The 57,671-nt window shown below is 50.4% G+C and carries 46 protein-coding genes (2 of these 46 running past the window's edge); 34 read left to right on the top strand and 12 right to left on the bottom strand.

The window, feature by feature from the left end; genetic code table 11:
- The 3 genes from ACN0YN_RS21540 to ACN0YN_RS21530 form a co-directional block, all read left to right on the top strand.
- On the top strand, positions 1 to 141 hold the 3' portion of the coding sequence (locus ACN0YN_RS21540; protein ID WP_417387086.1) for a DUF1501 domain-containing protein. It extends 1,047 nt beyond the left edge of the window; 141 of the gene's 1,188 nt are visible here — the last part of the coding sequence; its start codon lies off the left edge, out of view; its stop codon occupies positions 139 to 141.
- Between the two features lie 272 nt (positions 142 to 413).
- A complete protein-coding gene (locus ACN0YN_RS21535) occupies positions 414 to 1,109 on the top strand; it encodes an ABC transporter ATP-binding protein (RefSeq protein ID WP_417387085.1) in 696 nt (231 codons plus the stop codon).
- A gap of 18 nt (positions 1,110 to 1,127) precedes the next feature.
- The gene (locus ACN0YN_RS21530; RefSeq protein WP_417387084.1) at positions 1,128 to 2,699 is read left to right on the top strand and encodes an ABC transporter permease; all 1,572 of its coding nucleotides are present in this window, start codon (positions 1,128 to 1,130) and stop codon (positions 2,697 to 2,699) included.
- A gap of 95 nt (positions 2,700 to 2,794) precedes the next feature.
- On the opposite strand, the gene ACN0YN_RS21525 is transcribed toward ACN0YN_RS21530, so the two are convergent.
- Together ACN0YN_RS21525 and ACN0YN_RS21520 are read right to left on the bottom strand one after the other, a co-directional pair.
- The gene (locus tag ACN0YN_RS21525) at positions 2,795 to 6,631 is read right to left on the bottom strand and encodes a M56 family metallopeptidase (protein ID WP_417387083.1); all 3,837 of its coding nucleotides are present in this window, start codon (positions 6,629 to 6,631) and stop codon (positions 2,795 to 2,797) included.
- Positions 6,628 to 7,029: a BlaI/MecI/CopY family transcriptional regulator gene (locus ACN0YN_RS21520; protein WP_417387082.1), complete on the bottom strand. Its 402-nt coding sequence runs from the start codon at positions 7,027 to 7,029 to the stop codon at positions 6,628 to 6,630. Before ACN0YN_RS21520 ends, ACN0YN_RS21525 begins: the two co-directional genes overlap by 4 nt.
- 413 nt (positions 7,030 to 7,442) lie before the next feature.
- On the opposite strand from ACN0YN_RS21520, the gene ACN0YN_RS21515 reads away from it, so the two are divergent.
- The 6 genes from ACN0YN_RS21515 to ACN0YN_RS21490 all read left to right on the top strand — a co-directional run bounded on the left by ACN0YN_RS21515 (position 7,443) and on the right by ACN0YN_RS21490 (position 14,705).
- Positions 7,443 to 10,382 (top strand): hypothetical protein, encoded by a 2,940-nt coding sequence (locus ACN0YN_RS21515; RefSeq protein ID WP_417387081.1) that lies wholly within the window; start codon positions 7,443 to 7,445, stop codon positions 10,380 to 10,382.
- Between the two features lie 314 nt (positions 10,383 to 10,696).
- The gene (locus ACN0YN_RS21510; protein WP_417387080.1) at positions 10,697 to 11,026 is read left to right on the top strand and encodes a hypothetical protein; all 330 of its coding nucleotides are present in this window, start codon (positions 10,697 to 10,699) and stop codon (positions 11,024 to 11,026) included.
- A gap of 137 nt (positions 11,027 to 11,163) precedes the next feature.
- On the top strand, positions 11,164 to 11,565 hold the full coding sequence (locus ACN0YN_RS21505; protein WP_417387079.1) for a hypothetical protein: 402 nt from the start codon (positions 11,164 to 11,166) through the stop codon (positions 11,563 to 11,565).
- A 32-nt stretch (positions 11,566 to 11,597) separates the two neighbouring features.
- On the top strand, positions 11,598 to 12,113 hold the full coding sequence (locus tag ACN0YN_RS21500) for an SMI1/KNR4 family protein (protein ID WP_417387078.1): 516 nt from the start codon (positions 11,598 to 11,600) through the stop codon (positions 12,111 to 12,113).
- A gap of 129 nt (positions 12,114 to 12,242) precedes the next feature.
- A complete protein-coding gene (gene lepA / locus ACN0YN_RS21495) occupies positions 12,243 to 14,039 on the top strand; it encodes a translation elongation factor 4 (protein WP_417387077.1) in 1,797 nt (598 codons plus the stop codon).
- A 348-nt stretch (positions 14,040 to 14,387) separates the two neighbouring features.
- Positions 14,388 to 14,705: a low molecular weight protein tyrosine phosphatase family protein gene (locus tag ACN0YN_RS21490; protein ID WP_417387076.1), complete on the top strand. Its 318-nt coding sequence runs from the start codon at positions 14,388 to 14,390 to the stop codon at positions 14,703 to 14,705.
- Positions 14,706 to 14,782: 77 nt separating this feature from the next.
- Here the strand turns inward: ACN0YN_RS21490 and ACN0YN_RS21485 are convergent, their stop codons facing one another.
- The gene (locus tag ACN0YN_RS21485) at positions 14,783 to 15,703 is read right to left on the bottom strand and encodes a sugar phosphate isomerase/epimerase family protein (RefSeq protein WP_417387075.1); all 921 of its coding nucleotides are present in this window, start codon (positions 15,701 to 15,703) and stop codon (positions 14,783 to 14,785) included.
- A gap of 322 nt (positions 15,704 to 16,025) precedes the next feature.
- On the opposite strand from ACN0YN_RS21485, the gene ACN0YN_RS21480 reads away from it, so the two are divergent.
- The 5 genes from ACN0YN_RS21480 to ACN0YN_RS21460 all read left to right on the top strand — a co-directional run bounded on the left by ACN0YN_RS21480 (position 16,026) and on the right by ACN0YN_RS21460 (position 19,980).
- The gene (locus ACN0YN_RS21480) at positions 16,026 to 16,904 is read left to right on the top strand and encodes a hypothetical protein (protein ID WP_417387074.1); all 879 of its coding nucleotides are present in this window, start codon (positions 16,026 to 16,028) and stop codon (positions 16,902 to 16,904) included.
- A gap of 111 nt (positions 16,905 to 17,015) precedes the next feature.
- Positions 17,016 to 17,495 (top strand): hypothetical protein, encoded by a 480-nt coding sequence (locus ACN0YN_RS21475; RefSeq protein ID WP_417387073.1) that lies wholly within the window; start codon positions 17,016 to 17,018, stop codon positions 17,493 to 17,495.
- 130 nt (positions 17,496 to 17,625) lie between these two features.
- Positions 17,626 to 17,991, top strand: a complete 366-nt coding sequence (locus tag ACN0YN_RS21470) for a DUF2200 domain-containing protein (protein ID WP_417387072.1) — start codon at positions 17,626 to 17,628, stop codon at positions 17,989 to 17,991.
- 35 nt (positions 17,992 to 18,026) lie between these two features.
- On the top strand, positions 18,027 to 18,464 hold the full coding sequence (locus ACN0YN_RS21465) for a VOC family protein (protein ID WP_417387071.1): 438 nt from the start codon (positions 18,027 to 18,029) through the stop codon (positions 18,462 to 18,464).
- 169 nt (positions 18,465 to 18,633) lie between these two features.
- Positions 18,634 to 19,980, top strand: coding sequence for a DUF4303 domain-containing protein (locus ACN0YN_RS21460; protein WP_417387070.1), 1,347 nt, complete (start codon positions 18,634 to 18,636; stop codon positions 19,978 to 19,980).
- A 243-nt stretch (positions 19,981 to 20,223) separates the two neighbouring features.
- On the opposite strand, the gene ACN0YN_RS21455 is transcribed toward ACN0YN_RS21460, so the two are convergent.
- Positions 20,224 to 21,006: a carbonic anhydrase family protein gene (locus ACN0YN_RS21455; protein ID WP_417387069.1), complete on the bottom strand. Its 783-nt coding sequence runs from the start codon at positions 21,004 to 21,006 to the stop codon at positions 20,224 to 20,226.
- Positions 21,007 to 21,284: 278 nt separating this feature from the next.
- Between ACN0YN_RS21455 and ACN0YN_RS21450 the strand changes: the two genes are divergently transcribed.
- The 9 genes from ACN0YN_RS21450 to ACN0YN_RS21410 all read left to right on the top strand — a co-directional run bounded on the left by ACN0YN_RS21450 (position 21,285) and on the right by ACN0YN_RS21410 (position 35,071).
- Positions 21,285 to 22,505, top strand: a complete 1,221-nt coding sequence (locus ACN0YN_RS21450) for a Tm-1-like ATP-binding domain-containing protein (RefSeq protein WP_417387068.1) — start codon at positions 21,285 to 21,287, stop codon at positions 22,503 to 22,505.
- A 17-nt stretch (positions 22,506 to 22,522) separates the two neighbouring features.
- Positions 22,523 to 23,359 (top strand): phosphoenolpyruvate hydrolase family protein, encoded by an 837-nt coding sequence (locus ACN0YN_RS21445; RefSeq protein WP_417387067.1) that lies wholly within the window; start codon positions 22,523 to 22,525, stop codon positions 23,357 to 23,359.
- A 45-nt stretch (positions 23,360 to 23,404) separates the two neighbouring features.
- Positions 23,405 to 23,743 (top strand): EthD family reductase, encoded by a 339-nt coding sequence (locus tag ACN0YN_RS21440; RefSeq protein ID WP_417387066.1) that lies wholly within the window; start codon positions 23,405 to 23,407, stop codon positions 23,741 to 23,743.
- A 38-nt stretch (positions 23,744 to 23,781) separates the two neighbouring features.
- Positions 23,782 to 24,393, top strand: coding sequence for a hypothetical protein (locus ACN0YN_RS21435; protein ID WP_417387065.1), 612 nt, complete (start codon positions 23,782 to 23,784; stop codon positions 24,391 to 24,393).
- 240 nt (positions 24,394 to 24,633) lie between these two features.
- Entirely contained in the window at positions 24,634 to 26,118 is a 1,485-nt protein-coding gene (locus tag ACN0YN_RS21430; RefSeq protein ID WP_417387064.1) for a Gfo/Idh/MocA family protein, read from the top strand.
- A 78-nt stretch (positions 26,119 to 26,196) separates the two neighbouring features.
- Positions 26,197 to 27,531, top strand: a complete 1,335-nt coding sequence (locus tag ACN0YN_RS21425; RefSeq protein ID WP_417387063.1) for a 3-keto-disaccharide hydrolase — start codon at positions 26,197 to 26,199, stop codon at positions 27,529 to 27,531.
- Between the two features lie 134 nt (positions 27,532 to 27,665).
- Positions 27,666 to 29,279, top strand: a complete 1,614-nt coding sequence (locus tag ACN0YN_RS21420) for a sulfatase family protein (protein WP_417387062.1) — start codon at positions 27,666 to 27,668, stop codon at positions 29,277 to 29,279.
- Positions 29,280 to 29,341: 62 nt separating this feature from the next.
- Entirely contained in the window at positions 29,342 to 29,617 is a 276-nt protein-coding gene (locus tag ACN0YN_RS21415) for a hypothetical protein (RefSeq protein WP_417387061.1), read from the top strand.
- A 201-nt stretch (positions 29,618 to 29,818) separates the two neighbouring features.
- Complete coding sequence (locus ACN0YN_RS21410; protein ID WP_417387060.1) at positions 29,819 to 35,071, top strand: patatin-like phospholipase family protein; 5,253 nt, start codon at positions 29,819 to 29,821, stop codon at positions 35,069 to 35,071.
- 55 nt (positions 35,072 to 35,126) lie between these two features.
- Here the strand turns inward: ACN0YN_RS21410 and ACN0YN_RS21405 are convergent, their stop codons facing one another.
- Complete coding sequence (locus ACN0YN_RS21405) at positions 35,127 to 36,188, bottom strand: alpha/beta hydrolase (protein ID WP_417387059.1); 1,062 nt, start codon at positions 36,186 to 36,188, stop codon at positions 35,127 to 35,129.
- A 324-nt stretch (positions 36,189 to 36,512) separates the two neighbouring features.
- On the opposite strand from ACN0YN_RS21405, the gene ACN0YN_RS21400 reads away from it, so the two are divergent.
- The 5 genes from ACN0YN_RS21400 to ACN0YN_RS21380 all read left to right on the top strand — a co-directional run bounded on the left by ACN0YN_RS21400 (position 36,513) and on the right by ACN0YN_RS21380 (position 42,954).
- Positions 36,513 to 38,015 carry a sulfatase gene (locus tag ACN0YN_RS21400; RefSeq protein ID WP_417387058.1) on the top strand — a complete coding sequence of 501 codons (1,503 nt, stop codon included), beginning with the start codon at positions 36,513 to 36,515 and terminating at the stop codon, positions 38,013 to 38,015.
- A 219-nt stretch (positions 38,016 to 38,234) separates the two neighbouring features.
- Entirely contained in the window at positions 38,235 to 38,765 is a 531-nt protein-coding gene (locus ACN0YN_RS21395; RefSeq protein ID WP_417387057.1) for a GNAT family N-acetyltransferase, read from the top strand.
- Positions 38,766 to 39,009: 244 nt separating this feature from the next.
- Entirely contained in the window at positions 39,010 to 39,546 is a 537-nt protein-coding gene (locus tag ACN0YN_RS21390; protein ID WP_417387056.1) for an RNA polymerase sigma factor, read from the top strand.
- On the top strand, positions 39,537 to 41,315 hold the full coding sequence (locus tag ACN0YN_RS21385) for a hypothetical protein (RefSeq protein WP_417387055.1): 1,779 nt from the start codon (positions 39,537 to 39,539) through the stop codon (positions 41,313 to 41,315). Before ACN0YN_RS21390 ends, ACN0YN_RS21385 begins: the two co-directional genes overlap by 10 nt.
- Before the next feature lie 70 nt (positions 41,316 to 41,385).
- Positions 41,386 to 42,954, top strand: a complete 1,569-nt coding sequence (locus ACN0YN_RS21380) for an alpha/beta fold hydrolase (protein ID WP_417387054.1) — start codon at positions 41,386 to 41,388, stop codon at positions 42,952 to 42,954.
- A gap of 54 nt (positions 42,955 to 43,008) precedes the next feature.
- Here the strand turns inward: ACN0YN_RS21380 and ACN0YN_RS21375 are convergent, their stop codons facing one another.
- Entirely contained in the window at positions 43,009 to 44,574 is a 1,566-nt protein-coding gene (locus ACN0YN_RS21375; RefSeq protein WP_417387053.1) for a sulfatase, read from the bottom strand.
- A gap of 266 nt (positions 44,575 to 44,840) precedes the next feature.
- Here ACN0YN_RS21375 and ACN0YN_RS21370 point away from each other — a divergent pair, with 266 nt between their 5' ends.
- On the top strand, positions 44,841 to 45,659 hold the full coding sequence (locus ACN0YN_RS21370) for a class II glutamine amidotransferase (RefSeq protein ID WP_417387052.1): 819 nt from the start codon (positions 44,841 to 44,843) through the stop codon (positions 45,657 to 45,659).
- Entirely contained in the window at positions 45,656 to 45,988 is a 333-nt protein-coding gene (locus tag ACN0YN_RS21365; protein ID WP_417387051.1) for a hypothetical protein, read from the top strand. The genes ACN0YN_RS21370 and ACN0YN_RS21365 overlap by 4 nt, the downstream gene beginning before the upstream one ends.
- Before the next feature lie 96 nt (positions 45,989 to 46,084).
- On the opposite strand, the gene ACN0YN_RS21360 is transcribed toward ACN0YN_RS21365, so the two are convergent.
- From ACN0YN_RS21360 to ACN0YN_RS21345, 4 genes are all read right to left on the bottom strand, one after another.
- Positions 46,085 to 46,438, bottom strand: a complete 354-nt coding sequence (locus ACN0YN_RS21360) for a hypothetical protein (protein ID WP_417387050.1) — start codon at positions 46,436 to 46,438, stop codon at positions 46,085 to 46,087.
- Between the two features lie 190 nt (positions 46,439 to 46,628).
- Complete coding sequence (locus tag ACN0YN_RS21355) at positions 46,629 to 48,092, bottom strand: M56 family metallopeptidase (protein WP_417387049.1); 1,464 nt, start codon at positions 48,090 to 48,092, stop codon at positions 46,629 to 46,631.
- Between the two features lie 11 nt (positions 48,093 to 48,103).
- Positions 48,104 to 48,487 carry a BlaI/MecI/CopY family transcriptional regulator gene (locus ACN0YN_RS21350; protein ID WP_417387048.1) on the bottom strand — a complete coding sequence of 128 codons (384 nt, stop codon included), beginning with the start codon at positions 48,485 to 48,487 and terminating at the stop codon, positions 48,104 to 48,106.
- A gap of 190 nt (positions 48,488 to 48,677) precedes the next feature.
- Positions 48,678 to 50,171 (bottom strand): hypothetical protein, encoded by a 1,494-nt coding sequence (locus ACN0YN_RS21345; protein WP_417387047.1) that lies wholly within the window; start codon positions 50,169 to 50,171, stop codon positions 48,678 to 48,680.
- 202 nt (positions 50,172 to 50,373) lie between these two features.
- Here ACN0YN_RS21345 and ACN0YN_RS21340 point away from each other — a divergent pair, with 202 nt between their 5' ends.
- Positions 50,374 to 50,769: a BlaI/MecI/CopY family transcriptional regulator gene (locus ACN0YN_RS21340; protein WP_417387046.1), complete on the top strand. Its 396-nt coding sequence runs from the start codon at positions 50,374 to 50,376 to the stop codon at positions 50,767 to 50,769.
- Between the two features lie 10 nt (positions 50,770 to 50,779).
- On the top strand, positions 50,780 to 53,767 hold the full coding sequence (locus tag ACN0YN_RS21335; protein WP_417387045.1) for a M56 family metallopeptidase: 2,988 nt from the start codon (positions 50,780 to 50,782) through the stop codon (positions 53,765 to 53,767).
- Positions 53,768 to 53,786: 19 nt separating this feature from the next.
- On the opposite strand, the gene ACN0YN_RS21330 is transcribed toward ACN0YN_RS21335, so the two are convergent.
- Together ACN0YN_RS21330 and ACN0YN_RS21325 are read right to left on the bottom strand one after the other, a co-directional pair.
- Entirely contained in the window at positions 53,787 to 54,539 is a 753-nt protein-coding gene (locus ACN0YN_RS21330; RefSeq protein WP_417387044.1) for a TlpA family protein disulfide reductase, read from the bottom strand.
- Entirely contained in the window at positions 54,536 to 55,480 is a 945-nt protein-coding gene (locus ACN0YN_RS21325) for a PQQ-binding-like beta-propeller repeat protein (RefSeq protein WP_417387043.1), read from the bottom strand. Before ACN0YN_RS21325 ends, ACN0YN_RS21330 begins: the two co-directional genes overlap by 4 nt.
- Before the next feature lie 375 nt (positions 55,481 to 55,855).
- Here ACN0YN_RS21325 and ACN0YN_RS21320 point away from each other — a divergent pair, with 375 nt between their 5' ends.
- Positions 55,856 to 57,181, top strand: coding sequence for an FG-GAP-like repeat-containing protein (locus tag ACN0YN_RS21320; protein ID WP_417387042.1), 1,326 nt, complete (start codon positions 55,856 to 55,858; stop codon positions 57,179 to 57,181).
- On the top strand, positions 57,181 to 57,671 hold the 5' portion of the coding sequence (locus ACN0YN_RS21315) for a hypothetical protein (RefSeq protein WP_417387041.1). Its footprint extends 154 nt past the window's final position; 491 of the gene's 645 nt are visible here — the first part of the coding sequence; the start codon lies at positions 57,181 to 57,183; its stop codon lies off the right edge, out of view. Before ACN0YN_RS21320 ends, ACN0YN_RS21315 begins: the two co-directional genes overlap by 1 nt.

The following is a 57,671-nucleotide window of genomic DNA, read 5'->3' as shown; positions in this document are numbered from 1 at the left end:
CTCGTCGACCTCGAAGACGGCGACTTGAAATCGACGGTTGACTTCCGCTGTATTTACGCATCATTGCTTTCCCACTGGCTTGGCATTGATGCCAGCGCCCCCCTGGGCGGGACTTTCAAACCTCTGAAAGTAGTCACCTGACTGCCGATAACTCTCCTATCTGATTTTCATTTCTCAGAACTTGAGGCAGCCCCCAAGTACTTTGATCATTGCAACTTTCTGATTATCTTCTTGACAATCTCGCTGTAATGATACAAAGTCTCACTAACTCGACCTTTGACACGTTTCAACATTCTTGCCTCTGGTCTAGTGTCAGACGATGATTTCAATCATTCAAAGCCCACACAGAATAAGCATGATCACTAGAAATCAATCATACCGGGCACCCTGTATATTAGAACCTTATTCCCTTCATGGCCCACGATGAAAAGCACAACATAATCGTCGAACTGACCGACGTTTCGAAATCCTACGGGAAATTGCAGACGCCTGTGGAAGCAGTCCGTGAAGTCTCGTTCGTAGTCCGACGTGGCGAAAGAGTGGCTCTGCTGGGAAAATCCGGATCGGGCAAGTCGACTCTGCTGAACATGATCGCCGGCCTGGATCGACCGACGAATGGTCGCATCTGTGTCGCGGGAAAGCTTCTTTCTGAGCTTTCACCCGCCGCCATTGCCGACTATCGGCGTGAGAATGTCGGTATGATTTACCAGGCTTACAATCTCGTCCCCTGGCGCACCGCTTTACAGAATGTAGAATTACCAATGATCTTCGCCCGTCGCGGAAAGGCGGAACGCGTGGAGGTAGCGCGGACCGCATTAACGACAGTCGGTTTAGCGAAACGCATGGGACACCGTCCCAGCGAACTGTCTGGAGGCGAGCAGCAGCGGGTCGCTATTGCGCGGGCTCTGATCAACAGTCCCGAACTGCTGCTGGCGGATGAACCAACGGGCAACCTCGATTCCTCAACCGCCGAAGAAATCCTGGAGTCGCTCCGCCGATTCACAGATGATTCCCAAACGGCGACGCTCCTGGTCACGCACGACGAAGAACTCGCATATCGCTTTTCCACGCGCGTACTGCATATGCAGGATGGCCGGTTGGGATCATGATTCGGGAGCAGACGGCGTATGAAGTTTTCTGACATTGTCTCCATGTCGTTCCTGGCCATTCGTCGGCAGAAAACCCGCACGGCGCTCTCGCTGATTGGAGTCGTCATTGGTTCGTTGATGCTGCTTTTCGCGCTGGCCTCGCGAAGCGGTGTGCAGGATGCAGTCATGCGGGTCTTCAGCATGAGCAAACAGTTACGGCAGATCCACGTCTCTCAGAACTGGAAAGTTGACGAGAATGAAATCCCTGAAGAGGAATTGAAACTGGATGACGAACTGGACGAGGACATGCAAGCCCGTCTTCGTCAAATGCTCATTCGGCACTGGCAGTTCAAGCATGGCGGCGAAAGTGTCAAACTGACGCGCGAGAGAATCGAAGAAATCGAAGCGTTCGAGCATGTGCAATACATCCACCCGCAAGAGTCTATCTATGTCACTTTGAGCCAGGGTGAAAACGAGTTGCAGGGCATGGGAGATTCGGTCACGGCCGACAATGAAGTGTTGCGTGAACGGATCCTGGCAGGGAAAGCCTTTGAGTCGGACAGTGAGCCGGCAATTCTGCTGAATGAGTTTGTCGCCTGGAAATGGGGTTATACGACTCCTGCCCAGATGGAAAAGCTGATCGGCACCAAGGTCAAAATTGAACACCGCTTTGCAGAGGAAAGCGTCGCGTATTCTCTTTCGCGTCGCAGTGGAGGTGATGCGGAGTTCAGCAGGGAAGAACTAGCCGCCTTAAACAGTGCGCTGGATCGCATACCGACATTGATCGATGAACTGCCTCTGCCTGAGCCGGAACGCGCCGTTTTGAAAAAGGCATTTCAGACAACGTCTGCGGAATCCGATTCCGCATCAGAGCCGTTTGAGCGGATTGTTTCTCAAGAGTTTACCGTGGTCGGTATTTATCGCTGTCCGACCGAGAAGGAACTGAACGACCATGCAGGATTTGGAAACTTTGGTGGCTTAGCCGAATATTTGTTACCGATTAAAACGGCAACTGAATTTGCCCTGCGTACTCCGAACATCAAAAAAACAGGGTTCTATCAGGCGACGGTATTGGTAGATCATGAATCAAATCTCAAAGCCGTCTCGGAACAGATTCGCAAGATGGGATTGCGTGAATACTCATTAATTTCGATGGTCGAGTTCATTCAGGAGCAGATACGGCAGGTCACGCTCATCGTCTCCCTGGTCGCTATCTTCGCGTTAGTCATCTCTGCAGTAGGAATCGCCAATACAATGGTCATGAGCGTTGTCGAGCGCACATGCGAAATCGGCATCATGAAAGCATTGGGAGCCCGCGAAGGCCAGATTCAAATGCTGTTTCTGATTGAAGGTGCCTTGATCGGTTTAATCGGCGGACTCTGCGCGCTGCTCATCGGACTGGTCATCAGAATTCCCATCGAATCGTTGACGGTTTCGATCCTGGAAAAACAATTGAACAAAACATTCGAGCAGCAGCACGTGATCGAGTTTCCGCTATGGCTGCTGGTACTGGTGCTGGCATTCAGTATGTTCGTCACCACCCTGGCAACAATTCTGCCCGCACGCAGGGCTGCACGCATCGACCCGATCACCGCCTTGCGCCACGACTGAGCAGAGGGCCACAACATGATTGCCAACTCAGAGAATGTCAGTTTTTTCTGACCTGCCCGGTCACTTTATAGTTTATACACAGGCTTTGAACATATTTAGCCAGACGACGGCAGCACTTCATCACCCTTTTTGATTTCGGTTTTTTCGTTTTCGTCCAGGATCTGTCCGACCGATTGGTTCTTCTGTACGAAAACGATTCGGAACGGCACCTGGCGTTCGCCTCGTACCACATGGAAGACTTGCCCTTTCCGCACGCCATCCGATTCACCCAGCGAAATCGCGACGAACCCCTGTTCTGTCTGAGTCCCCAGTACTACACCTTTTGTATCTGGCGCGAGTTGAGCCGTTGATACGCTATTGTTGTCTATGCCGAGAACCTCGTGCAGCGTTCCGTATCTGGCGATCTTGCCCTGTTTATCGACCTCGATGCAATACGGGAAGAGCTTTACGGGATAACCGAAGATATCTTTCGATCCGGGAGGCGCGACGACCGTGGGATAGGTCATCTTCGAATCTTTGGCTGTCTTCCGGATCTGCTCCATATCAGTGCCGCTGGGGTGCAGACCAATCACGGTTCTATTTTTCGAGATAGAATTGAGCAGTGGTACATCATTCTTACACGGCGCACACCACGCGGCCCAGAAATGAATCAGGTACGATTTCCCTTTCAGATCGGGTTGCTCACCGATCCACCGTTCCGCAGGAAGTACGGGTGCCGGTTTGCCGACCAGCTTCCCGATAGGGCTCGTCCGCTCTGCAATCAGCAGAGCAGAGTCAGCATATTTGAAAAGCTGTTCATTCACCAGACGCTGCAACTCATCAGCCGTTCGATCTTTGCCATACTTATAATCAACGGGAACACCGAATCGCTGATCCTGAACACTCTCACCTTCACTCGGTAGTACGGCTTCCCAGTATTTTTTCAGATCGTTGCGGTTAACAGCAAGCTCGGTAACAATACTCTCGGAGCTGTAGAAATCGTAATGCCCCTGGTTCAGTTTATTGTGATGCCAGCCGGCGATCTGCACACGGAAAGAGAACCAGCGGCCTGGTGTAATCTCGCGGTAGTCACTGAATACGTGTAACCGGCCGGGGATCGCATGGTGAAAATGGTACTCTGCCCAGGCAATACTCAACTGGTGTTGCTTTTCTATGGGCAGGGCTTCTTCGCCATCTCCCACCAGAGTACGGTAATCGTCGAGTGAAGTGATGGTACGCCCCGCGATCTGCGTAACGATATCCTGCTTATAGAATGGGATAAAGTAACCCTGGTGAACATAACTCAAACTACCACGTAAGCGGCCTGTTTTTTTACTGATCCACAATCGTTCGCTGCGCCCCGCCGATTCAAGTACGCGACACGTTTCACCGGCGAACTCTTCTTCAGGAAGTTCATTATAAGTGGCTTGCTGCGGTGAAACAGAACTCGTCGCGATGTTGTGATGAGTCCCCACGCCCCACCAGTAATCCTGATGCGAGACCTGAAGTTGAGCTGGAATGTAGAAAAGTGAGTCCGCAAATTCCGAAATACCATTAAGTATGAAATGTCTGGGCGGCTCTTCGGGACTCCCTTCGCGCGACCAGGCGTTTTTCGCGTCACCATATTTGATTTGCTCCCAAATCAATTTACCATTTTCGGAAGTCCGATTAACAGTGTAGAACTGCTGCGGAGCCCATGCCAGGACTGTTTCCTGGGAATGCGGTCGCCGGACATGATTCTCTGTCAGTGTCTTCTTCAATCGATGAACGGTTCGGATCGGTTCTGATTCCATCGAAGGTACTACACTGGAGTACGTGAGCCGACGACCCCAGAAGGCAGGAAAATGTTTCGCTACGTTGAGCTCGTCGTGCACCTGTCTTGCCAGTTTTGTCGCTTCATTTACAGGCGACGAAGTACGTGTGAGCAGGTCTGTCCCGGCTGGGGGAGTCATATCGACAACTTCAATTCCCACATCCTCAAGAGTAGCCTGCACATCTCCCAGTGTTTCGTTCTGAAAAGCGCAGTTGTCGAGTATCAGCTTGTCCAGTTGAGTCAACTGTTTGAAAGATCGAGATGCTTCGAATCCTCCACAACGCCGCAGTGTCAGCTGCTTCAGTGATTTGATTTTCTTCAGGGCTATCAGACGAGTATACGCAGTAGAGTCGATTTCCAGTTCCTCAAGCGAATTGAGCCCTCCAATGGCAGCCAGCCGTTGATCTGCTCCGTCCCGAGAGGATCCAGCGGGATGCCGACGCAGCACGAGATTTTTCAGATTTGAACACGCCTGAAGATGCTTCAATCCTGCAACTTCAATCGGCGTTGCATCCAATACCAGCTTGCTTAATGCAGGCATTTTCGCAAGATGTACGAATCCAGTATCAGTCATCAATTCTTCCTCAATCAGTTCTAACTCAGTCAGCGAAGAGCTGTGCAGCGATTGAAGCCCATCACTGGTCAGCCCGGTGCGCTGGAATGTAACTGATTTTAGCTTTGGAAGTTGCGCAAGCTCAGACGCCACCTTGTCGGACAGCTTCGACTCCAAAGGAAAGTCCTCTGCTCGAAATGAGGTCAGCTGTTTCAATTCGCCGATCTGGATGGACTGGAGATTTTTCAGGTTTGGCTGGCGAATCGTCAGCTTCTGCACGTTCGGCATCGCATTGAGCCGCGCAGACCAGTCAGCTGACTCATTGCCCGTAAGAGTAAGTTCAACGACAGAGGGAGCATTCTTCTCTGCATCAGGCGAATCATTCTCCAACGTCGTCGCGATTGATGGCGACGCAATCGCCAGGAACAGAAGGAGCACACTCAGCAATGCGAACAGCGAAGTCGAGGCACGCTTTGACAGCGAACGACGGTCTAAATCATTCTGAAGAAGATGCTGGACGCGGGTTTGCAAATTCGTATGTGTTGCCATAGCCGAAACATTTTGAGGCACTTGCCAGCGATCCACGATGGCGGCAGCGATGTCCACCAGATGATCGGCATAGTTCCCGGCGTTTTCCCCCGAAGAAAATACCGCATCGTCGCAGGCCAGTTCACGTTCCAGTCGCATACGCCGGGCAGCTTGCCAGACGAGTGGATTGAACCAGTAAAAAACGCAGGCGATTTGAGCGATTGACTGTGAAAGGACATCACGTCGGTCGATGTGAGACTGCTCGTGTAACAGCACTATCCGCAGACGTTCCTTCGACCACTTTCCGTATCCAGTCGGCAACACAATTGCTGGCCGAAAAATGCCAACAGCAACAGGCACTTGTATTGATTCGCTGCAGAGCAGATTCACGAACCGGCCTGTTCGATTGACCGATTCCAGAACAGCGAGAGTCTTTGCATCCGTGACCGGTATTGCCGTGCGCACGACTTTCCCGATCATAAGTTGCAGCACGAACAGACGCAGCCCCAGCAGGCAGGCGGCGATCCCCCAGACTGCAAAGAGCAGAACCTCGATGCTGATACTCGTCCTCCCTGTCGAAACGGTTTTCCGAGAGTCTGTGGGGGGCTCAGCTGCGATCTCAACTGAGCTGACGGCCTGATCCGGTTCACGAAATTCAAGCGGTGCCGACCGGTCTGAGAAAGTCTCGGTCTGTGGCATCACAAAATCCGCAGGCAACTCTCCGGTTTGTGGTTGTTCAGCGATGAAAGGACTGATTTCGTGTTCCACGGCTAACGCGTGGGATGCTGAAGGAATCAGTTCCCGCTCCGCTTCAGCAAGGAGTCGGATCGTCGGATTCCAGCCTTGAGTCAATGGAATGATCACTGGGAGCAACAGGACACCTGCCAACCCCATCAACAACACCCGATGTCTGAACGCGGCAGAACTTCGACTCAGGCACCAGACAGCGATCCATACGCCAATAAGCAGAAGAAAATTGCAGAGACAGCAACGCAGCGCGAGCGACTCAATACTATCTGCCCCGGTCAATCCTGTCAGAACGCGACTTGTGATGTTCATAACGAGTCTCCTTCACGAATCTGGCGACGTCGTTCGTCAACCAGCTGTTTAATTTCACGAAGTTCTTCATCAGAAATTTTGTTACCCGAGACATCAAGCAGCGCAGCAACGGCGTCCGAGGTTCGGCCGGCAAAATATGTCGCAAGCACATTTTCCAAAGCAGACTTCCGGGCTAACTCCGCAGCAACCGCCGGCCGATAAAGATACCGCTTACCGTCTCTCCGGAACCGTAGCACCTGCTTATCAACTAACGAACCGAGCATCGCCCGTACCGTCGAGTAGCTCGGCGGCTCTGGCAATTCTTTTAACACTTCACTCACCGAAGCTTCACCAAGACGATAGACGGCTTCTACAATCTGTCGTTCCCGATGTCCCAGCGCGGGTCTCTTTTTCGCCATTGTTACCCTGCCTCTCTAATGCCTGAGTACATGCTAGCGTAGTAGCACATGCGACTATACTAGCAGTTGAAATCCAGGGAGTCAAGAATTTAAAGACGAACATCCCCAATTGATAACCATCATGAAATGCTTTCAGTTTCAGCGTGAAAGACAGCAAAACCCCAAAGTCTCTGACACGACAGTTCTTAGAATTCGGTTGACCTCCGATTGTAATCAGCTGATTCAGTAAGAAAATCTTGAATTATGAAAACCGTTTACATCCTTGAAACGAAACCTTGATATGCCTGTCACGCGTGATAGCATAATGAAATGATGATTCTGATTAGAATTCAGCTGTGAGAAGAAGCCTTTCTGGCATTCGATCTGACCTGTAGCGTGGAACAGAACTGAATTTACATGTGAAAGAACATGAAATGACTCACAACGTCTCCTCAGCCTGTTTCGCTTCATCTCCCTTTCACAGTTCGCCAGTCCGTAGCCTACCTCTGATCCTGATTCTGTTTCTTTCTGTTTGGAGTGAATCGGCGGCCACGGCGTCGGACGACCTAACGGATCAGAGCGGAACCAGCTTACATATTCTGGCCAATATTGACGGAACAGATCAATTACATATTTCACACCGCGCTGTCCGCTGGAAACATGGTTCGTGGTCCTGGCCTACTCATGTCGAGATTAATGGGCAACCCTGGTCTCCTCAACAGCAACATACATTACAGGTGGGTACTAACTCCCCCTTTGTGCGCAGTCATATCAGACTGGCGGGTGCCACCATCAATAAAATTCGAGGTCGTGGACAGGTCCGCCTGGGTTACGATGCAAACGGCTTGATCGTCCACTTCAATGACGAAAGGCACAACGGCTCTGATACATACGAAATACTCATCACCTTTGCCGATCAGATTTGCAGGCAGTCAAAACAGATGATCGACGACCTCACAGCTGAGACAGGTCAACCGCCGAAGCCACTTGAATTACATCTCCAGACAAAGATCGACGGTGCTGACGCCGTTCATATCGATTCAGAAAAAGTCAAATGGGCGCACTATGAATCAAGCTGGCCACGCAAGGTGGCGTTTAATGGTCGAAACTGGGATCCCTATATAGAACCGGAATTCCAGCCCGAATCAAAAGGCTTTCCTGTTCTCGCCGGTCTGAATTTGTCCGCAGCCGAACTGGTGGAGAAATCGGGGAGAGGCGCGGTACAGCTCCTGAAGTCTGACGATCGAATGACGATTCGTTTTGACGACCGACACGCCGCAGGAAGCGACACCTACACTGCGCGAGTTCGCATCCCGATTTCACAGCTTTGGCCTGTTGAAATTCGCTGTGACCTGCCCGAACATGTTCTCGGCGCTTCACTGACAGTCGTCCGTTATGAGAAAGATGAGAGTCACCCGACAATCGTCCCGGGCCAGCATGTATTTGATCACCTTGGACGGACGGTTGTCGCATTACCTGCCGGTTCTTACCAGTTTGAAGTGCAGCATCAGAATCGTCCACAGGTTCTCGTGGCTTTAAAAAGCAGCCGCGTGGAAGTCGGATCGCCAACGACGGTCAGGCTACAATCGATTCAGATTCCCACACCGAAACTGGCGGTGCAAGGTTTCCGCAGACTGGAGCTGACGCAACTGGGAATACGATCCATCCTGCCAACCGGCGCAGTATCATGGAAACGAAACGCACGGGCAGAACATGTCTCTTTGGTCCTATCCAAAGACGAAAGTTACCGTATCCGTGTCTTTGGCAGCAACGAATACGCGCAGGTCGCTTTATGGAAAGAATTGAAAACGAATGAACTTCGTCGGATCCAGGAAACGGCAGAGAACATGGTCCGGTGCGCTTTTGGCTGGCAATCAGAAGCCTTGCATCCTGTTGCGGCAGGAGTAAAACTGAATTTCCCCGATTCTCAATACGAGTTCCCTATAACAAATAACACCCTGTTTTTGACGAATCGCCGGTTCCTGGAACTCGGGTACTGGTTCCAGATCAAGAACGGTCGCAAAGCGGTTTTCCATCCCCAGGGTTACACACTGCCTCAGGCTCCGTCCGATCATCTGTTTGAACTGGGTGGCCCACTGTCCGGTCGCGCAAGTGCAACGATCTTGACGAACGAGAGCTTAGGAAGCCCGAGCGCAAGACAACTATGGACTGATATCAGTCTGATCGATCCTCAGGGGCATATCCTGGATCGCCAGAAATCAACCATTGACTGGAAATGGGAAGTGCAGATGCGCGACGGTGCCGCGCCGCCGAAGCCTCCCCTGACACAGGCTGCCATCCAGCGGTTGGGAAATGTGACTGACACGGTTCTCCTGAAAGCACATTACCAGTTGGATCAGCCCACAGAACTGATTCTGGCTCCGGAACGTTTTGTTCCCCGTCGCTCTAAACATGTTTCAACAACATCGCCTGCGTATATGAACTGGCGAACGTCTGCCTATCTGGCGAAGGTCGAGCGCAGCCTGAGTGAAATTGCATCAGAACGGGAAATCCCCCTCGATCCATCCTACGGCGTCAAGTTGTCCTGGTGGTTGAACGGCGGCGCCATTGGTGGACACCGCGGAACCACAATGCCTCTCAGCGGGATGGTGGGAGACTTTAACTGGTTTAGTCATCCCTGGGCGATCTCACACGAATTGCTGCACGGGTTCGGGTATGGACACGATGACGACATGAACCGCACCGATGCCGTCATCCAGAGGCGTTTCCAGGAACATAAATGGTTTGTGGCAGACCATCCGGATTATGTCCCGGAATTCCAGATTCAGGCAGAGACCGAACCAACGGAACGTGTTCTCGGAAAGCCAGTCGACCTGCTCAGTCTGATCGATTTACAGCGTGACACTCTCCAGGGGGAGTGGAAACTGGAAGACGGCGTGCTGCTTACACCAGCGTCGAGTGGTGGTCGTCTCAAGCTGCCCGTTGAGGCCCCCTCTTCCTATGAGTTATTGATGGTCGTCACCCGTCTGAAAGGCCGTGATACACTGGGCATTGACATTGTTGCAGGCGAGAAGAACAGTGGCACTTTACTGGCCCTTGATGGCTGGCTCGGACGGGCATGCGGACTGCATACTCTCGATGGACGTGGTGGCGATCAGAATGCAAGCACTTATCAGGGAGGCGTCTTTCCCGATCAGAAAGAGCACACCATCCTGTGCCGCGTCACTCCAGAGAGCGTGGTAGTCGACGTCGACGATAACCGGATCATCGACTGGCACGGTGATCCGAAACGATTCCGGCATCCCACGAACTCGACAGAGATACGAGGACGGGAACTGGTCCTTTCCGAAACGAAGAATGTATCGTACCAGATTACAAAGATTCAGCTCCGAACTATCAAAACACCGGACTGAATTGAATTCTATTTTAATTCAATCGGATAACTTGAATAGATCACATTCCGTTAAACAGGTATTCTTATTCGGTTCCAGACGGCTTTCATAAATCGCTTTTTAATACACCATCTTCACACAGGAGATGAACCATGCTGCGAACATCAGTTTTTTTCAGCACTGTAATTATTGCATTACTTCCAACAGCTGTGCGTTCTGCAGAAAAACCGAAATCACTTTTGGCAAATATATCTGGATGACAATATCCCGATTCAAAGATACACGGCGCAAGTATAAGAGACGCGGCAACAGTCAACCACAAGGGGGATAGAACCGTGCCTTCCAGTTACAGCAAGACAGTTCTCACAACGACAGACCCCATTGACAAGGTGTTTAATTACTACAAATCAAAACTGGCTCAAAACGAGATGCCCTTTCCAGGAAATGAACAGACACAAGATTTAGACGGAATCTCAGGTCGCTCAGTCATGTTCCACAGTGACTTGGAAGATCGCCCGGTGAAGATCCATATAATCTCAATTAACACCGCGCATACATCAACAACCCTTGTGATCAGTCAGGCAGAAGGCGAACCAGAGACACACATCGCCTGGTCACAATATGAGACATATGACCTGAATCCCCCTAAAGTCAAATCGGAATAATACGACATATGCGGAACAGACAGACGCACTGTTATCTGAACAGATCACATTTGGTTAGAAAGTAATTCTTTTTGATGCCGTACACCCTCTATATGCTCTACAATTCTGACTGCAATTCGCTTTTTTGAGTCTCAAGTATGTCAGTGGTTTTTGATTTAAGAAATAGTACAGATTCATGGGCAGCTTTGGTGAATATTGCTCTCGCTGAAGATTGGCCGGAGTATATTATTAAGTATGGAAATGTTGGATCTGAGAGGTGGTGGAATAACTACGATTCTGATCTTATACCTAGCTTTCAGGTCATCGGGACAGTTTCTTTTATCGGTAGGCGCAAAGACTTTTTCAATGAAGAATGGGATATCGTCGAAATCAATCAGGAGGGTAAGATTACTATATATGACCGACCAGGTTTCTGGGAAAGTGAAGAAATAGTGATTGGTGCAAAAGTTATTATTGAATCGTTTGAAATCTCATTCCGACAAAAATTTGGACCGATGAAATATGATTTCTTGCGATTGGTGCAAGTAATAGAAACTTAGTATGGGATTTGAAGCTTATGAATTGTGAAAAAATGAAACAAAGCTTTCCCTCCAGTATCCCTTTTCCTAATGAACTCGAACAATTAATCGAGTGGACAAATCAAAATGGTTATCCAATCAGCGGTTTCTTTGAACTTCGTTCTGGCGACAGAGACACCATGTTCTACTGGTTTGGATTCAGGCATGTCGATGATCAACTCGCGCAATTCGGCGCGGGGGCTGATGGCTCTCTGTATTGCATCTGGGATGCCGGTGATAACTGTTATCCAGTTGTGCATTTAGGTTCTGAGGGGGACGGCATCAAAGTTCTTGCTGCCAATTTTAAAGATTTCCTGCGACTGCTTGCCATTGGGTATGGCGAACTCGGTTTTGAAGATATATCGAAACCACCTGCAGGAAGTGAACCGAACTTAACTTTTCAAGAATGGGTCAAAAGTCAGTTCAGCACCAAGATTCCCCCGAATGGTTCTGAATTCATTACGCTCGAAGCCAATGGAAAATGTCGATTTGCGAACTGGGTAGACCACGTATGTGAGAAATATAACTAACCTGGACGCAGGCAAGTTAGAATGCCCTTCACCAGGGCAGCCAGGGAGTCAGACGCCGTTACAGTCGCCCCTCCACATCGACTGCCTTCACTGTTGTTTTTTTCCTCTGCTTTCTGCTAAAACTACGCGATGAAACATATACGAAACTTCTGCATCATCGCTCATATTGATCATGGCAAGTCCACGCTCGCCGATCGGCTCATTCAAACCTGTGGTGGCGTGACACTGCGCGAACTGCATGAACAGATGCTCGACTCGATGGATATCGAACGCGAACACGGCATCACCATTAAGAGCAATTCCATCACGCTCAACTATCGCACGCCGGATGGCGAAGACTATCTATTGAATCTGATCGATACGCCGGGCCACGTCGACTTTTCGCACGAAGTCAGACGCTCATTAATGGCCTGCGAAGGTGCCTTGATCATAGTCGACGCTTCTCAGGGTGTCGAAGCCCAGACGGTCGCGAACCTCTATCTGGCGCTGGAACATAACCTGACCCTGCTGCCTGTCATCAATAAGATCGACCTTCCGGCTGCGGACATCGAACTGGCGCAGGAAGCCATTGATGAAGAACTGGGCCTCGATCCGTTCGAAGCGATCCCGATATCCGCCAAAAATGGCATTGGCATCGAAGCCGTCCTGCAGGGCATCGTCGAGAAACTTCCAGAGCCACAGGGCGATCCGGCTGCACCGTTGAAAGCACTCGTGTTTGACGCGATCTATGACAAGTTTCGGGGCGTCATTCTGCAGTGCCGCATCATGGAAGGCACACTCAAACCGCGCGATACAATCCACTTCATGCACGCCGGTCGAGACTTCACAGTAGATGAAGTGGGCTACAACCAGATGAAACTCAATCCCAAATCACAACTCAGCGCAGGCGAAGTGGGTTATGTCGTCGCGGGCGTGAAAAGTGTGCAGGACATTGAGATCGGCGATACGATTACCCTGCAGAATCGACAGGCTGCTGAACCGATCCCCGGCTACCAGCCCGCCAGACAGGTCGTGTTTTCTTCCATTTATCCCATGGACACCGGAGACTATGTAGAACTCACCAAGGCCCTGGAGAAACTGGCGATCAACGACGCCGCCCTCACGTTTGAAAAGGACAGTTCCGCGGCGCTGGGCTTCGGCTTTCGTTGTGGATTTCTCGGACTGCTGCACCTGGATGTGATTCAAGAGCGCTTACAGCGCGAGTTTGACATTGGGCTGGTGATCTCAGCCCCCTCGGTGAAATATATTTTAACACTGAAAGACGGATCCACACTCGAAGTCGACAATCCCTCTTACTGGCCCGATCCCACAGCCATTGATTCCGCCAGCGAACCCTACATCAAAGCTTCCATTCTGACTCCCGAGACATATGTCGGACCGGTTATGGAACTCTGCAGGGAACATCGTTCGGAAAGCCAGACGATGAACTATCTGTCCGCCAATCGAATCGAAGTCACCAGCATCATGCCGCTGGGAGAGGTCTTGTTCGACTTCTACGGCAAACTGAAGATGATTACCCGCGGATATGGATCGTTCGATTATGAGCCTATTGAATATCGAACTACTGATATTGTGAAAGTCGAAATCCTCGTCAACAAAGAACCGGTCGACACGCTGTCCTATCTCGTTCATCGCGAGAAGGCCCGCCCGCGGGCTCTGCATTACTGCGAACAACTTGCCAAAGAAATTCCCCGTCATCAGTTCAAGATCCCCATCCAGGGAGCCATTGGAGGCGAAGTCATTGCCCGCACGACCATCGCACCGTTCCGCAAAGACGTCACCGAAAAGCTGTATGGCGGCGATGTGACGCGGAAGAAAAAACTGCTCGAAAAGCAGAAAAAAGGTAAAGCAAAAATGAAGCAGTTCGGCAGCGTCAACATCCCCCAGAAAGCCTTCATTTCTGTCCTGCGCGCCGATAAAGATTAAGACTGGAAAGCGGTCTGGTTGAGGGCGTCGTGTAGATTACCGCTGCAAGTTATGCATCTGAACTTCATTGTTCGTTGCACCTTCCTTAGTACCATATTGACACTTGATTATTGATCATACAGAATCAAACGGTCTTTATGGAAATCATTCCGTCTTATTCAAATCAATACTCTTGAGTACATCGATGCCTGAAGAACAAAAGAAAACCGGAGCTCCTGGCTGATCTGCCCGGTCTGGACAGGACAGCATCGCGAAACAACGGCCTGACATTTCACAATCATGGCAACTATCACCAGCAAAACATAAACAGACTAATCAGATGAATTACTGGCAAGGCGACCATTCCTGATGCGAGTTCTATTCCTATGTTCAAAAAACAAAAAACGCAGTCTGACCGCAGAGGTTCATTTCGCGATTCAGAACGAGTTCGAAGTGGCTTCAGCAGGTTTAAATCGCGATTCTCAGACGCCCGTCACACCAGATCTGCTGACATGGGCTGATCTCATCTTCGTGATGGAGCCGGTACATCGCCAGAAGCTGTCGAAACGATTCAATCAGTATCTGAAAGATACCAGAATTGTTTGTCTCGATATTGCAGACAAATACGAATTCATGGATTCTGATCTGATAGCGGAATTAGAGCGAAAGGTCAGAAAGCATCTTTGAATTAAAAAAACGCTTTGCGGCCCAGGCTGTCCTGCACCGTAAAGCGTCTGTGACACCTGCCTTCTGTGTCATCTATTTCAGGATTGTGTCGTCAAACCGAACACGCGATCCATATTCGCGGAGATCTCTTTCAGTCGTGCCAGATCACCGCCGGCAACTTCCGCGGCGGCCCAGCCGGTGTATTTGATTTCGGCCAGTGCCTTGCGAACGTCGGCCCAGTCCAGGTCCCCTTCACCAATCTTGGTGAACTTGCCCATTTCGCGTGAGAAACCTTTCAGGTCCAGCTTGATGATTCGTTTGTTAAGCTGACGAATCCAGTCCCCCATGCTGCCGTACTTCCAGTGATTGCCGATATCGAACTGCATGCCGACCCAGGGAGAATCAAATTCGTCGATGTATTTCACAAACTTGTCCGCAGTCTGATTGTGGTCCCCTTCGTGGTCATAGCAGAACTGATTCCAGACATTTTCGACAGCAATCGGAACTCCCAGCTCAGCCGCCAGCGGAATTGCTTTCGAAATATTATCAATCGATCGCTTCCAGATCTCTTCTTCGGGGCCATCGACGCCCTTCCCGACAACCAGCAGAACCGTGTTTCCGCCGACCGCGTGTGTCTGCCGTAATGCTTCTTTCAGGCTCTCCAGAGCCTTGGCACGCACTGCCGGATCGGGATCGGTGTGCCGCACATTCCAGTGGCTGGAATTGACTGAACCGTCTACAGGCAGCCCGGTTGCTTTAATGGCAGCGTTGACTTCTGCGACGTCGATGCCCGGAGTATTCAATTCGATTCCCTGGAACCCGGCTTCCTTCGCGAGCGCGAACTTTTCTTCCAGCGACTTGCCCGCTTTGACCATCCCAATCTTCAACGTCTTATACAGGCGGCCTTTCAGATAGCCTTCCTGACTTGCAGCTCCCTGAGCAACAAACGGAGAAGAAGCAGCAGCGGCGGCCGCTAACAGCATAAAGTGGCGACGAGAAAGTGAATCCGATGTGAGCATGTCAACTCCTTGATGTCTGGTCGTGTGGCGGTCCGTTTCGGTCTGATTACTTCAGTTCTATCAGGTCACAGGTACCTGTCATCCCGATATTGTAACATTGTTTACTAAAACATGGCACCAAGAAAGCTGCCACTTTTCAAGGCGAAACACAAAATTCCGTAGTGATAAAACACTCTATGAAATCGCTGAGCGAATGAATGTGAAAAATCGGAACTCGCGGTGACTTGCAGGGAAAGCCAATTGATTTGTTACCTGTACGCGGGTAGATTAACACGAAAACTTATTCCGTATTTCAATCGTTACAGAGGCAAGGTCACTCTACATGCGAATCCATCTCTACAGTCTGCTGGCCGTTGTGCTCGTCGCTGGTTGCACAAACGAAAATGCCACTAAAAAAACAAGTGACATTAAAGTTTCTGACACGACAAAATCGATCACTGAAGATTCACAGCAACCAGAACTTCAGCCACCAGTTGACAACTCTCTGATGCTCAAAGAATACATCGAGGCTGGTGTTCCTGCCGGCGACCGTAGCTGGACCGGTAACGACATGGCAAAAGCGGCTGAGATTCTCGCGGGGATCGCGCAGCAGGACAGAAGCAAACTACCCCGATACCAGAGTCAAAACTCGGGAGAAATGTTTAAGCGACTGACAGCCGATGATAACCTGGACAGTTACCGAAACCAGACACTGCCACTTCAGCAGCGTCTTCCGGACGGCATCAACTACATGCAGTCCAGTAATCAGATTCTCAAACTTTATCTCACAGCGTTTAAACAGCAAGAGGTCGGTGACAGCGAACTTGTCGAGCTGATAGGCGCCCAGCTTCGAGTTTCGGCTGTGATGATGACATTGGTCAACGAGTTCCTGCCATCCCTTAACAAAGACAATCCTGATTATCCTGCCCGCATGGAAGGCCTGAAGCGAATGAAGAATGGTCTGGCTACGATTGTCGCTGGCAGCTTGCAAACTCTGACAGAATCACAAACGTACCGACCGTCGGAACTCAAACGTTTGATTGGATACATGCAGCTCACTTTTCCCACATTACTCCCTGAAGTGCCCGAAAGCAGCCGGGACGAATTTATTACCCGTTTACAGTCATTTTCAGCTGATCCCCAAATGCAGAATCTGAATCCTGAACTCGATAAACTGCTTGCCACCGTAAAGGCATCCATACAATCGAATCAAAATCCATAACACAGCTTTACTGACTTCACCGGAATTCGGTAAACCGGAACATTTACCAGTATGAGTGAATTCAGTGTGTCACTGCCAGGGGTACGTTCAACTCAATGAGACAAAAATAATATGAGTGAAATCGACAATATCTTCCACGAATTTGCTGCAGCCTTTGCTGGTGCGTTCAACAATGCAAATCCAATCTGCTTCCCTGATCAGCTAAATCACGACGCCTTGGATCTGTCGCATGACAGTTTAAAATATGTCGACGAATATCTGGAATATCTTCATCAGCACAAAAATAAACTGGACTTCGAGGAATGGAACAGCACGATCCTCTATGGTGGCGCATATGTTGGCGAAGTCATTCGAAATGAAACAGACAACCATTACCACTGGATCGACTACGTTGACTATATGCCGCGACATCCTGAACTTCAGGCAATACTTCCTGAGAGAACGACCCCAACCTGTGCTTTCCTCGTCGATAACAACGATAACATGTCCATGCCACTCAACAAGATCGCACGCTATATAGATGATGGCGCAGAAAACAGTGTTCACTTTTTCGCACTTTGTGACATCAATAACGCAAAAGACGCATCATAATTCGCCGCATACGGGAACAAAGTCCGCTTTTCATCAGGTAGCTGGAATACGTTCGGGTCCTGCTCACTGGGAAATGATTTGAGAAACGGATTCTAAACGGTAACACAACAAGCCACAGGAAAATTAAAAGATGACCAGCAAATCCGACCACGACGAACGTATGGCGAATATGACGTTTGCTTCCGTGTATCCACACTATGTGACCAAAGTCGAAAAGAAAGACCGGACTAAAGAGGAATTGCATCAGGTCATCCGCTGGCTGACCGGTTTCAGTGATAAAGCAATACAGAAGCACATCAAAGACAAGATCACGTTTCAACAATTCTTTCAGAAAGCAAAGTTAAATCCCAACGCTCACCTGATTACAGGAATGATTTGCGGCTATCGGATCGAAGAGATTGAAAATCCATTAACGCAACAGGTCAGGTACCTCGACAAGCTGGTTGACGAACTGGCAAAAGGGCGGAAGATGGAAAAAATACTGCGAACAGAGTAACGATCAACGGGATCACCGATTAGTCAGGAGAGAGTATGACGGTCAAGCGGATGGACAACGTCGGCATCGTGGTAGAAGACCTTGACGCCGCGATTGAGTTTTTCACCGAACTGGGTCTCGAACTCGAAGGACGCGCCCCCGTCGAAGGAGACTGGGCAGATGGCGTCACAGGATTAAGTAAGATGCGCGTCGAAATCGCCATGCTGCGCACACCGGATGGTCACAGCCGTCTTGAGCTCTCACGTTTCCTCTCACCGCCTGTCGTCGCCGATCACCGCAATGCACCGGTAAACTCACTCGGGTATCTGCGGGTCATGTTCACCGTGGAAGACATCGACAATACAGTCGCCCGGCTCGTGAAACGGGGCGCGGAGCTTGTCGACAAAGTAGTCCAGTATCAGGACCTGTACCGGCTCTGCTACATCCGGGGCCCCGAAGGAATTCTCATCGGTCTGGCTGAGGAACTCAAATAGCAGATTTCTCAATGAGCCTCGGAAATCTCGGACATGCTGCACATCGACTCCGCTAGAAAGCACCAAATAACATATTATCAATTGAACATAGCCTGAAATTCTGATAGAGCTTGATTGTGCAAATTCTGTCTCTCAATTGTCCCTCGGTCAGCAGAGCAATAAATACATCATGGCAAAAACCAAGACTTCGGCAAAACGTGACTTCAATTGGCTACGGTTTGAAGAGACAGTTGCTTCACACTGCTCGAAAGTGATCCAGGCAGCCATGAACCAGTACTCCGACGAGCTGTTTTACGCCGCTGCATTTCACGAGTTTTATGCCGAGGAATGCCAGCTTATTACCTTGCCGTGCCTGGCTCTGAATACTGAAGAAGAGCTCGACCGAGACGAAGATTTCAGGTGGAGTTCAGCGGACTGGTACTGGACTGATTTACCCTGGCAAAATAGCGAGGTGCAGCAACTTTTTACAGCGCTGAATACGGAAGCCAACCGCCTGGACTCTGACCATTGGCAGAGCGTCTACGATTCCATGATGCGGTCGATGGTACAGATTGCAAAGAAACTGACTTCTGACTTAAAGCAACGAAAGAGCACAACAGGAGACTTTGGTGTTTTTGTATTTGCTGACGAACATCCCGATGAAATAAAGATATTGCAGCAATGCATGACAAAAGCTCAGTTTAAAAGAAGATTTCCCGACCTGCACATGCAACTTGAAGAAGAGACTGCCATCGCATCCGGTTCAGTTGAGCAGAAATACAAAAGTTATCGAGAGAACCTATATAGACACCAGGACAAACTGAGATCGATGGGTGAGGCCGCAGTTCCTCTGCTGCTCGATTGTTTAAGCGATCCTGAGCAGGGGTGTGTTGCCGCTGATCTGCTCGGGGAACTGAGCCTTCGCCAGGATCGAATTATCAAGGCATTACGTAAACAGGCAATCAAACCTGGTCATGTACGATTTCACGAGACAACAGCACTTATGCTGCTGGGGGATGTAGACTTTGTAATCAAACTAGCAGAGAAATCAGATTACCGAGATGTGGCGGTCGAAGGCATAAAAAACAGTTACTCCTGCGCGGCTGATAACTGCTGTGTCCCACTCCCACTTGACTATGAGCCGATTGAACGCTTGTTGAAGATAAAATCCTGCCAGCGACTCGTAAGGCAAAGTTATTCGTCAGGTGGTAACTGTGTAATTGCCTTGCCCTCTCGCGAGATTGGAGTCGAGAGTCTTGACGCAGCGATCAATGGCACTAAATCAAAACACCGAATTATCCGTGAACACGCGGTTGGCTGTCTGGGAAACCGGAGTCTTGGTAAGGCCGCAGGCAAACTGGCAATGCCAGCGATTGTATCGCTTTTCAACGACCGTTGTTTTAATGTTCGTCGGCTTGCCATACTCAGCCTCAGCTACTGGAAGAAAGCCGCGACGCCATATATACCGCAATTGAAAAAACTCTGCCGCGACCCCGACTTGCGAGAGTGGGCAAAGTACTGCCTGAGCGAAATCTAGTTCAAATGAGATCTTCAGGGAGTTTGTTAATCGACTTTGATCATCAGGACCGTGTTCTATTATGCAATGCCAAACGCGGCAGCTGGCGTTTAACTTCATCCGCAGAACTTGTATTATCCGGACATGCTTTTCCGCGGCTCCAGGATTCTTACCTGTCGCTAAGTACTACAAAGACGTTAACAGTCTCTGAGAGAATTTGATCATTATCCGGCTCTGAATATTCAGACTCACAATACATACCTCTCACTGTTCCAGCAAATCAACCTCGCCGGTCTGCATGTTGTAGATGCCGCCCACGATTTTGATCTCGCCCTGCTTTTCCATCTCTTTGAGGATCGGACTGTTGATTCTGATCCGGTCGATGGTCCCCAGGACGTTCTGTGCGATCACCATTTTCACGAACTCGGGATTCTGACTCGTCTTTTCCCCTTTGTAATCTTTGAAGTGATCGACGGCCGGTTTGATATTTGCCAGCATGGCAGTGATGTTGCCCAGTTCGACGCCGTCAATGGCACCATTCACGGCGCCACAACTTTCGTGCCCCAGTACGAAGACCAGCTTGGAACCGGCGACCTTGCAGGCAAATTCCATGCTTCCCAGAATATCGGTGTTTTCAAAGTTACCAGCAACACGGGCTACGAAAATATCGCCGATCCCACGGTCAAACACATCTTCTACGGGAACGCGTGAATCCAGGCACGAAAGAATGACCGCTTTAGGATATTGCCCCAGCGCCGCTTCGCGGACCAGTTTGGAATGATCACGGGCGGTCAGAGTCCCTGCTACAAAACGCTGGTTCCCTTCTTTCAGCATCGTCAGAACTTCGTCGGGGGTCAGTTTTGCCTGCTCTTCCTGAGTCAGCACACGATTCACCAGCGGTTTGACATCGAGTTCCACTTCGGTACCTTCCGTCTCCGCTTTCCCGTCAGCAGCATCAGAGGCCGCCGGTTGATTCTGTGTACAACCCGACAGAATCATGACAAACAGACAACAGATCAGAAATGGATTCGAATTCAGTTTGATCATCTTCGTAGTTCCTTTTGTATTCGTATTAACCGTGGCGTTCAGACTGCCTGTCTATTGGGAACCCTAGCTCACAACAGTGAGCCACGTGGTAAACTGACGCGGAATATCAGCAAATACTCTTCACCTTAATCAGAATGAAGATCACAGGCACTACAGCCGGACCTGCTTTCACTGCGCCTGCAGTGTTTCCCCTGGCTTGACAAATTCCGACGTGACTTCCCAATATGAATGATTGAGCAGAACCCGATCGAGAGAACAAAAACATAGAAAGCCCCCGCATGTCGAAAACCATCTATGCACTCGCCACGATGGATACCAAAGCAGACGAAATCTGCTTCGTGGCTGATGCGATTCGCAATGCCGGCCTTGATGTTGTTCTGGTCGATTTAAGTACCCGCGGTCATTCGGACCGGGCCGATATCTCAGCAGAGACCGTGGCTGCTGCACATCCCGCTGGCCCCGCTCAGGTTCTGAAACAAACTGACCGGGGACAGGCGGTAACCGCGATGGCAGCCGCACTGCGTCTCTGGTTACCCGATCAGGTCAATACAAAAGAAATCGCCGGTGTGATCGCCATCGGCGGGAGTGGGGGAACTGCGATTGTCGCCCCCGCAATGCAGGCATTACCCGTCGGTCTGCCCAAACTGATCGTCTCAACCGTCGCCAGCGGCAACACACAACCCTATGTGGGACACAGCGACATCACGATGATGTATTCTGTCGTCGACGTCGCGGGACTCAACTCGGTATCACGGCGAATATTAAGCAACGCCGCACACGCCATCGTTGGTATGGCGTCACGCATGCAGGACATCACGGAAGCCCGCCCTGCTCTGGGTATGACCATGTTCGGCGTGACAACCCCCTGCGTCGACATGGTGCGCGGATCACTGGAATCACAAGGTTTTGATCCACTGGTTTTTCACGCGACGGGCACCGGTGGTCAGGCGATGGAAAAGCTGGTCGCCGACGACTTGATTCGTGGCGTGCTTGATATCACAACCACGGAAGTCGCCGACGAAGTTGTGGGAGGCATCATGCCCGCTGGCCCCCAGCGATTCGATGTGATTCTCGAACGAGGTATCCCGTATGTAATGAGCCTGGGTGCCCTCGACATGGTTAACTTCGGTGCCCGTGAAACGGTTCCCGCACAGTTTGCCGACCGTCAGTTTCTCGTACATAATCCCCAGGTCACACTGATGCGAACAACGGCTGAAGAGAATCGGCAGTTTGCCAGGTGGATCGCCGGCAAAGTCAATCGGTCGACTGCTCCGGTTGAAATCCTGATTCCCGAACAGGGAATTTCCATGCTGGATAAACAGGGAGAACCCTTTTATGATCCCACTGCAGATCAGTGCCTGTTCGAAACGCTGGAACAGGAAGTGATTCAGACAGAGACTCGACGTGTGACGCGACATGACTGCCATATCAACGACGCTGAATTTACAACAGCTCTGGTAGAGGCATTCGCGCGAGTAAGTGGAACGCGTTTTCAATAAAGCCAGAGAGAGGCACTATGCCAGAATCCAGACAAAACATTCTGAAGCGGTTGCATACCAAAGTCACAGCAGGCAAACCGATCATCGGTGGCGGCGCGGGGACGGGCTTAAGCGCGAAATGCGAAGAAGCCGGCGGCATCGATCTGATTGTAATCTACAATTCGGGCCGCTACCGGATGGCCGGCCGCGGATCACTTTCGGGACTAATGCCCTACGGGAACGCAAATGAAATTGTCAAAGATCTGGGACGCGAAGTCTTGCCCGTGGTCAAACAGACGCCCGTCCTCGCAGGAGTCTGTGGCACCGACCCCTTCATGCTGCGTGATCTGTTCCTGCAGGAACTGCGCGCGATGGGCTTTGCCGGCATTCAGAATTTCCCCACCGTCGGTCTGATCGACGGACAGTTCCGGGCCAATCTCGAAGAGACCGGCATGGGCTTCGATCTCGAAATCGACTGCATTCGCGCCGCCCACGATCTCGACCTGCTCACCACACCTTATGCGTTCGACGTCGAACAGGCACGCCAGCTGACCGCCGCCGGAGCAGATATCATTGTCGCCCACATGGGACTGACGACAGGCGGATCGATCGGTGCGGAAACAGGCAAGACGCTTGATGATTCGGTCGAGTCGATCCGTACGATGGTTGATGCCGCTAAAAGTGATCGAGACGACGTGCTGCTGCTCTGTCATGGCGGTCCGATTGCGATGCCCGAGGATGCCCAGTATATCTTTGACCGCGTTCCTGGAATCGATGGTTTTTACGGCGCCAGTTCGATGGAGCGTCTCCCCACCGAAATCGCATTGACCGCACAGGTTCGGCAGTTCGGTGAACTTTCTCTCACAAAAACATAACCAGGTGCGTTTTATTTATTCACTACCTGACAACAGGAAATCAACATGTATCGCTTAACCGTCATGTACGGACATCCGCAGGACCCCGCCGAATTTGATCGCTATTATCACGAGGTACACATCCCCCTCGCAAAGCAGATGAAAGGTCTCACCGGCTGGACCATCGGCAAATGCTTCTCTGCGGAAGCGGGCAGCCCTCCCCCTTATTACCTGATCGTCAGCCTGTATGCAGAATCCGCAGCTGCGATGCAGACGATTCTGGAAAGCCCCGAAGGTCAGGCCACCATCGCCGATGTGCCCAACTTCGCCACCGGTGGTGTGATGTTTATGTATGATGAGGAAGAAGTGTTGATTCCTGTTGAGTTGAAGATACCCGGTAATTAGAGATTGTTCTCATCTTACTCACAGTTAAGGAGCCTGCAATGCAAGCCAGGGATGCTGCTTTAGTTGTCTTACAGAGCCTGTCGTTTTTGATTCTAAGCTGCCTCTTCAGTTCATCACTGCCAGCAGCTGATCCCGTTCAATCTGAAACCAAGATTGAATGGGGGCCAGATGTAAAAGGAGTACAGGCTTCTCTGTCAGCCGAAAAAGACTGTTTTCTCATCGGGGAGCCAATCCTGCTGACATATCGAGTGAAAAACCAATCTCAGATTCCTGTTGACATTACTTATGACCGCTACCAGTCCTATTGTTTGAAGATGGACATCGTTCATTTTCGCGATAAAAACACTCCAAACTGGAATACAATGATTCCCTTGACCAAGTATGGACAGGCGAAATTTGGGAATTATATCGGCAGTTTCAGTGCAACTGAGATTCATCCCAATCATATGCTCACCTGGTGCTTTAATAAGATCCCCATCAACAGACTCTATGATATGTCACTTCCAGGAGAATATCATATCTCTCTGAAACGAAATTTGGGAAATGGAATCGTCACGAGTAATGTTCTTAAAATCAATATCAAAGAACCGGCAAAACCCGACTCCGACCAGGCAGGTAAATTCACTGAGAAAATCGTTCCTTCGGAGTAAACGGCTTTGAGACAACAGAATTTTCTCAGCATTCACTTAAACCGAGCATTTTTTAAAACCAAAGCAGCATCCCAATTTAATCTCAGTTGCTTTCTCGCTTGCGTGCCCCGTATAGTAAAGAGATAGATCAGCGATTGCTGATACGTATGAATATCATTCCTGATCAACATCCTGCTTCTATTGATCTATCCTCCTCAATGAAGAACGAACCAGTTCACCCGTAGTTTGGAGAATCGAGTCATGTCTGAACCAACTGAATCGAACGTATCACGACGCGAGTTCATTAAGACCAGCGCGACAACCGGTGCCGCAGCAAGTCTGCTGGCCGCAGCCACAAAGACACGCGCAGCCGACGCGAACAGTCGGTTACGGATCGGCGTGATCGGTGCCGGGAATCGTGGCTTCAATACCATCACGAAGAAACTCGTCAAACTCCGTGAACTGGGTCGCAACATCGACCTCGTTTCCGTCGCCGATGTCTACTCGGTGCACCGCCAGCGCTTTGTCGACTACATCAAGGAACAGACCGGCGTCACACCAACCACGCACGTTGATCATCGCGAGCTGCTGGCCGACAAAGACATCGACGCCGTCGTGATTGGCACCCCCGATCACTGGCACGCCAGAATCACGCTGGATGCTCTGGCCGCTGGTAAGCACGTTTATTGCGAAAAGCCGATGACGCACACTGTCGAAGAAGCCGCCGAAGTCGTCGCTGCCTGGAAAGCCAGTGACCGCGTGATGCAGGTCGGCGTGCAATCGACCAGTGCACCGGTGTGGGACATGGCCCGCGAAAAAATCGACGCTGGCCTGCTGGGCAAAGTCGTCCAGTTCCAGACCGAATGTGCCCGCAATGGGAAGTTCGGCATGTCGCGGCACAACCTGATCACCAAAGAAATGACGCCGCAGACAGTCGATTTCCGTCGCTTCCTCGGCGTGGACGAAGGCTTTCATCCCGACGTGCCTTTCGACCGTGAGATCTTCGGACAATGGCGCTGCTACTGGGCCTTCGGCTATGGCATGTTTTCCGACCTGTTCGTGCATCGCGTAACTGGCATGCTGAAAGCCACCGGACTCCGCAAGCCCGGCCGCGTGGTCGGTGGCGGCGGGATCTTCTTTGAATACGATGATCGTGAAGTCACCGACGTGGCCTCGATCATCGCCGACTTCCACGAAGGGGTGCAGGGGCTGGTCAGCAGTACCATGGTCAGCGAAGAACGCAAGCTGGATCACATCATTCGCGGCCACAACGGACTGCTGCTGTTCGACAAGAGCTGTTCGGGCAACAGCGGCAAGTGTTCGTTCGAATTTATTCCCGAACGACCACAGGTCACGCTCAATAGCAGTCTCAAACCCGAGACCTTTGAAGTGCAAACCGAGCTCGACATCGTATCGACGCACTGCGCGAACTGGCTCGACGCCATCCGCTCGGGTAAACCCACGTCCGTCAACAACGATCCGGAACTGGGCGCCGCCGCCGTCATGCTCGTCAACCTGGCCGTACGCAGCTACCGCGAAGGCAAGGTGTTCCATGTCGATCGCGACGGTCAGGTCAGCGACGGTAACAGCAGCTGGGCGGACGGCTGGGAGAAACTGTCCAAGGCAGAAGCCAAACCACGGCATGTGCCGGGCTGGCACGCGGGCGACACGGGCAGCGTCATGTACCCACCCGAATATCAGAAGCTCGCCGGCCCCTGGATCGATGGCAAGCCGCCGCAAACATAAAGACGATCGCCATCAAGACAATCGCTCACCGTTGCTGACACCCACCAGGCTTGAGAAAGAACAAAGGACGAGGAACGCATGAAGTGCAACGTACGTATCAACGCCGGAGTGAAACTGCTGGCCCTGTGCTTCGTCTCACTCTGCCTGAGCCACGCCCCGTTACCGGCTGCTGAAACGGAGCTGTTCAACGGTCGGGATCTCACCGGCTGGGTCAACGTCAACGGGGCACCAGACACCTGGCAGGTGCGGGACGCCGCGATTGTCTGCACGGGAGAACCCCGCTGTTTTCTGCGCACCGATCGGATGTATGAGAACTATGTGCTGGAAATGGAGTGCCTGCACGTGAAACCGGGCGGCAATTCCGGTCTGTTCTTCCACGCCGATGCCCTGCCGCAGATCGGGGCCCCCTATCCCCGTGCAATCGAAGCCCAGCTGCTCGACGACGATCATGGCAGTCTGTTTGGAATCCGCAGTGCCTCACTTGTGCCGCTGACCGATCCCGATAAGAAAGGGACCGCCGCACGGGCCCGTCCCCTCGAAAAACGCTGCCAACCAGCGGGGAACTGGAACAAGTATGTGCTCACATCAAAGGACGGTACCGTGGAACTGTCCGTCAACGGGAAGGTGGTCACGCGAGCGAAACAGACGAGCCTCGTCAAAGGCTTTATCGGCCTGCAGGCAGAACATAGCGAAGTGCATTTCCGCAACATCCGCATTCGCGAACAGCCCTCGAGCAACCCGCTGCCGGAAAAAGTCGCTCAGGCTGACGCAGGCTTTAAGTCGCTGTTCGACGGACTCACGTTTGCCGGCTGGAACCATCGGCCCGGGCACAAGGGGCACTGGGTCGCCCAAGACGGCGAGATCCACTACGACGGCAAGGCCGAGTCCAAAAAACGGGCAGACCGCGACCTCTGGACGAAGGACGAATTCAAAGACTTTGTCCTGATCGCCGACTGGCGACTGTCAGCCAAACCGGAAATGAAGCCACACCCCATCGTCCTGTTTAACGGCGATTTCCTGATGGAGGCAGACAATCCCCGCAAACGCGTCACCCGCCCGCACCTCGATGCCGGCGACAGTGGCATTTATCTGCGTGGCAGTACGCGAGCCCAGCTCAACATCTGGAGCCAGGTCCTCGGCTCCGGCGAAATCAACGGCTACCGCACCGACAAGACAATGCCGCCCGAAGTCCGCCGCGCGTGCATTCCGATCAAGAATGCGGACCGTCCACTCGGCCAGTGGAACCGCTTCGAGATCACCATGCGCGGCGATCGCGTATCAGTGGTCCTCAACGGCACCACCGTCATCGAAGGCGCACAGCTCCCGGGAATTCCTGCGCAAGGCCCCATCGCCCTGCAGCACCACAACGACCCCGTCGAGTTCCGCAATCTGTTTATCAAACCGTTAAAGTAAGAACGTCCCAGTGCCGGTATCATTTCATCATCCACTGTCACTGCTGATTCACAGCCCGATTTCCTTGACCCTGCGCTCCCGTTGGTTGATACTGAGATAAACGCACTACACCACAGATTCTCCGAGGATACATCATGCCGTCTGCCAACAACTCGCTCGCTTTACAAACCAGATCCCGTATATCGGATTTCCTGCTTCGCTCAACTCTGTTCATGCTCTTTTTCTGGGTTACCACTCTGTGCCTCACTACCCAGGCATCTGCAACTGAAAAAATAAATAAACCCAACATCATCTACATCCTCGCCGATGATCTCGGCTACGGTGATGTGAGCTGTTACAACCCGGAATCAAAAATCAAAACGCCGCACATTGATCGTCTGGCGGCTGAAGGGATGAAATTCACTGACGCGCATACGCCGTCAGCTGTCTGCACGCCGACGCGTTATGGGATTCTGACCGGTCGTTACTGCTGGCGGACGCGGTTGAAATATCGCGTACTCGACGGCTTTGATCCGCCGTTGATCGAACAGGACCAGGTCACCGTCCCTTCGCTGCTCAAAAAGGCAGGGTACGACACTGCCTGTGTCGGCAAATGGCATCTGGGCATGCAGTGGACAGACAAAAACGGTCAGCCGGTCCCTGCAGTCCCCCTGGATCGGAAACAGCGTCCGCGGGTCGGCGATGACGTGGATTTCACAAAACCCGTGACAGGCGGTCCCCTGGCGAATGGCTTCGACTGGTATTTCGGCATCTCAGCTTCGCTGAATATGTCTCCGTTCTGTTTTATCGAGAACGATCGACCTGTGATCCTGCCCACGATTCCCAGCGAGCGGATCCAGACCGAATTTCTGTCCGTTGATCAGGGCATGCGTTCCCCTGATTTTACGATCCGCAGTGTGATGCCCACACTCACGGGAGAAGCCGTCAAATACATCGAACAGCATGGGAAAGAAGCTCCCGAGCATCCCTTCTTTCTGTACTTTCCTCTCACCGCACCGCATCTGCCACTGGTCCCCAATGATGAATTCAAAGGCAAAAGTGCCGCGGGGGAATATGGAGATTTCGTGCTCGAAGTGGATGCGACTGTCGGAGCGATCATGGACGCTCTGAAACGTTCCGGCGTTGCCGATAATACACTAATCATGTTTACTTCGGATAACGGCGGTCTGTATCACTGGTGGATCCCACAGGAAACCGATGATCTTAAATATTACAAACCCAATCACCGGGGACAGTACGTCAAAGACCGTGGGCATCAGGGGAATGCGCACCTGCGAGGCACGAAAGCTGACATCTGGGAAGGCGGACATCGCGTCCCCTTCATCGTCCGCTGGCCTGGACATACTCCCGCTGATTCCACCAGTGATGAACTCGTCGAACTCACCGATTTGCTGGCAACCTGTGCCGCAATCACCGATCAGAAGCTTCCCGCCGGCGCGGGCGAAGACAGTGTCAATATTCTGCCCGCCCTGCTCGGTAAAACCAGCGATAAACCTCTACGCGATTACGCGATCCACCATTCGCTGTGGGGACATTTTTCCGTACGACAGGGGCCATGGAAGATGGTTCCCAAACGGGGTTCGGGTGGCTTCACCCGTGCCCGCGAAGTCGAACCGCAACCAGGAGAACCGACGGGGCAACTCTACAACCTCAAACAGGATCCTTCCGAAACCAGGAACGTCTGGAACGAACATCCCGAGGTCGTAAAGCGGCTTTCAGCAATTCTGGAGCAAGTACAGAATCAGTAATTTCACCAGTTAAAATTCTCCCAGCGCTTCTCTGATCAGTAGATAGAGGATGCATATCATTCATGTGGGTCTTTAACCTCAAAGCACTGGTTTGTGGCTTCGCAGGACTGTCCGGTTTTTTCATCTCACTCAAATTCAGTGACAGCCGCGAACTGGCGGTCATTGTTGCGACTGTGTCTGCAATGCTGTTCGATCTGTTTTTGCGGTTCACCAATGATGAGGTGGAGAACCCCAGCATCAATCCTGAAGCAGGCGGACACATCTGGTTTGCCCCAATCTGGGCCGTCGGCATTATCTTCCTGATCATCGCCGGCCTGGCGTACTTCAATGTTTTTTGAATTGATATCTGCCATATTTCAGAATGAAGGGCTGAATTGATATCAGTTCCACCACTGATCATATTCTCTTATTTGAGGGAAATCACGCACACTAGTAATATTATTAACAGTTTCACTTGCCTGACTGATGGACACACCTGTACAATCAGCAAATCAGTCAGTTGCTCATGATCTCTTTACTCCATCCAGTTGGGCCGAACTATGGGTGAGAAAGTCGGGCAGGGAAGAACTACAGACCCGGATGGTCAAAAACAATTCCATAAACCTCTCTGGTTTGATCAGATCTTTGACAAAGAACTGGATCATATCATTCAACGCCGGATCAATGCAGGATTGCTGCCAGATCCAACACTTTCAAACCCACCCCCCAAGGAAGATGAGAGCAAACAGGAAGTCAGAAAATCGCTCGTCGGGCTGGCATTATCCGGGGGTGGTCTGCGTGCTGCGACCTTTTCACTCGGGATTTTACAGTCGCTCCGTGCTCAAGGTCTATTGAGATACTTTGATTATATTACTTCAGTATCCGGTGGAGGCTATGCAGCAGGTTATCTGGCCACCCAGGTCACACATGAGGCGAATAAGAAATTATCAGTAACGAAACAGGATCAAACAGCCGGGAAACTGGATGACAGCTACCACGATCTGGATAAAAATGGTGCATTCGCTACCCCCTCGACTGAGGATGCATTCACCACCCCCTCGACTCCTGATCAATCAACCAATCCGACTGACTTAATCGAAGAAGAACGCTTTGACCGTCGAGGCTGGTTGAATAAAAATGATTTTCTGATCTTCAGTGATTGTGGAAAATACCTCGCCCGGCCCTGGGAATTTACTGCCAGTTATATTCTATCTACCCTGCCAGTTTTACTGATGTTTGCCTGCGGTCTGGCTGCCTGTGCATCCTTTGCTGCAATCTGCTACCGCTGTTTCGATTTCCCTGCTGCAAGGGATTATCTCACCATCGGCACGAGACGGGGCGGGGATGTCCAGACAGCGTTTCTACCAACCATCCTCCTGGCCATATTCTGGGTGATTATCAAACTCGCTTCAGTGGCTGCAGACCTTCGTAGTTCGACCGCATCCAGGAGAACCAATATCCTCGCTGGTATTTTTACAGTCTGCACTTTCTGGTTATACATGATTAACCTGAATGCCTCACACTGGGAATATTTATTACTCTTTTCCAGCATGTTCACTTTCATCTATTTACAATATCGAACCAACTTTCTCTTTGATAATCCGATACTTCGTCGAATCAATCAATATCCTCCATTTCGATATGCGCTCCCGCTTTTTTCACAAATACACTCCAGGCTCTCCAGAAATCAGAAAATCGTGGCCTTAGCTGCAGTCAGCCTGATTCTGTCTCTGTTAATTCATTTCCTGATTCCAAACCAGATAAAGTCGTGGTATGTGCCCTCAGCGATGCAGGTTTCAGGGCTTGAAACCTGTACTCTTTCAGTCCTCACCCTGCTGGCGCCGATAGGAAGTGCCATTTCGGCGATTGCCTTAGTCACAATGTATATCAGAAGGACGAAACCCAATTTTCAAGGCGCTCGCATGTTCCAGGGCTGGAACGGTGGATCGCTTGCTTTCATGCTACTCTTCGCAGGTCTGTTCCTACTGATCAGTTATCTGGTTTTATTTGTCGGCCATCAAGAATATTCAGTACTGTTTGAAAGGAATGATACTTACAAAGATCTGCAGGTCATTGATCTCCATTTAATCACAGTCTGTGCAATTGGAGTCGTACTCTTCCTGGGGATCGTCTGGTATTACCTGGGAATACGCAAATTTGCCGAGTTCCTGTTTAGACTGACTATCATTACCATTCCAGCCGGTGTAGTGATTTGTATTACGAATGGAATTCTCAGCCTGGGATTCCTGGATGATTTGATGCACACTTCAGGTCTGCCTGTCATGGCTCAGGAATCCTTTCAACAACCGCTGATGCTCTTCGTCTTCCTGGCGACACTGGCACTGACTCAATATAAAAGGCTGCTCCGTAGTCAGCGTCCCGATGCATCACTTGGAGAACGAATCCTGCTGCGTCTGGTAATTACAGGCGTTATTTTAGGTATTCCGTTCCTCATGTTTGGAGCGATTGCCCAGGAGAATTTCTCAGGATATGCTTCTTATCGTGACCCCCATTTTCATGAAAGTGATATCGCCTTCAATAATCTCGCAGAATGGTGGAACGAACGTGAATCAGAGGGATATTCGGGAGCTGAAATTTTCCCCGAACCTGTAAAAGCTGTTCCCGCAACAGCCGTATCTGAATCAGTCGATTCTGATACAGTCGATCCAGCAATCGCCGAACCTGCGACAGACGAAGGCGCAGATCTTGTAAGTGACAGTGAAAATAAACCTGAGAGTATCGAAAAGCAGCTTTCTGAGTATCTTAAAAAGGACCTGCTGATCAATCAGGAAATGTTTGGCGCAGCAGGCTGGCCCGAAAACTCAAGAGGCTGGACTTCAGGCAAAACCGGCAACTTCGCGAGACTGGCAATTGCGATGGGGTTCTCTACCCGGCATCGTCAGATCAGAACCGGGTATCTTTCTACCCAATCAGCTGATCCACAAAAACAGAATGAAACAAAGTCGACCCCAGCATCGCCAACACTCAAAGTCGGAATTCGGGATTTACGCGTAGAGCGGGAGGCAATAGCCAAAGAATTATCAAAGCGGCTGGATAGCGTCGAGATGACCAGATTGCTTGGAGAAGTCATCCTGATTCGCTCCGCTGCCCGGGAAAAAGATAAACCCATTGACCTGGAGAAAGCACGAAAGTACCTCTTCGAAACGGCCCTGGATGAAATGGGAAAAATCAAATCCTTACATAACGAAAAAGAACAAACGGCTTTACGTCAATATTTTTTACTTGCTACCGAGCACTTGCCACTTTCAGACGATCTGAATTCCAAGGGCATAACACTGTTTTATGTCGACACGCCGGACTCCAAAGACACTTCACTTGTGAAAGACAGTTTCTGGCACCGGGATCCAGACGATTCTAAAAAAACAAGAAAGAACACACCTGACCAACAGGGTCTGGTGCGTCTGGTTCACTTTAACAGACTGCTCCTCGAGCGACTTTATCCACACATCTTTCTTCGTTCAAGACGAGTCAGCACTCCCGTAGTGGTGATGCAAGATCAGACCGACCGCTGCTACCTGTTTATAGTGAGTTCGATCGTATTCGGCCTCCTGTTCCTGTTGCTGCCCATGAACCCACTGTCTCCGATGCATCGTTTTTATCGAAGTAAAATTCGCGATGAATTCCTGCAACCTGATACAAATCAAACAGATCAAAAAGCATACCAGATGGATGAACTTGCCAATGGGGTGAAATTTGGTGGCGCGGTTCACCTGTTCGTCGCTGACATTCGCCTCAGTGTGCCTCTTCCGATAGATGGTTCCCCAGAAAATCAGTCTTATTATGATAAAAACAGGCGTTTCCATCACCCTTATATCTACTCTCCATTTCACATTGGTTCTCCGGCAATCGGTTACAGTAAAACAGAAGATTTCAAGGATGTAGGAGTTGACGATGCAGTCACCATCTCGGGAGCGGCAGTGAATCCAACGGCCCTCGCGACGGGAGCATTACGATGGATTCTGACAGCCTTTAACCTTCGCTTGGGTGAATGGGTTTTCAACAATTATCCCAATAATCCATCCCGAATGAAGCAACACAAGAACCTGTCCTGGCCGGCGAAATGGAGAGAAAAATTTCGTCGCACTCGACAGCGTATCATCAATCAGATTAACAACACCATCGGCCCTGCCCCCCACCATATTCTTGCAGAATGGACGCGTCCCTGGACGAACGAAGATGTCTCGAATTGGGAGAAATCCAGTTCCCGCAAAAAAAATGGTACATCGATTAATAAACAAGACACGAAGCCCGATGAGAATTTATCTGAACCGGAGTGGTGGGAACGCTGGACAGCAGGTTCGATCTCAGATGGTGGTTTTATCGACTTTCTCGGGATTGATGAACTTCTACGACGCCGTTGTCGTATTGTGATCGTCGTGGACTCTTCAATTAATACCGGGGACCTGGAATTCAGCGTCCTCGGTGAAGCAGTCCGGAAAGCCAGACTGGATCATGGCTGTGAGATTCTGGATATAGACGATGACAAACCATTGGATATCAAAAGACTGAAAAGAGGCTCAGATGGTTTGACAGCACAGCATATTATCATGGGACGAATCCTCTACCCCACAAAGACAACTCAACAGAAAACTGAATCGAACACCGAAGTGCGAGAAGGACTACTGGTCTATGTCCAGATGACACGTACTGGTGATGAAAACGTCGATGTGACACAATTCGCCCATGCCGTCCCATCCTTTCCCGATCACCCCACCTCTGATCAGTTTTTTGATGAAGCCATGGTGGAAGCGTATCGCAACCTGGGAAGACATATCGGTGATGTTATCTGTGCAGGAGTACCAAATCATTCTTTACTCGAGAGAGCAAAAAATAACACAGCACGCAAGTTTCTCAATACCGAAGAACTCACTGAGTCTTTAATCGAAAGCTACCGGATTGATTGCCGGGAAGTACGCGTTGATCGCCGCGATGATCTGAGACATTTGCCAATGAATAATTCATCTCACGCCTATAATTCCTCGATTGATCTCCCAGACTGGTACCCTCATGAAGTCCGTCGCTTATTCTTGAAAAAGGAGATTTCAGACAACGCCAAACCACTCGACTCAAACTCATATTATATCAATGAAGAACGTTTTCTCAGATTATATGAATCGGACCCTAACCTTAGATTTCGTGTCCAATGTTTCGTCAATGGTGTTGTTCATGGAAACTGGAATCTTTATCAGGACAGCCTGGCCCACTATAAGAGTTTTTCTCAGGGACCCGATGCCTCTCAATTATCTGCTTATGTGATTGCCTGCCATGATTTTAATCTGATACAAAGTTCTTCGAAGGATTTGACGAACAGCTATATCTCCATTGAGAGCCAGGCGATGCGTGTCAGCGATGGCCGTGACCTTCTGGTTGGAGAAGATCGCTTTCAGGCCGGTGGACGATTCGAACTGATTAATGCCTGTATCGCCATTTCCAAATCCATCAGAGAACTGTCAAAAATGGAACTGGAAGGAATTAACCGTATCGAGCCAACCGATGAACTGTATAAAGATGTCAGAGCACTCAGAAGATCTGCAACAGTGATCGCAGACGCGGTATTTCGCTATCGAGGCTCTGAAGCAACGGTCATGTTCCTTGAATTTCTTCATAAAGTACTTTCGCTGGACCAACATCAAAAAGAGCAGGAGCAATTTGTCGTTACACTCTTTTTACATGAAGTTGTAAAAGCCAGAAAACTGATCATGAAAGTCAATACGGTTAAGAATCAGGATGATGACGAATTCGATATCGACTGGAGTCCATGGAATTACCAAAAACATAAAGAAGGTAATTAGACTAACATTATTTTAAAATAGTCCTTTCGTTTTCTAAAGGTAGTGTCTCTTTCGGTCACGGCTTCCCCAGATGCTGTTTCAAAAACACTTTCACTTTCTTGCGGGCCAGTTTGGATTCCGGGAGATCGTAATTGAAGACCTGAAAGATGTGCCACATGCCTTCGTAAAGGTCAAGCTTGACCGGGATACCGGCTGTATCCAGAGCCTGATACTGCCGGATGACATTGCTCATAAATATTTCTTTGGTCCCCGCCTGAATTAAAGTCGGGGGAAAACCTTTCGAATAGTCACCGTACACAGGCGACACGTATGGGTGCTTCTGATCCTCAGGAGCAGCATAAGCATCAGCGCAGTTTTTCAGGTTGCCGGGATAGTACAACAGGGGATCGGCATCCTGCAGTGTTGCATAGGTGTCGCCGGTTTCCGTGATATCGGACCAGGGGGACCAGAGCACAACTGCAGCGGGCATGCCCAGACCTTTGTCACGGAGCTTCAGCACGACGCCAGCAGCCATGCCACCTCCCGCAGACTCTCCATAGACGGCGATTTCCTTCAAGGTATGTCCTTCTTTGATCAGAGCCTGGATGACAGAGACCACCTGATCGGTTACTTCCTGCCACTGCGCCCAGGGAGCCAGAGTGTAGTCGACTGAGATCACGCGCAGCCCCGTATCATTCGCCATCGGTACGGCACTCATGAGACGGGACTTGGCGCTGTATAACGTATAAGCGCCGCCATGGGTATAAACGAGAATCTGGTCGCTCTCTTTCCAGCCTTTGGGTTTGATATCGAGTACCGGAACACCCCCCAGTTTCCGTTCTGTGATTTGCGGCTGATATTTTCTGACCACTTCCGCGTTAGCAGCAGCTCGTTTCTGCTCCACCTTAGCCTGCACTGCTTTCCAGCCTTCCCGATCATCAGGCCTGGGAAGTGGTGCAGTCGCTGCGGCGCGACTGAATCCGGCGACTGCTTTCTGTGCCTCCGGTGAGATCGTGGCAGGTGCCTCATAATCCTGTCCGGTTACAGAAGTGGTATTGAGAATGCAAACCAAGCAGCCGAGCAGCGCCGATAGATTTTGTAGAACGGGTCGTGGAAACATGGTGCGCATCAGATGCATCGTTGTCACTCCTGTTGAGTTGATCGTTGTCTGCTGGCGGTTTGAAAAGATACAATCATCTTCTCTCATCGAGCGCAATCATAGAGTTCGCCAAAGTCATTCGATTTTACCAGAGTCGATACCCGTTGCAATGCTTGAGCGGGACCATGACCATCGTGATTCACGTTTCAACAAATTTAAAAACGAATAGCTGGATTGAACAGAATGATTCTGCCAGAATAGTAAGGAGCAGAATTTTGCTCTCCTTCATACTTCAGTCTCTATGCATCAGGTAACTACGTTATGCAGCAGACAGTCAAATCAAGATGCTTTTTCTGGAACCTCATGATTCTGATCTTCCTGTTCACAGAACCTGTATTTGCTGCGAAGCCACCCAATATTCTATTGATCGTCTCTGAAGACAATGGACCTGAGCTGGGCTGTTATGGCGATCCCTACGCTCAGACGCCAAACCTGGACCATCTTGCTGAAACAGGAGTACGATTTGAAAATGCATATGTACCTTACTCAGTCTGTTCCCCTTCGCGTGCCTGTTTTCTGACGGGTCAATATCCTCATCAGAATGGGCAAATCGGACTGGCCACACATAAGTTCGCATTGTACAAAAAAGAGACTCCCAATTTTGTCACACTGCTGAAACAACAGAATTATTACACGGGGCTGATTGGCAAACTGCACGTAAACCCCGAAGGCGCTTTTCCGTTTGACTTCCGTGCCATCCGCTCTGCCAATTTCAACCGGCGGGAACCAGTGACCGCCTATGCCAGTCAGGCAGCGAAATTCTTTCAACAGGCAAAAGATCAACCCTGGTTCCTGTCCGTCAACTTTCCCGATGCACATCTGCCCTTTATCAAACAAGTCAATGGCCGGCCGGAAACGCCTTTGTCAGCCGATGATGTCAAACCGATGCCCTGGGTAGGCGTTGACACGCCACGTCTGCGGGAACAGGTGGCCAACTACTACAACTGTCTGGCCCGGCTGGATACGGGAATCGGTTTACTGCTGAAAGAGCTGGACAAAGCAGGAGAAACCCAAAATACACTCATATTCTATATCGGCGATCATGGCGCCCAGTTTCCGCGCGGCAAAGGAAGTGTCTACGAGGGAGGACTCCGTGTGCCATTGATCGTCTCCTGGCCTGGCGTCACTCAGCCAGGACTGGTACGGAAGGAACTGGCTTCCACTCTGGACCTGCTGCCTACTGCTCTCGTGGCTGCGGGCATGAAGATTCCGGAAGCACTGCCGGGACGCAATCTGAAGCCACTGCTCACCGACGCGCCTGTGACAGACTGGCGGGAATATATTTTTGGATTCACAACCGGCTCATTTCCGCGGAACTGTTACATCCAGCATTCACTCCGTAATACGCGTTTTAAGCTGATTTCCAATCCACGACCGGGGACTGACAACCCGATCGCAGGCAGTTATCTGGATGAATCGCACCCTCATTCTGTGATCTCAGGTGCCACCTCTGCCGACCAGAAAACGATTTCAGCACAAACAAAACAGGCCTTTACACGCTGGTCACAACCGCCCCGCTACGAACTGTATGACTTGCAGGAAGATCCCTGCGAATGGAATAACCTCGCAGAAGATCCTGCTTATGCTGCAACGAAGGCGCGACTGATCATAGCATTGACGGAACTGCAGGTACGGACTCGCGACCCTTTCCTTGAGCCGGTCAATCTGGAAGCATTCTTCAAAGAACAATACGAGAACCGTGATATGAAATACCGCAAGCAGAACGATTTCCGCTGGTCTTACCTGGATTCCTTTGCCAACTGGCGGGCTGCTCAGAAAAAGAGACCTATTGAGATCAATCGTTGACGGAATGTTATCAGAGTCCTCTCTATTGAAAGAGTCGAGTCTCCGTTCCACCATCATCCCTGTCTTATCCAGGAACGAATCGATTTGATCAGGCTGGCGAAATCTAATTTGTGGCCCTACACGCAGATCGGGTCACAGGCGCCCCTGAGTGTACCCATCTGCGAGAGATTTCTCCTTGATCCTTCGGTAGAGTAACAAGAGGCCCAGGAAACGACTAAAATGCAGATTGAAGAAAAGATAGAATACGATATCAATCCTCAACTTCACGAAGAGATTACCAGGCTTCGCAATGATTGCTTTCCTGAGCATTCAACAAACAGATCGTATTTCAAGCAGTTGCCTCATTTCAGATTTTTGGCGTATGAAGACAATAGACTCGTTGGTCAAATGGGAATCGACCATCGCGTGATCTCTGTCGGGGAATCCGTGTTCTCGATCTTTGGCGTGATTGATTTGTGTGTTTCGAGCAGTTACCGAAACAGAGGGATTGCGACTGTGCTGCTGGAGCAACTATCGGCATTGGCGCGAGAGAAAGGAATCGATTTTCTGTTCCTCGTTGCCGATGATTATCGTCTCTATGAAAAAAATGGATTTCAACCAGTTTCGACCAGCCTTACCTGGCTCAGAATTGATGCGCACAAAAATTATGGAGTCGGTATGGAACGAATCGAAAATGAATTAATGATTAAACAGACGGGAAAAAAGATCTGGCCAGATGAACCAGTTGATTTGCTGGGTTACCTCTTCTAATGACGGGGTTCATCAGACACGGGTGACGTTCCGACTAGAAACAGGTAACTCTCTGGTAGATAAAACACCGTAAACCTAAATCCCGAAACCGTTTTGAGCGACTCTCCCCAATCGTAATATCAGTTCATTAAATTGGTAAAAACACTTCATCAGAACAATTTCTGCTTGAAAATAATGATTTCCTGCATTTTTTTGTGTGATTGTCAGCAGATCCGGAGACTACTGAGATAGAGAAAGGATCAGCATGGACCTGACACAACTAATTGACCTTTATCGCGGCCCCCTGACAGGCCTGATCGCTTCCTGGGGAGTTCCCTGGCACGACGCCGCGGAGATTGCCCAGGACAGTTTCGCCGAAGCCTACCTCAGTCGTGACTCCTGTCGCGGACTCTGGTCAGAGCCTGAGGTATTTGGGCCCTGGCTAAGTGGTGTTGCGCGCAACCGCTATCGAAACTGGGCTCGCAGTCATAAGCGACGTCGAAATCATGTTGTCACAGTCGAGTCCACGTCTCTGGAATCGGTTGCCGCTCCCGCTGATCCCCAACCTGACCCTCAACTGGAAAAACTGCGCAGTGCCATCGAGCAACTCCCTCTCAAACAACGGCAGGTCGTGCTGATGCATTACTTGGAAGAAACCAGCGTCAAAGAAGTCGCCATTCTTTTATCACTCACTGAAAAGACGGTAGAAGGCCGACTTTATCAGGCACGCCGCACTTTGCGTCGCTTGCTCGAGGGAAAAGTTTCCATTTCACAAATTGGAAGGATGTTGTTATGTCTGTAGAACTGGTTCCGGAATCAGACCTGCGTGCAGCGCTCCGCCCTCATCGCGTCGATACGAAGGAATTCGCAAACAGAGTCCAGGCACGCATCGAAGCAGGTGAAGCCTGGCTGTTGAAAGAACAGGCGAAAACCGCGTCTCCCCTGCTCAAAGTCGCTGCTGCCTTTATTCCCTGGCCGATCCTCTCCAGCAGCAATGTGATGGGCGGCGGGATGAAGCTCTCCTCTTTGACGATCCCACAGAAGTTCCTGGGTTATGTGGCGTTGCCCGCCATCAGTCTGTTTGTGTTGATTGGAACCGCTTTTTTCAGTGCGCGCAAAATCCGCAACCTACAGAAAGAAAACGTTTCAGAAGTCAGTGATGCCAGCGAGATGCAGACAGCGGTGAAACGATGGTGGGCAAACTACAAATGGGCCGCAATTCCGGTTTACGCAGCCGTGATTATTCTACCCATGATCGGTTCGACCTGGCTGCTGTTCCTGCTGCTGCTGGCTTCGTTCGGTCTGCTGCTCTGTTTTCTCTCAAGTGTGACTCACTATGACATAGGGAATCGTCTGATGATCGCTCAATCCTGTCTGCTGGGTTTAGGCTTCCTCGGCCAGACGATGATGAATCCCTTCAACGGACTACGCGATATTCACTTCGTTGACCAGAAATTGATTTCTGTTGTCTTCTTTGTGGGCACACTGATTCTGTTTCCAATTGTGATCTACTGTAAGAATCAATTAGAGGCTTCTGACACATCAGAACAAAGAGCGACCTCTCAATCCACAGAGCACAATACATCAAAGCAGCTATGGATCGGAGCAGTAATCTACTTCAGTGTGGTCATCGCCCTGCTCTCGTGGCTTAGCAATCCAATCCTGAGGCCCGCCACACCCGCACGGATTCTGCAGCATGTGGAAGCATTTAAAGTTGGCCGCTTCCCCTCTATTTCCTGGCGGAACTGGGAGATTCCCGCCAGCTGGACCATCGACGAAGGCCTGAACCCGAATCTCTCCCGTGCCCGGAAAGTGCTCCAGAGAGAAATCGACACCAACCAGGATCAGTTAACGTTCATTCTGGGAAGTGCCTTTCGTACAGGAGTCGTCCCCCCCCATGAAATAGAACAGCTTCCCGATCTGGAACGGAAACGCCTTTCACTGCTCCCCCTGCGCAGACTTGAATCACCGGGTAGGATCTTCAGTTTGAACCAGTACGCCTGGGTTTTCTATGCACTCGATCAAACGGGTCAACTGACGCCTGATGACCGTGATTACCTCGAACAGCGGCTGTTAGCAACCCTGGACTCCTGTGTCGGAGAGAATGCAAATGTCCTGGAGACGGCGCTTCGCGTGACACAGTTACTGGAGGTGATCGATCGTCCCATTGATCGAGACAAATACCGTCAACAGGTCCATGACTGGCTCCTTCAGTTTCACAGCGATCAGACGCACTTCTATCAGATCGCCGGCGGCTTTGAACAGTATCTAGACGGCTCTGCCTCTTTGGAAACCACTTCACACGCCGTAGAACTGATGCAGATTTTTGGTGTTCCCGAGAATCTTGACCTGAACGAGGTCAGGTCATTCCTGCGTCCTTTATATTTCCGACCTTCTGAAGACAAGTGGACCGCGGCGGTCACATTGAGACGATTGAACAGTCTGCCGGGAGTCGCTCAACCCACATGGCTGGAATGGATGTACTACGAACGCAGTCTGCTCACTGCGATCCTGCTGGTCGTACTCTGTCTTTACGCCACCTGGTCGTCTCCCCCACCCCAGAAAAGTTAACGCTGGAATCAGGGCTGTATCTGAGTTAGGATGAATCTACGGATTCCATCTTCATTTCAGGATCGCCTCAATGTTCGAACAAAGCGCACGGTTCACTTTCATACTGCTGATTGCCTGGATCTTTACCAATAACGCTGCAATGCATGCGCACACTGCGCCTGCAGTCGGAACGCTGCTCACTCAACCGCGCCAGTTTGGAGATCAACTCCGGGGAGAAGAAGCGTTGATTGTGGTTCCTGAAAATCGAACCGTTGCCGACAGCCGCAATATCACCGTGCATTATTTTCGTTTCCCTGCCCGTAAACCTTCCGGGAAACCGCCTGTATTTTTCCTGCCAGGTGGTCCGGGTGAAGCGATCACGGCGGCACAGATCTCTGAAGGACTACAGCAGAAACGTTATACCAAATATGCGGAGATGCGCGCCTTCAATGCAAATCGTGATATCGTCATTGTGAACCAGCGCGGCAACAGTCATGTCCCGGGAATTCAAAACCTGCCCAAGCTGTGGTTTGCTCAACCAGGAAAACGATTAGAGCCCCTGTCGTTCGAACAGAGGGGACAGCGAATGTCGGTAGGCATACAAGAATCACTTCGCATCTGCCAGAATCTGCAGTTCGATCTGAGAGGTTATGATATTCTGCATCTTGTCGACGATCTTGAAGCGATTCGCCAGACTCACGGTTATGAACAGATTGCATTTCGAGGGGGCAGCTTCGGCTCTCAATGGGCTCTGGCCTATTTGCAGCAGTATCCGCAGCATGTTGAGCGATTGCTGCTGTCAGGTGTGGAACCGCTTGATTATACTTATGACAGTGCCGACGGAATCTGGAATGTCTTTCAGAGAGTCGAAGCGCAAGTCCGGGCATCGGGAAACATTCAATTACCTGAAGCAGGTTTGCTGGGAGCGGTGAAAGCCGTGATCACACGCCTTGAGAAACAGCCGCTCCGGGTGCGCGGGCAGCATCCCCGAAGTCGAAAGACGACGGAAATCGCCATTGGAGCCGATGACGTTCGCTATTATCTGCGACAGCCAGTCCTCAATTCTCGAGTCCACTCCCGACGCATGCTTGAATTGTGGCCTAAACTGGTGCTGGAACTCTATCGGGAAGATCATCAGTATCTGGCAGCGAAAATCATTGATGATCGCCCTGAACTGGAAGACTATAATCTGCTGCTGACACTGATTGACAACAGCCTGGGAATTACCGACAAGCGACTGAAAAAGCTGGAGAATGAAGAAGCCCGCCGCTGGCTGGGAAACATCAATCTGCTTTATACAGCGACGCAGGCCGTCACTCCTGCACCGACAGTCAGCGATAAGTTTCGTCAGTTTAAAAAGTTTGATACGCCCGTGCTCTTCATTCACGGCACACTGGATCTAGCGACCCCGATTGAAAATGCGGAGGAAATCCTGACTTGGTTTCCCAACGGCCATCTGATCACGGTCGAGGGAGGAACCCATGCGGCCAACCTGCACGCTGCGAGTGTCGATCCCCGATTCCTGAATTACCTGACGGATTTTTTCAACGAAGCAAATCCGACAGACGCCTTTCCACGCATCCCTGCCCGAATCACTTTACCGCCACTCCAGTTTCAGGCAACCGGCGAACCATCCCTGTTTTCCCAGTTAATTGACTGAGTGTCCGCAGAACGTTTTCTCACTGCTGAGCACTCCCAGAGATTCCAGCAACGATCAGGGAAGTTTGGGCTTCAATGGTTTCTTGCCATCTTTCGTGACGGGGTAGAGTGCTGCATGCTGTTCCATACTTTCGATCAGCCCCTGCATCATCTTTTTGAGCTGTTTCGGCTCTGATTCCGCCAGGTTATGCTGTTCAAAGGGATCTTTCGCGAGATTGTACAGTTGATAATGCGAATCTTCGGAATCCTTCGAAGGAACGTAGTGATAGATGACTTTCCAGTCGCCATCACGATAGACAGTAAAGTAGTTACTGCGATGTGGTGAGTGGGGATAATGCATCAGAAATGTATCGCGATGAGATTCGTCTGACTTCCCGGTGAGCAGTTGATTGAGTGGCTGTCCATCGACGATGTAACCTTTTGGCGGTTTGACGTCAGCGACCTTCAGAATGGTCGGAAACAGATCATGCACAGCGGCGATCTGTGTCTGCAGCGCATCTTGGGGGATCGGCAGTTTTTTCTGATTCGGGTTCGAAGCATCCGGCTTGGCCCAGGCTGCGATGAAGGGCACACGCATTCCCCCTTCATAGTGAGCCCCTTTCTTACCCCGCAGAGGAGCGGCACAGGCTACCGCATGTTGATGACCAAGCGGCGCATCCGAGCCATTATCACCCAGGAAGAATATCAGGGTGTTTTCAGCTACTCCCAGTTGATCGAGCTGATTCATGATATCGCCCAGCGACTTATCCATACCTTCAATCAACGTGGCAAACGCCTGAGCCGGCTCCGGCTTGCCGGAATCTTTATAGTGGGCGGCAAACCGCGGATCGGATTCAAAAGGAGCGTGAACCGCGTAATGGGCCATATACAGAAAGAAAGGCTGGTCTGTTTTAACCGTTTCCGCCAGGGTGGCGTTGGCTTCAATCGTTAACGCTTCGGTCAGAAAGATGTCGGTGTCGTGATATTTTTCCAGATGTGGCACCGCGTGATGAGCCCGCCTGGTTCCCAGGCCAAATTTCTTCATGCCGTAATAGCTGCCCGGTGCACCAAAGGAAGAGCCAGCGATGTTAACATCAAAGCCAAGATTGAGTGGTTCCGCGCCAGGAAAGCCATCAGCTCCAAAATGCCCTTTTCCCACGTGAATCGTTCGGTATCCTGCTTTTTCCAGTAGACGCGGTAATGTCACATCGTCTTTCTTCAGTCCTTCCCAGTTCCAGTCAGGAGGGCCCTGTGGCCCGGCGTTATTTTTCTGCGGGTTGATCCAGTTCGTCGCATGATGCCGGGCCGCATTCTGACCTGATACGATCGAGATGCGCGTTGGCGAACAGACACTCATGGCGTAAAAATGATTGAAGCGAATCCCCTGCTTCGCCAGTCGTTCCATACTGGGAGTGATATAATAATCATTCAACGGATAACGTTTCGGCTGTCCCTCTGAATCGGTCAGAAAGGGAACTGACGTATCCATGACTCCCATGTCATCTACCAGGAACACGACGATATTCGGAGGCTTGACCTGCTGGTTCTGAACGTTAGCTGCCAGTAAGCTGGCGGCACTGAGAAACAGAGCAAGGCAGAAAACAACAGCCAGTCGCAGTGAGCGGATAAGATGCGAACTCATGGTGTGATGATCTTTCTAAAACAGAATTCTCCGAACGGGCAATAAAACCGGTAATGGTTTAAGACTCCTAATATACCAGTCTGCAGATACTGCTGTCTAATGATGGCACCGTTCCCTGGAGTATTTTGTTGCTCATTAGTAAAACGGCAATTAGAATCGACATCAGATGTCTGGATCTCGACTGACGGGGTTCAAGATTCCATACATGGAATTCAATACTAAATCCACTTTTTACAGCGAATTCTAATTATAGAAAAGATTCCCGCATGTGCCGCTGGCTCACTTATACCGGTCCCTCACTCAAACTGAGTGATGTCCTGACCCGCCCCAACCATTCGTTAATTGATCAGAGCCGCCACGCCACGCAGAATGTGGAAAGTCTGAACGGCGATGGATTCGGCGTCGGCTGGTATGGAGATGATCCCACTCCAGGCGTCTACCGCGACACACATCCAGCCTGGAATGACACGAACTTTCTGCATCTGGCGGAACATATTCATTCCGAACTGTTTCTGTCACATGTCAGGGCATCGACAGGTACTGCCGTCCAGAACACCAACTGCCATCCCTTCAATTACCAGAACTGGCTGTTTCAGCATAATGGTTCGATCCCCGAATTTCATTCGCTCAAACGTCAGCTGCTGTTCGATGTGGATCCAGATTTGTTCCTGTCCATTGAAGGCTCTACCGATTCAGAGCTCCTGTTTTATCTGGCGCTGACGTTCGGATTAAAAGAAGACGCGCCAAAAGCACTCGCCCGAACAATAGGACATGTCGAACAGGCCCGTCAGGCCGCGGGTATTGCAGGAGCCATCTATTTCAGCGCCTGTGTCTCTGACGGCGAACGCATCTGGGCAGTTCGTTATTCGAGTCATCGACAGTCGCGTACTCTGTATCACAGCAGCCACCTGAGAGCATTGCATGATCTGGACGGCACCTATGCCGTCTTACCCGAAGACGCGGTAATTGTCGTCTCTGAACCGCTGGACGATTTATCCCGCCACTGGGAAGAAGTTCCTGAGTCGGCGTTGTTAACCGTGGAACAGGGAGCGGCGACAGTCACAGAGTTTAAACCGGAAACATGAAATCCATTATTGAGAGGAACCCCCGTGAACACGCTGATTGCTCTATTTCGCGGTCTGCAATCGTCAATAACCCTTTCCCCGTCAGGGAAGGCAAGGCGTTACATTATTTCTTTCTGAATTCCGGGCCCCGCAAACCCGATCTGGAAAATCTGCAGGCGAAACCAGAACAGTTTCACCTGCAGGAGAAAGTCTTCTACCTGTATGCCCCCGACGGCATCGGGGGTTTCAGACTGGCAGCAAAAGTGGAAGCCTGTCTGGGCGTTCCCGTCACCGCCAGAAACTGGAATGCGGTGAGACAGCTGGACAGCATGATTCAGGACTTGCATTAAAAAGCGTTTTGAGTTTCTTGTAGATCAATCTTTCAGGAAAGCCATGATACTTTACTCCGGCTTTCCCGTCTCGACCGTCTTTTTGAAGTGAGCTCCTCAGTTACGACCGACGGCTCGCATCACCGATTCGATTTTAGCATGTTGCTCGCGCGTGCCTTCCAGTAACACGTACACCTGGTTTTTACGCTCTATCTGTTCGGCATAATTCGGTGGATACACCACTCTCTGTTTGTCATAATCAACCACCGCTTCTTCGGCATTCGTAAGCTCAATTTTAAAAGGTGTTGCAATCTGAAATTCTTTGATTGCTTGACTGAATGACTCTGCCTGCTGGCCGGTATCGAAGTAATAGGCTCTAACTGAAGATTCGACTCCCCAGACAACCAGTCTTGCATCGGCAATACCTGGTTGATGATAAGCGCTCGTCCCCGGTTTTGCTTTCTCTTTCACTGAGGAATCCGAGTCTGTTTGTGCCTGCAGAAGCCCTGTCTGAAAGATGATTCCAAAAACTGCTGGAATCATCTTAAATAAACGGAACGTGACATCTCTTGTTCTGTTCTGAGCGAACATCTCTCACCTCCTTAAAAACAGGTACGATAAACTCTCACCACTACATACTGGTAGAGTGATTTTTTTATTATCATTTCAATGCACTCACGACTTTTTCCAGGTGTGTATGGGTCGCGCGCGTGCCTTGCAACAACACATATTTATCTCCTTCCAGCCCCAGATGCCTTACATAGCGCGCCGGCATAATACAAAGCCGTTTATCCTGATCGATCTGCATGGGTTTTGTTTCCGAGATTTCGATTTTAAACTGGTCTGCCATCTGAAACGCCTGAACCAGATTCGCGAATGATTCAGCAGCCTGAGCTGTTTTAAAGAAATAAGCTCGACTGGATGTTTCTGTACCCGACCAGGAAATCAGTTTTACATTCGGAATCGTCGGCATATTTGCTGATCCGGTATTAGGCGGAACGACCTCTTTTTCCTTTTGTTTTCTGTCGGCCTGAATACTTTCATCCTGTTTCAGTTCTGTTGTTATTTGTTTCTGAGCGATCTGAATTTCTTCTGACCGCACCGGAACCAGTATCAGAACCAACAGGCTCAGACAGATGATGACTCCGCGATGCGAGCGAGTTAATGCAGTTTTAATTTGGGAACGGGCTACCATTTTAATTCTCCTCTCTAAAGATGGGGATTCTACAAACTGTGTCCCCCAGGCTGGTAACACAGATCGGTCACGATTCGTAAAGTCCACTGCAGCCAACAGGGTTCTGGCATATGACTGGCGAGAGCCGGACGTCACCGCAATCGCAAATGCATCACAGCAGGTTTCCGCGGCAATAAACATTTCCCGTCGTGCAATCCAGGCAATCGGATTCCACCAGAACAGGCAGACGACTGCAAACGCCAGAAAACTGGATAGATAGTCTTTCCGAACCAGATGTGCGACTTCATGCGCCAGAATCTGCTGCAGCTGTTCGTCATTCAGAGTCTCAGTAAACGAACGTGGTAGAATAATCGTAGTACGACGCAGCCCGACCCACAGCATCGGAGAGCAGAATGCATTGACCACAACCAATTCTGGCGGCTTCGAAAGCTGGCACGCATGACATACTTGATGCAAGCTTTCCGTGAGTTGTTTTTCGGGTGTAATAAAACTGGTCGACAGTTTAACCAAACGAAACCGCTGCAAAACAACCAGCCCCGCCAGTAACATAGACACGCTCAAACTCATGCACGGTAATATAATTGAAACCAGAGCCCCGGTTCCTTTCGAGTGACTGCTGGTTCCCCTTTGTGGGAGCGAGAAGTCTGCAGTGTGAGAAGAAGCAGGAATCACACTGACGCTCTGTCCGTGATCGTTTATATTCTGTTTCTCTGATACTTCTTCAGGTAGCTGTTCGAATTGAACCGCAGGCAGCAGGGGAACCGCAAAAAGAGGCGGCGTTACAAGCTTCAACAAGACAAGCAACCAGAGTGCATGACGTAATGCAGGGCGCTCACTGAGACAGCGGGTTGCTCCAAGTAGATACAATATCACAGAAGCTGCTGCCACAAACATCAGATTCCAGAGGAGACAATACATCAGATACCCCATCAGAAAACTCCTTAGTCTTTGATGTTTTTGATGATATTCTCAATGGATGCCCGCTGTTTCTCACTCAGTTTGACCTGATCTACCAGTGAAAGCAGCATGGGAGCAAAAGAGCCACCATAATGATTTTCCGCCATTTTTTTTAACTGCAGACCTACAAACTCCTGCCGATTCAGCCTGGCTGAAAAAAGATGGGCAAAACCACTTTTATCAACAGTCACCAGACCTTTCTCCATCAGTCGGTCCAGAAAACTCTTTACCCCGGCATGCAGAGAATGTTCATGGCGGTCATAAAGTTTTAATACAATCTCCCGGACAGGCAGACCATCGGAATTCGTCCAGAGAATTTCCAGTACGGAAAGTTCTGTCTCAGTAACATCAATATCGATTTCAGGCATGTTTCGCTCCATTCGCCTTCCAACGGGATAACCAACCTTCTCTCATTCATTCTGCATTAGATACTAATACATTTTGCATGAGAGTCAACTGAAATTTTATTTTTTCCATTCTTTTTGTGCGCAGCACCAAACCTGTCTCGCTTTCGATGGGTTCGGAATATCATCGATAAAAGAAGAAGCTGGTCGGGATTCAGCGGTCGATATCACTGATCCCCAGCGGAACGTTTAATGATTTTTCCGTGACATACAGCTTCAGCAGTGACAGTGCGAGCGTATCCGCGCGGGTTACATTTTCGTAGTGATTGCAACCCGGATCTGCTTTAGGAAGCGGACTGGAATCGGACCAGTAATGTTTGATTCCCAACCGGGCAAAGTGCCGGGCACGATTCAGATACTGTTCCTTCCCTGTCATTTCATAAGCCGCCAGCTGGAGATAAACGGCAATCCCGATCTCGACCGGCCAGGGACGCTCCGCCATATCGGGATCACTGCTGAGATATCGATCCGCGGCCTGTAGAATCATCTCGCGGTAGCGTTCTTTTACTGCTCCTTCCGGAAGTTGAGAATAGCGACTGTAAAACAACACCCCCAGCATTCCGGTCGTTTTACGTCCGTATTTGATATTCCACAGAAACGAATAGCCGCCGTTCTGCTTGTGTGCATAAAGCTTAATTTTACTTTCGGCTGTCACATATTCAACAAACCCCGGTCCCTCCACCTGATGGGGGAGTGTCTGCAGACCCAAGTCAATAGACTGTGAAAGTTTGAGTAAATTCTCCTGCAGTTCCCCCGGCTCCAGCAGTTGTGCAGCATGAAAACAGTCGATCGCCAGAGAAATGCTGGCAGAAGTATCCGCATAGTTGCGTATTGAGTCGAATTCAATCAGGTTATTCTGATGTTTATCCAGTTTTTTCTGATAACGGCTGGCCAGTACGTCAATGTATTTCAAAAACCGGGGATCCTGAGTTTTCGCATACGCGCGAGCCCAGTCATGAATGAAGTAGCCTCCCTCTTTGGGAAAATCGTAGTTTTGACGGGGATCATGTTTATCATAGGCAGCATGGCGGCTGAAATTTCCGTCCTTCTTCCCCTGCTTATCAGTAAAGAGCTGATGTTCCCAGAGTCCATCGCAATAATTGATCGTCGCTGCGGGATTCAATTCATAGAACTTCTCGAACAGAACGGTCGGCCGCTTCGGTTCATGAATGGCTTTGGACTCCCAGGTTCCCGGGCGATCCGTTTTCAGATCCCAGCAGAGGTGTTCGCCCCAGGCAAACAAATTGGTTTCAGGGGACGGAGTCACATACAGAAATGCTTTCAGCGCAGCGTCAGCTGATTTCTGATATCGGGGATCACCTGTGATCTCAGAGAGGGCATACAGGACCCGATACAGATTCTGATCCAGATTCACATTCGACCCGTGTGTCGTCACCCGGTCACCCTGGCGGATGCCATTCGGCGCAGGCGGCATTTTAGTAAAGGGCTCCAGCTTCTTCCGCTCCATCAGGGACAACAACAGCGGAGACTTTGCCTTACCATAAGTATCGGTCCCATGCTCCAGCATCGCATCTGCGTAACTTTTTACAATCTGCAGATAGCGGTCTGTCTCATCAGGATCATCGGCAAAGGCCGACAGCGAGGTAAAAAGGAAAACAACCTGCGACAGCAAGAAAATGATTTTCATCATACGTTCCAGTCATTGTGAGGCTTCTGGAAATTGGGAATTCTATCCTAAACCACCAGTAACCAGATTGCCATGACAATTCAGTCCCCAACAGAAACCTGTATCAGCCTTTCCTGATTCCTATCAGACACCCCTTGACACCTGGGACAGCATGTCCTACCCTATCCTGCGACATCATGTCCCAGGTCTATCAGAGGTAATCATGGTCAACAAATCACGTGATATCACAGAAGCAGAATTGAACGTCCTGCAGGTCCTCTGGCAACAGGGTTCCTCGACAATTCGTTCGATCGCGGAAGTCCTGGAACCGAGTCGTGTCGACTCGTATTACTCGACGGTAAAAAAACTGCTGGAACGCCTGGAAGCAAAAGGTTTTGTCAAACGGGAACCCGCGGGGATCGCATTCACTTATGAAGCCACGATTGCCCGCGACGACCTGGTCGGACGACGCCTGCAGGAGGTCGCGGAAACGCTCTGCGAAGGCTCACTCACCCCCTTGCTGACGCAGTTGGCACAACATCACGATCTCAGCAGAAAACAGCAGAAAGTGCTGATGGATCTGATTGACGATCTGGCAAAACAGAACAATAAACCATAGGGAGATGGTTATGAATCCGATGCTGAATGGAATGCTCAGTAATGTGTTGTTTGCAGCGATTCTGTTTGCCGTGGTGATGCTGATTCGCCGCTGGATCAGGAACCCGGCGGTTTTGCATCTGCTGCTGGTATTGATTCTCGTCAAGCTGATCACGCCGGCTTACTGGCAACCAGAACTGGAACTTTTTCCGGCGGAAGCAGTATCCACTGTTGAAGCGGATACGAAACAGACCAATGCACTCCACACCGATTCCGTGTCTCAATCACAGGCAACAGGCCGGACGCGTCTTTCAGAAACACAACTTCAGACGCCACTGAGAAAACAGCAGCAGAACCAGCGTGAATCAAAGGTAAGTGCCCAAACGGACGAAACCGTTCTGAAAAGATCCCAGGCTGAAAACAGCGGACAACCGGCCGACTCACATTGGATTTCCGGTAGCGTTGTGTGGAACTGGCTACCTGAACTTTCATTGCTGCACCTGCTGTTACTGGTGTGGGGCACAGGGAGCGTCCTCTGTTTTCTGCTGGCAGCGATCCGCATTCTTCGTTTTCAGAAACGAATACGCCAAACGCAACCCGCGTCCAACGATCTCATCGAACAGGCGACTTCGCTGGCAACCCGCATCGGCCTAAAATCGGTGCCGCTTATTGAAGTGATATCAGGAAATATCTCCCCGCTGCTGTGGGTCTTCTGCAGTCGAGCCCGCATCATCTTACCGGCGAAACTGCTCGCACAACTGAATCAGTCAGAGCGGGAAACCCTGTTGCTGCATGAACTGGCCCATTATCGACGGCGTGACCACTGGGTACGTCTGCTGGAACTGCTGGCCACGGGAGTCTACTGGTGGAATCCGCTGTTATGGTGCCTGCGACGGGAAATTCGCATCACGGAAGAAGCCTGTTGTGATGCCTGGGTAATACAGACTCTGCCGGACCTGCGGCGCGCGTATGCCGAAGTGCTTGTGAAAGCCATCGGATTCGTCTCACAGGCACAGCAGATCTCCGCAGCGACAGGCATGGGCTCACCACATTTTCTGGAGGGTCGCTTGAAATCCATCATGTGTGATTCGGTAAGTAATCAACTCACGCGACCAATAAAAATATTAATCCCGGTACTCGCACTGGTTTTACTCCCCTTTGCGCCCATCGCCGTACATTCTCAAACGGAAACCAAAGTGGCGGTGGCACAAGACGAATTACCCACGGTAGAAGAGATCCTGAATGGTTACCATGCCAATCTTCAGCGGCTGCTGCCCATTGAATTAACTTACCGCGTTCTGTCTCAAGAAAACAGGAATTGTATCACTCGGGATCAGCTCGAACTGAAGGCAATCAAACAGGCTCCCAATCTGGACCGCAGCCAGATCATCGTGGACGGTAAAGTCCTCAGTGAAGATGATTTTCATCTGATGGATATTTCATTCAAACTGAAGCAGCAGCAACTTGAGCGGGAACTGACCCCCGAAGCCATCCGGGAACGCCTGCGGGAAAAAACAGTGGAACGACGCTTTTTCTGGACCGATGGTTCCTCATTTCACCAGCGCTGGCCATACTGGTCCGACAGTGAACGACTACAGAATACCAGATTAGATCAAGGCCCGGTCTGGCCGCCGGAGAATCTGAATCAGAACTATGATTCGATCAAGCTCATCTCCTGGTCAAAGTCCAACCAGCCTCCACTCAGGCACTGGTTTGGCAGAGATAAAAAACATCTTACCCAGCAGGCTTCGATCGGAAATCACCTGAGTGAGGTCCAATCCCTTCACACCAGTGCGCCGTTGGGGCTGAAGGCATATCAGTGGGATGAGAAACTGCCCACGTATTCACTCGATGATTCCATGTCAAAAAATCCCGATCAATACCAGGTCGTCAGGCGAAGCCAGCTAAATGGCCACTCCGTCATTCTGGTTGACAGTTTCAGCGCCTATCCTCAACGCTCGCAGGAGTCACGCTGGCGAATGCGTGCCTGGATCGATCCCAGCCGGGGTTATCTTCCCTTACGCATTGAATGGGGGGTCGTTGATCCCTCCAACAAGCTGGTCTCTGGTTTAAGTCATCATCTGGAGACGCTTGAGATCAAACAGGTGGCAGGCAGTTACTATCCGGTAAAGATTAAATATCAGGAATATACGCCGGACTGGCTCACACAGCAAAAGCGGGCCGAGAAAATGAAGCCCGAAGAGCGAGCGAAGATACCAGAACTTCCTGTCCCCGTCATAGAAGGTCGCTGTAAAACCTGGGAAGTTCTCAGCATGAAAGCCAATCAACCGATTGAGCCAGAAACGCTCGCACTCCAGTTTCCAGAGGGAACAATTTATGAGAACCATAACGACGGGCAGAAATATGTGACAGGCAAGACACAACCCCTTCCCCCCAATCCTGAACCCCCAACGCTGGTCAACTACCTTGAGCAGGCACCTCCACTTCAGGTAAGTGAATGGCTGGATGGAAAAGCACGGAATCTGAAAGACTTCCGCGGAAAAGTTGTGGTTCTGTTATTTCTGGGCGATGTGATGCGTTTTGATTTTGAACAGATTCCCGCTGAAAGTCAGCCACAGATCAAAATGATCAAACAGACAATCGAGGCATTCTATAAGAAATACGCGGCTAAAGAAGTCGTCTTCCTGGAACTCTATCCCCCCGGTACCAGCAAAGATAAAATTCGCGCCTTCCATCAGTTCCGAGGGTTTGACACACTCGCGGCGCTTGATCAACGCTCACCATACGGAGGTGCCACCAATTTTCAATATCATGGCGAGAATCTCGATCTCGCCTGTTATTTGATGGGTTCTGATGGTCGCGTCAGGTTTGGCCCTTATTTCTGGTCGGGTGAACTCGGCGATATTTACCTTAGGAATGCCGCAGAAAAACTGTCAATTTCTCTGGAAACCACAGAAAAACTATCCGAGGAAGAGGCGATCCACCAAACTGTGCGGATTTTGGAATACATCATCAGCGAACAAATCGACAAAGCACTGGCGGCGCAGAAATCCAGGTAGTTCAATCCGTGTTCCAGATTTATTCACTCTCTTCAACCGGAGTACTTTTCTCTTCAGGCAGATTAGTCAGTTGCTCATCCAGCAGTGTCTCCAGTTTTTCGACATCCGGTTCGTAGAAGCCGACCTGTGAAAAGATGATTTTTCCTTCCGGCGAGATGACCAGTGTGCGGGGAATCAGATCATGGGCGAACATGGAAAAGACGACGCGATCCGGGTCGGGGGCAGCGGGGAAGGTGAAACCCTGATCTTCACAGAACAGTGTTACGGTTTCCATCGTTTCTTCGCGACCGATCACCAGCAGTCGAAACCGGGGGTTATCTTTACGTGCTTCCCAGATTTTCTGAATATGAGGCAGTTCCATGCGACAGGGGCCACACCAGGTCGCGAAGAAATTGATGAGCACCACATCGCCGCGCGCTTCTGACATCGAGAAGTCTTTACTATCCGTTAAAGTCAGAGAAAATTCCGGAGCCTCGTCTCCGGTCTTCAGTACGGACGATTCATCAAGTTGCTTTGCCCGTTCCGCCTCCTGTTCGGCCATTTGCTGTTCACGATGTCTGGGCAATAACAGATTCCGCCAAATGGCCTGATGTACGACGATGCAGCCGACAATGATTGCCAGAGAGAGCAGCAGCCGCATAATATGCCTTCCACGGCGGGGTGATTCCCACTGAATGATCATCGCGATAAATGAAACGATCATCACACAGATTGCGACGAACGCACCTATCTGCAAAGCAAACAGAATCGAGTTGTAAGTTGAAATATTCATGGTTTCAAAGCTTTGAGTTGTTTTCGGATCAGCGAAGATTGCGCATCATCCAGAATCTGCCAGCAGGCCAGCCCGTTGCCAACCAGATCAAATTCATCAAACTGCCAGACGACGTTTCGGTCGGCATCCAGTTCAATGATCTGCGGATTCTCCGGACCGGCGTGACAGTTACCGATCACGGTGTGACCGTTCTCCAGTTCCTGCAGACAGGTAGTCCACTTGAGTGCAATGTCCGTCCCGGGTACTTTTCCCTGGATCTCCCAGACCGTCTCTTTCTCAGGATTGACTTCGCGAATACTGTTCCCGCTGCCGGACGCAATCAGCGTGTTCCCGTTCTTTAGTCGAATCGCTCCATAAACGCGGGTATTGATCAGGTAGTCCCAGATAATTTCGCCTTCCCGATTGTATTCGGTCACCACACCAGGTTGCTCGGAACAGACCAGATATGTCCCTGCTGGCGTAATCCGCATCAGGCGGGTGGACTGTGTCCCCCCTTTCTTTAGCGGAAACTGATGCACGAGTTTGCCGTTTGGATCAACTTCAATAATGCGTCCCACTCCACTTTCAACAATCACCGTGTTCCCATTGGGAAGTCGAGAGAACGCATGCACGTCCACATGCTTGCCGGCATTGCCGTTCGTCGTGGCCGAATCGTAAGTCCAGACGATTTTTTTATCGAGAGTGATCTCTTTCAGCCCGGTCCAGCTGTCGTGAAACAGAATATTACCATTGGGCAGCAGTTGCACATCGTGATGACCGGCGTGCCCTTTCTTCGGTCCTGCCGTTTTATAAGACCAGAGCACCTTACCATCTGCATCGCAAATCGCCAGGAGATCCTTCTGATAGGAAGCGCTCACCAGCACCAGTCGTTCCGCAGACGCGACAGTGGTCACCAGCAGACAGGTGAAAAACAAAACCAAAAACTGCGAGGCATGTTTCATGATGACGGCAGAACCTTCCGCATGAGTGAAATGATGGGAGACTTATGATTGTGGACTATTTCGTGTTTGAAACACAATCCACAAATGCAGATGTATCATACTCTTCCTGCACCGGAGTGGGAACACAAATTAAAATGCGTTTCATGACTTTGAATGAGAATCGATCGTTTCCCCAGAGGGTGCAGACTGTCTGACGCAGGCGAAAAACACTTTTTTTCTGTGATGCAGGGATATCCAATTCCTCAAACGATCTCTATTTTTTCTATAACAGAATAAATTATCATAATATTCAGACAAACAGGCAGGCACACGGGCTCTCTCTACAGAGACGGCTCTTTTACGAAATATCATCTAACCATCTGCGAGGATTTTTCGATGACTTCACTTCGCCTGCTTCCTCTGTGTGCATTCAGTTTCTGCCTGTTCATATCCGATCCGACCTTTGCTGATGACCTGTTCGAAAAACCGGTTCGGCTGAAAGCAGAAGGAAAAGTCATCGACACTGGAGACGTCTGGGGGCACAGCAGCCCCTGTATTGAAGATCTCGACGGAGATGGATTGAATGATTTGATTGTGGGGAGTTTCCGGGGTAACTTTCATTTTTACAAAAATACAGGCAGCGTTGATGCACCGGTTTATAAGGATGCCGGAAAAATTCAGGCCGGTGGCGTCGATGCCAAAGTAAATATCTACTGCTGTGTCGGCGGGCAGCCCAGGTTCGTTGACCTGGACGGCGATGGCATCCGGGATTTCATCAGCAGTTCTTATGACCCGGGTACCTGCTTCTATTTTCGCGGACTGCCCGATCACAAATTTGCCGCTCCCGTTGAACTCAAAGACAAAGCAGGGGTTCCCGTCCGCAGCAGCGTCAAACAGAAACAGGATTTCCAGTCGTTCGGCAGTTTTTACGCTCCGGTAGACTGGGACGCGGATGGCGATTTCGATTTGCTGATTGGCTGCTTTGACGGTCACCTGAAATTGCGCATGAATGAGGGGGATGCGAAAAAGTATGCCTTTGCTGATGAGAATCAGACGGTTGAAGCCGGTGGAAAACCACTGGAGGTGGAAAAACACTGCTGCCCGGTCATCGCCGACTGGGACCAGGACGGTTTATGGGACATCCTGGCAGGCAGTGATGCAGGAAGCGTCACCTGGTTTCGCAATACAGGCTCGAAAACCGCACCTCAGTTTGCAGCAGGAAAAACCCTCATCTCCAAACATGACGGGAACGGCTATAACCAGGTAATCTGGAATGAAGATGAGATTGTTCCCGGGATTCGCTCGCAAATTGAAGTCGTCGACTATAACCAGGATGGCAAGCTGGATCTCATTCTCGGTGATTTCACTACAACTTACGATTTTCGTAAAGACCTGACAAAAGATGAAAAAAAACAGGTTGAGAGCATACTGGCCGAAGCGGAAACAATCGGCAAAGCGTATGGCAAAAAAATCGAAGCCTTGCGGGAGGATTTCAAAAAACGCTATCCCGGTGATGAACTTTATAGCGACGAAGCAACCAAAGAATGGTCGGAAGCTTATAAGGCCCTTAAAGACAGCCCTGAAGCCAAAGCGAGTGAGAAATACGATGCGGAATTCGTAAAGCAGATGCGTCCCTTCCTGGCAGGTATGCGCGGCAAGGGAAACCGCAGTTTCGATCTGGCAAAGTCCCACGGTTACGTCTGGCTGTATTTGAGGAAATAATGAACGCTCTGTCTTTGAAACGTCACCCCGTTTCCGGTATCAATGCCACCTTGTCGCTGATTTGCCTGGGCTGTTCTCTGCTTACGTTCTCAGGCTGTGAGCAGGCTTCTGAACAGAAAGTGATTCCGGAAAGCAGCACCACTGTGAATCAACCGGAAGGGGAAACACCTCAGCCACCGGAGCGTCTGCAGGAAAACCAGTCAGTGGTTTCGACGCGTGTCGAAGACCAGCAGGTTTCGATCCAGCTTGAAATTCCACATCAACAAGTAAAACCGGGAGCAAGCTTCCCTGTGACAGTGAAGTTTGATATTACCCCCTTGTGGGAAATCCGATCGCTGGAGGCACAACCCGAAAATGTCGCCACGCAACTCAAACTGGAACTGCCTGAAGGATTTCAGACTCAAGGAGACTGGCAGGCTCCCCCTGCCGGTCGTTCCCAGTCGGCTGACAGCCACCCCGTTTATTCAGGCCAGGTCGAATTTCAACAGAT

The organism is Gimesia sp. (genome assembly GCF_048260065.1).
GTDB lineage: Bacteria > Planctomycetota > Planctomycetia > Planctomycetales > Planctomycetaceae > Gimesia.
The sequence above is the reverse complement of the archived record's forward strand: the minus strand, read 5'-3'. Positions and strand labels throughout refer to the sequence as shown.

Coding starts and splice junctions, on each gene's coding strand:
- ACN0YN_RS21535 (WP_417387085.1), top strand. CDS start 414: ATGGCCCACGATGAAAAGCACAACATAATCGTCGAACTGACCGACGTT.
- ACN0YN_RS21530 (WP_417387084.1), top strand. CDS start 1,128: ATGAAGTTTTCTGACATTGTCTCCATGTCGTTCCTGGCCATTCGTCGG.
- ACN0YN_RS21525 (WP_417387083.1), bottom strand. CDS start 6,631: ATGAACATCACAAGTCGCGTTCTGACAGGATTGACCGGGGCAGATAGT.
- ACN0YN_RS21520 (WP_417387082.1), bottom strand. CDS start 7,029: ATGGCGAAAAAGAGACCCGCGCTGGGACATCGGGAACGACAGATTGTA.
- ACN0YN_RS21515 (WP_417387081.1), top strand. CDS start 7,443: ATGACTCACAACGTCTCCTCAGCCTGTTTCGCTTCATCTCCCTTTCAC.
- ACN0YN_RS21505 (WP_417387079.1), top strand. CDS start 11,164: ATGTCAGTGGTTTTTGATTTAAGAAATAGTACAGATTCATGGGCAGCT.
- ACN0YN_RS21500 (WP_417387078.1), top strand. CDS start 11,598: ATGAAACAAAGCTTTCCCTCCAGTATCCCTTTTCCTAATGAACTCGAA.
- lepA (WP_417387077.1), top strand. CDS start 12,243: ATGAAACATATACGAAACTTCTGCATCATCGCTCATATTGATCATGGC.
- ACN0YN_RS21490 (WP_417387076.1), top strand. CDS start 14,388: ATGCGAGTTCTATTCCTATGTTCAAAAAACAAAAAACGCAGTCTGACC.
- ACN0YN_RS21485 (WP_417387075.1), bottom strand. CDS start 15,703: ATGCTCACATCGGATTCACTTTCTCGTCGCCACTTTATGCTGTTAGCG.
- ACN0YN_RS21480 (WP_417387074.1), top strand. CDS start 16,026: ATGCGAATCCATCTCTACAGTCTGCTGGCCGTTGTGCTCGTCGCTGGT.
- ACN0YN_RS21475 (WP_417387073.1), top strand. CDS start 17,016: ATGAGTGAAATCGACAATATCTTCCACGAATTTGCTGCAGCCTTTGCT.
- ACN0YN_RS21470 (WP_417387072.1), top strand. CDS start 17,626: ATGACCAGCAAATCCGACCACGACGAACGTATGGCGAATATGACGTTT.
- ACN0YN_RS21465 (WP_417387071.1), top strand. CDS start 18,027: ATGACGGTCAAGCGGATGGACAACGTCGGCATCGTGGTAGAAGACCTT.
- ACN0YN_RS21460 (WP_417387070.1), top strand. CDS start 18,634: ATGGCAAAAACCAAGACTTCGGCAAAACGTGACTTCAATTGGCTACGG.
- ACN0YN_RS21455 (WP_417387069.1), bottom strand. CDS start 21,006: ATGATCAAACTGAATTCGAATCCATTTCTGATCTGTTGTCTGTTTGTC.
- ACN0YN_RS21450 (WP_417387068.1), top strand. CDS start 21,285: ATGTCGAAAACCATCTATGCACTCGCCACGATGGATACCAAAGCAGAC.
- ACN0YN_RS21445 (WP_417387067.1), top strand. CDS start 22,523: ATGCCAGAATCCAGACAAAACATTCTGAAGCGGTTGCATACCAAAGTC.
- ACN0YN_RS21440 (WP_417387066.1), top strand. CDS start 23,405: ATGTATCGCTTAACCGTCATGTACGGACATCCGCAGGACCCCGCCGAA.
- ACN0YN_RS21435 (WP_417387065.1), top strand. CDS start 23,782: ATGCAAGCCAGGGATGCTGCTTTAGTTGTCTTACAGAGCCTGTCGTTT.
- ACN0YN_RS21430 (WP_417387064.1), top strand. CDS start 24,634: ATGTCTGAACCAACTGAATCGAACGTATCACGACGCGAGTTCATTAAG.
- ACN0YN_RS21425 (WP_417387063.1), top strand. CDS start 26,197: ATGAAGTGCAACGTACGTATCAACGCCGGAGTGAAACTGCTGGCCCTG.
- ACN0YN_RS21420 (WP_417387062.1), top strand. CDS start 27,666: ATGCCGTCTGCCAACAACTCGCTCGCTTTACAAACCAGATCCCGTATA.
- ACN0YN_RS21415 (WP_417387061.1), top strand. CDS start 29,342: ATGTGGGTCTTTAACCTCAAAGCACTGGTTTGTGGCTTCGCAGGACTG.
- ACN0YN_RS21410 (WP_417387060.1), top strand. CDS start 29,819: ATGGGTGAGAAAGTCGGGCAGGGAAGAACTACAGACCCGGATGGTCAA.
- ACN0YN_RS21405 (WP_417387059.1), bottom strand. CDS start 36,188: ATGCATCTGATGCGCACCATGTTTCCACGACCCGTTCTACAAAATCTA.
- ACN0YN_RS21400 (WP_417387058.1), top strand. CDS start 36,513: ATGATTCTGATCTTCCTGTTCACAGAACCTGTATTTGCTGCGAAGCCA.
- ACN0YN_RS21395 (WP_417387057.1), top strand. CDS start 38,235: ATGCAGATTGAAGAAAAGATAGAATACGATATCAATCCTCAACTTCAC.
- ACN0YN_RS21390 (WP_417387056.1), top strand. CDS start 39,010: ATGGACCTGACACAACTAATTGACCTTTATCGCGGCCCCCTGACAGGC.
- ACN0YN_RS21385 (WP_417387055.1), top strand. CDS start 39,537: ATGTCTGTAGAACTGGTTCCGGAATCAGACCTGCGTGCAGCGCTCCGC.
- ACN0YN_RS21380 (WP_417387054.1), top strand. CDS start 41,386: ATGTTCGAACAAAGCGCACGGTTCACTTTCATACTGCTGATTGCCTGG.
- ACN0YN_RS21375 (WP_417387053.1), bottom strand. CDS start 44,574: ATGAGTTCGCATCTTATCCGCTCACTGCGACTGGCTGTTGTTTTCTGC.
- ACN0YN_RS21370 (WP_417387052.1), top strand. CDS start 44,841: ATGTGCCGCTGGCTCACTTATACCGGTCCCTCACTCAAACTGAGTGAT.
- ACN0YN_RS21365 (WP_417387051.1), top strand. CDS start 45,656: ATGAAATCCATTATTGAGAGGAACCCCCGTGAACACGCTGATTGCTCT.
- ACN0YN_RS21355 (WP_417387049.1), bottom strand. CDS start 48,092: ATGGGGTATCTGATGTATTGTCTCCTCTGGAATCTGATGTTTGTGGCA.
- ACN0YN_RS21350 (WP_417387048.1), bottom strand. CDS start 48,487: ATGCCTGAAATCGATATTGATGTTACTGAGACAGAACTTTCCGTACTG.
- ACN0YN_RS21345 (WP_417387047.1), bottom strand. CDS start 50,171: ATGAAAATCATTTTCTTGCTGTCGCAGGTTGTTTTCCTTTTTACCTCG.
- ACN0YN_RS21340 (WP_417387046.1), top strand. CDS start 50,374: ATGGTCAACAAATCACGTGATATCACAGAAGCAGAATTGAACGTCCTG.
- ACN0YN_RS21335 (WP_417387045.1), top strand. CDS start 50,780: ATGAATCCGATGCTGAATGGAATGCTCAGTAATGTGTTGTTTGCAGCG.
- ACN0YN_RS21330 (WP_417387044.1), bottom strand. CDS start 54,539: ATGAATATTTCAACTTACAACTCGATTCTGTTTGCTTTGCAGATAGGT.
- ACN0YN_RS21325 (WP_417387043.1), bottom strand. CDS start 55,480: ATGAAACATGCCTCGCAGTTTTTGGTTTTGTTTTTCACCTGTCTGCTG.
- ACN0YN_RS21320 (WP_417387042.1), top strand. CDS start 55,856: ATGACTTCACTTCGCCTGCTTCCTCTGTGTGCATTCAGTTTCTGCCTG.